Below are 42665 nucleotides of genomic sequence, written 5' to 3' on the forward strand. Positions count from 1 at the left end.
AAAATCGTTTAACGGCAAGCCGAAGGCGACTGCTTTTTAAAACACAGTCGCCTTCGGCTTGCCGTTAAACGACTTGGTAGCCAACTGCTGGGCAATGCTGACTTTATGGCAATTCAGCGTGAGAAAGTGGCGTTGTCCAGTTAGGCCAGATCTTGCATGGGCAAATCTTTGAATCAGCCGCCACGCTTCTTGCGTCCGGTTCTCACAGCGTTTTCGGGAACCGTGGGCTAGCGCCCGGCGGCTGATGAATTATCCGGGCCAAGAGCGTGCGACAGGCGGAGCGGCGGGAGTCGATCGCTCCCGCCGCGAGGATGCGTCGCCCGTTGGCCTTACTGCTTGGCGACGAATTTGTAGATCCGGCCGCCGGAGGTCATCGTCGTCATCAGGACTTCGCCGCTGTCGGTTTGGCCGAAGGTGAAGACCGGCAGCTGCGACCAAGCGATCGGCCGATTCTCGGTCACCTGATTCTGCTCGGCGTCGTATTTCAGCGCCCACAACCGGCCGCTGACATAGTCGCCGTAGAGGTAGTAGCCATCGAGTTCCGGCGTGGCTTTGCCGCGATAGACCGCGCCGCCGGTGACCGATTTGCCCCACTCTTCGGTGTGCGGGTATTCGATCAGCGGATCGATCAGGGCTTCGCTCGGCCCGGCCCCTTCGCCATTGACGGTGAACCGGTGACCGGCTTCGCGGAGGCTCCAGCCGTAGTTCCCGCCGGGGACGATGATGTTCACTTCTTCCCACAAATTCTGGCCAACGTCGGCAGCCCAGAGGGTTCCCGTCTTTGGGTCAAAGCTCATCCGCCAGACGTTGCGGAGTCCCGAGGCATAGATTTCGGGCCAGACATTTTCGCGACCGGCAAACGGGTTGTCGGCCGGGATCGCGTAGGCCCGGTCCCCCTCGGTGCGGTCGACGTCGATCCGGAGAATCGAGCCGAGCAGCTTGCTCAGGTCCTGGCCGGCCAGCAGCGGGTCGTTGGCTTTGCCGCCATCACCGAGGCCGATGTACAAGTAGTTGTCGGGGCCGAAGACGAGCGTGCCGCCGTTGTGATTCCAGAACGGCTGCTGGATTTCGAGCAACTTTTTCTCGCTCTTGGGGTCGCCTTGGCCCGAACCGTCGCCGCGGAGCTTGAACTGCGAGATGATCGAAACGTGGGGCCGTTCGTTGGTCGTGTAGTAGACGTAAAACTGCCCGTTTTCGGCGAACTTCGGGTGGAACGCGAGTCCCAAAAATCCTTCTTCGTTTTCCCGGTCCTTATAGCTCACCCGGTCGCTGAGATCGATGAACAACTCGGGCTCTTCGACCTGCGTGTCGCTTTCGTCGATGACGTAGATTTGGCCCTGCTGGGACGCGATGAACAATCGCCCGGAGCCGTCAGCAGCTCCGGTCACGACCACCGGACGATCGATCCGCAGGTTGGGATAAGCCAGCACGACTTCGACCGGCATCGGCGAGGTGTTGAGCGAGGCGGGGGGCTCGGCCAGGTTGATCGTCGGAGAACCGGGTTCGGCCGCAGGTGCGAGCGGGAGCATGCCGCCGGCCAGCGCGGAGCCGACGAGCAGGGCAGGGAAAATGGATCGCATAGGAGAGACGCCGCTTGGGGTTGCTGAGGAAGGAAACACGGATGGAGATACTCAGGCGAGTGCGAAACACTCGCAGCGAGAGCCCACGAAAAAAGCCCGCGCGCGGAACGCATCCCACGCTTCGGGCTTTCTAGAATAACTCGATCCCGCTCCGAAGGGGCCCCGCGTTGGCGGCCGCCTTCGGTGGTTCGAGACGCGTGTCACTGCTGGAGGATGTCGAGCAGTTCCATCTCGAAGATCAGCAGTTCGTTGGGACCGATCTTCGGCGGGCTTCCCCGCTCGCCGTAGGCCAGCGCCGGCGGAACGTAGAGGGTCCACTTGTCGCCGACCTTCATCTTCGGCAACGCTTGCTGCCAGCCGGGGATCAGCTGTCCGACTTGGAATTCCGCCGGTTGGCCCCGCTGGACCGAGCTGTCGAAGACTTCACCGTTCATCAGTTTGCCGGTGTAGTGGACGCGGACGACGCTTTCGAGCGTGGGCGAAGCGCCGGTGCCGCTCTTCTCGACCTTGTACTGCAGCCCGCTGGGGAGCGTCTCCACGCCTTCCTTCTGGGCGTTTTCGGCCAAGAACTGTTTCGCTTTCTCGACGTTGGCCGCGGCGGCGTTCTGCATTTCCTGCATCCGCTGCTGGGCCTTGGCCTGGAGCATCTGCTGGACGGCTTGGCCGGCTTCGTTGAGCTGCTGCTCGTTGAGCCGCGAACCGCGGCCGCTGAGCTCGTCGGCGATCGCCATCGCCAACGATTCGACGTCGATGTCTTCGGTGGTCATGCCCTGCGAGCGCATCTGCTCACCGATCGACAAGCCGATGTAGTAACTGCCGGGATTCTGGGGGGCTTGTTGGCCGTTCGCCACGGGAGCAGCATCCTGAGCGTTAGCGCCATCTTGGGCTTGAGCGACCGGAGCCATCGCGAGCGCGCCGACGAGGGCAATCGCGAGGTGGCGGGTCTGAGAGAACATCATTTCCAGTACTCAATTGTGTAACAACGGAGATGGCGAACCTCGGATCCACGCAACAGGCGGGAATCGTTCACCAATCGAGGCTAGACCGGTCAGGATACCTGCGCCGCAGCCGTTCTGCGATATGTCGGGAGGAACTCTCGATCTATCAGGAGGAGCCTTCGGGGGCGAGGTAACCGCGGAGCCGCCCGCACCACTGGTCGGCCGCCACCTGGACCTCGGCGAGCTCATCGCCGAGCCGCTCCAATTGCTCGTCCCGCCCGGCCTGCTCAATCCGCGCCGCAGCCGCGACTTCGGGGCCGTCGCCGACGTAGCGAAAGCAGGACTTGAGGGTGTGCGCCAGCCGCCGGACCCGCTTCGCATCCCCCTCGCGAAGCGCCTCGTCCAAATTCCGGGTCGTCGTCGGCACCTCGATTAAAAAGGCTTCGATCATCGAGGAGAGCACTTCGTCGTCATGCCCGATGCGACGCTTGAAGTGCTGGACCCAGCCTTCGTCCTCGCCCGCCGCACTGGCTCGTTCGTGGCTGGCCGTGCGGAAGCCTTCCTCGACCACTGGCTCGGCCTCCGGCGTCGCTTCCGAGGGGGACTCGACGGTGGGCTTGGGTGCGGGGGAAGGGGCGAGGCGGGAAACGGCGTTGCGGACCGTTCGCAGGAGGTCGTCGCGGTGGACCGGCTTAGTCAAGAAGCCCCGCATTCCGGCATCGGCGCACCGCTGGCGATGCTGTTCGGTGACGTGAGCGGTGACGGCGATGATGACCGGCGGCGTTTGCTCGCGCGCCAGCGCGTCGGCGAGGATCGCCCGGGCGGCGTCCGCTCCATCGATATCAGGCATTTGCAGATCCATCAGGACCACATCCGGGGCTTGGCTGGCCGCGTACCGCACCGCCTCGTCGCCGTTGGCCGCCGTCGTGACGAGGTGCCCGCCGCTGACGAGCAAATCGCGGATCACGGTCCGATTGACGGGGCTGTCGTCGACGATCAGCACCCGCAGCTTCTGCGCCTCGGGGCCAGCGGCGGTGGGGGCGCCAGCGGCGGTGGGGGTGGTGGCGTCGGTCAGCGATTCCGGCTGCGGTCGGCCGAAACCGGCTGGTTGGAGACCGGCCCGTTTGGAGCCCCGTTGCTGCGAACCCGGTTGCTGCGAGCCCCGTTGGTGGGAGCCCAGTCGTTGGGGGTCCTTGGGGGCGTTTCCGAAGTCGCCGCAACTCGACTTCTGGGGGCGTTTAGCGGAGGCGGTCGGATGGGCGGCAACGAGCAACTCGTCGGGCAATACTGGTTTGATCAGCAGGGGATCCGACGGCCGGGCCGCGGTCGGCGGGGGGCTGCCGAGGTCGGTCAGCCAGACGACGTGGGGTCGCGAGGCGCCGCCGGGAATGAACCGCTCCACCTCGGCGACCGCTTGGTCGACGACCAGCAGGGCTCGGGGCGCTTCGGCGGCCGCCTGAGTCGCCGCGGCATCGGCCGGATCGACCGTGTCGACCGACCAACCACCCCGGCGGAGAGTCGCTGCGATCGTCTCTCGCTGACGCGCATTGGAGACAATGACCCAGCCGGCCGAAATTTCCTTGGCAGGCCGCTCCGGCTCGGGGGGCGAAGCTTCGTTGCCCGCTTCCAGGTACCCAGCGTGACTCCGCACATCCTGGTGGGCCGCAACCGTCAGCGGGATCGTACAGCGGAACGTGCTTCCTCGGCTCGGGGCGCTTTCGACGGCGATCGTGCCCTGCATCGCCCGCACGATCCGGTCGCTGATCGCCAGTCCCAGTCCGGTCCCGCCGAACCGCCGCGTGGTGCTGGCGTCGACTTGTTTGAACGCTTCGAAGATCGAGCTCTGGCGGTCCAGGGGAATCCCGATCCCGGTGTCGCTGACTTCCAGGATCAGCGTCAGCGTGTCGCCGGGGGACCGCCGTCGCGGTGGCTCTTCCTGCGGCGGCGGAGGGGCCAGCCGCAGCGTCAGTACGACTTCGCCGGAGCCGGTGAATTTGATCGCGTTGCCAGCCAGGTTGACGACGATCTGGCGGAGCCGGACGGTATCGCCGAGGACGTAGCGCGGCACGTCCGGGGCGATGCTGAGGATCATCTCCAAGCCCTTGCCGACCGCCCGAGCGGCCAGGCACTTGAAGGCGTCTCCGACGCAGCGGTACAGATCGAGCGGGGAATTCTCCAGTTCCATCCCGCCGGCTTCGATCCGCGAGAAATCGAGAATGTCCTCGATCACGCCGCTGAGCAGGTCGGTCGAGTGGCGGATCAGCTCGACGTACTGCCGCTGGCGGGGTGAGAGCGGAGTTTCGCTGAGCAGTTCGGAGAGCCCCAGGATGCCGCCCAGCGGGGTGCGGATCTCGTGGCTGACCCCGGCCAAAAATTCGCTTTTCGCTTCGCTCGCCCGCTCGGCCAATTCCTTGGCGATTTGCAGGTCCTGTTGCGTCTGCCGGCGAACGGTGATGTCGCGGATGAAGATCGCCAGCCCGGTCGTGTTTTCGAGCGGGATGGCGTGGGCCGAGAGTTCGGCGGGAAACGATTCGTCTTCGGCCACCTCGCCGTCGCCATCCTGAGCCGCGGCCCGCTCGGCGGGTCGGCGGAGCGAGGTCTCGCGGCGAACTCCTTGAGGCATCATCTCCCACGGCAGGACAGCAAAGCGACCGCGATGGTCGCTGCGACGGGAAGCAGCGACCGTTGCCGCGACCTCCTCCGAGTCGGCTTCGCGTCCGGTGACCGCTTCCCCGGCGGTGACGACCACCTCGTCCCCCGGCTGCGATGCGGTCTGCGATCCCGGCGGGGAAAAGTGGTCGGCGTCCTTAGGCGGATACTGGACGGCGGGCAGGAGGGTGTCGATCAGATCGCGATCGGTCAAATCGGCAGCCGAGACGCGCAGGATCCGCGCGGCTGAAGGGTTCGCTTCGACGATCCGGCCGCTGGGGCCGACCAGCAGGATGCCGTCGGCAGCCGATTCGAAGAGGGCCCGTTTGCGAGCTTCGCTGCGTCGCAACTCAATCACACTCCGCCACCGATCGGTCACGTCCCAGAAGACCGCTTGGACGCCGATCACGTTCCCCGTCGCGTCGTACTCGGGGACTTTGAGGACCTGGACGTAGTTGTTCGTGCCGTCGGGCTGCGGATTGACCTCGACCGTCTCATAGGGCTCGCCGGTCCGCATCACGCGCAAGTCGTCTTCGCGGAACTTGATCGCGGTCCACTCGGGATAGAAGTCGTAGTCGGTTTTGCCCAGGACCTCTTCGGGGCGGCGGCGGAGCAGCTCGCAAAAAGTGGGGCTGGCGTAGGTGAAAATGCCGTCGGCGTCTTTGCGGAGCAGATGCATGTGGGCGTGCTGCATCAGCGACTGCAGATGGGCTTCGCTCTCGGCCAAGCGTTGCTGCACCGAAAGCCGCTCGGCCGCTTCGCGTTTGAGCCGTTCGTAGGCGGTGCGGAGCTGTCCGGTGCGGCGGCGGACCCGATGGTGGAGCGCCCGGCGAGCCAGTTGGCGCTGTTTGCGGAGCCGCTTCTGGCTGGCGTCGTAGAGCCCCATCGCCGCCAGCGCCACGACCGTCCAGACGCGAGCCAGTTCAAAGGGTGCGGCCAGCGCCGAGCGGACCGGATCGTCGGCCGGCAGCTGGTGCACCGGAATCGTCAGCGCGTGGAGCAGGCCGGGGATGACGACCGCGGCCATCGAGATCGCCGTCAGCAGGCTCGTTCCGCGATGCGGGATCAACCGCAGGGCGAGCGGCAGCGCGGCGGCGTGGAGGATGTACAGGGCCGCTCCCGGAGAGGTCACGAAATCGACCACCGCCCAGCAAACCGCCAGCGTGATCCAGGCCGTGGTGCGAAAGGGGAGCCGCATCAGATAGCTGCGGTTGGCCGGTGAGGGACGCGGTTCTTTCAGTTCGTTCCAAGGGGGCATCTGTGGATTCCCGAGTTTCGTCACAACCGGCAGAATCGGCCTACGTTTCAGATCTTCTCAAGCGGGCGGTAAATTCCCCAGCCCGTTTTTTTTGACACCTTCGTTTCCTGTCCTAGCTTTTCGAATAGAGAGGGCAGGCCGACAGTCGGTCTGTGATCCACCGCCGCCGGCGGTGAGTCAACCTCTGCTCCTTGCTCAAGGCTAACCGATCGTGAGGTCGGGGCGCAAAGCTACGGACCCATCGGCCGCGATCCTCTCTTGACCGAGGGAGGGTTGGGGCAGGCGGGCTGCCGGGCTGCCAAGGTCAGCAGATGCGGGATTTCCACGTCCGTCACAGCCGCTTGCGGCTCGAGGCGAACGAGGGCTCCGCAAGGCTGTCGCCTGGGTGAGAACCGGGGAGACGAGGTTTGGTTTTGCCCCCACGTCGTCGGTGCGTGTCGCTCGGAGATTCGCACCGGGACCCTGCTGTTTCCCACGCACTCGAAAGACCTCGAGTCGATCGCGGTGCACCATTCTCGCTGGAGATTGTTATGCAGAAGTTCATGGAAAAGTTCGTCGTCTTCATGAAGGAAGAAGATGGTCCGACCGCGGTCGAGTACGCCGTCATGCTGGCGCTGATCGTCGTGGTCTGTCTGGGAACGATCGGCGCGATTGGTAGCGCCGCCAACACCAAGTTCCAGTCGGTCGCCGACAGCCTCAGCACCCCGTAATGCCGGGGCGTCCCGGTTCCGGGACGCGTGAGTCGCGCGATTCTGTGTGCCGCTTGGCCCTCGATCCAAGCGGATGCCCCGGGACGTGGAACGCCTGCGCTGCCACGTCCCGGAGCGGCTCTTCTGGCTGAAGCGGGGGCCTCCGAGTTCGCCTTCGCGAGTTCGCCTTCGCGGGTTCGCTCCGGGGCCCCCCCAGCAGCCTTCGCTGACACACTTTTGCTCCTGTGGTGTTCGCCATGGATTATCCGCTGCTTCCCGCCGACGCCGCTCAAAATGCATGGCAAATCACCTGCTGTGCCGTCACCCTGGTCGTGGCGATGCTCAGCTGGATCGTTTGCCCCCGCTGAATGAGTACTGAGTACTGAGTACTAGGTACTGCTTTCCGTCCGTCATCCGCTTTCCGTCCGTCATCCGCTTTCCGGGGGCTGCCGCCCGGGGACACGCACCGCTATGCAAACGCTCATTAATTCCCTCGCCGCCCACTGGCCTGTTTGGTTGGTCAGCGTGGTGTTGGTCGTTGCGGCCGTTATCGACGGCAAGATCCTCAAGGTCCCCAATTGGTTGACCTTTCCGTTCATCCTGTGCGGCTGGCTGCATGGCACCCTCCACGATGGTCTGACCGGCCTCGGCTACAGTCTACTCGGCACCTTCGTGGGGATGATGCTGCTGCTGGTCCTGCGGGCCGTCGGCGGAATGGGGGCCGGCGACGTGAAGCTGCTCGCCGGCGTCGGCGCCTGGCTCGGAGCGGCGACCACCTGGTGGGCGTTCTTGGCTACGGCCGTGGTGGGGGGCGTGATCGCCGCGGTGATGATCGCGACCAGTGGCCAGTGGCAGAAACACTGGGCGATGGCGCACCAGATTCTCAACGAATGGGTCACGATCAAGGATCCCGAAAAGCTGGCCGCGATCGCTCGCGAACGAAAGCCCCAAATGCGGTTGCTGCCTTACGGAATCCCGATGGCGATCGGCTCGATCCTCTACTTCGCCTACGCCGGGATGCTGATCTAGACGTTATCGGAAAGCACGGGATCTCGACCTTTTTGAGCCGTAGGCGCTAGCCTCGGGCCTCGCAGTCCTAGGCGTTCCGCTGCGGAACCCGCGGCTAGCGCCGTCGGCTCAGGGCTGTTCGCACCAAGCCCAACCGTGCTCGCCGCGAGCCGCTGAGATCGGAAACTGGGAAAGCTGCGTTTGAAGCGGGTTCTGGGTTCGATGGGCCGAGTCTAACGGTCGGGTATCGGTTGCTGAAGATTCGGTCTGGTCCGCTCCGAACGTTAGACCTTGAGCCCATGGTCCCCGACCGCCGCCGAAGGTGGACGCATGTTGCGGAGCGGTCGGAGAATTCCGCTCCTACCGGTCGCATCGGATGCACCGCCCACGGCACCCGCAGTGAAAAGCCTGGAGCTTCTCCAGCCGAGATGCCAATGAGTGAATGCGAAGTGGACCGCTCTCTAATCCAAATCTGAGACATGCGAAACAAATTCATCCCGCTGTTCGTCGCCTTGGTCTTCGGATCCGTCGCGGCAGTCGGTTTCACGAAGATGATGAAAGCAAGTCCGAAGGCCGAGACGGTTGAAATCTTCGTAGCGGTTCGCGATATCAACGTTGCTGAGGAATTGACGCAGGAGAGCATTCGGCTGGCCCACTGGCCTGCCGCCGCGGTGCCTCGCGACGCGATCCTCGACTGGAAGGCGATGGAAGGCAAGTTTGCTTCGCAGCGATTGTACGCCGAAGAGCCGATCGTGCTGCGGAAACTGATGGATTCGAAAGACACCAAGACGGTCGACATTCCCAAGGGCTTCAACGTCGTCACTCTCAAGACCGATGAGGCGAGCAGCGTCGCCAACCTGGTTTCGCCCGGGGACCGGGTCAACGTGATCGGGTTTTTCACCAAGAGCGACGTCGTCCCGGCGACGACCACCCGAACCGTGCTGAGCGGCGTAAAAGTGTTCGCGGTCGACGGGCGCACCAGCCGTGAGGAAGACGAGGAAGCAGCGGGCAAGGCGGCTCGGACCGTCTCGCTGCTGATCCATGCCGGGGACGCCGAGGCGTGGACGTGTGCCAAGGAGTTGGGCAAGATCAGCTTGAGCCTGGGGCGACCCGACGACGGCGATACGAGCCCGGGCGAGCCGTCCGGCCCCAACACCGCGGGGCAAGAATTCCTCGCTTGGCTCGCCGCCCATCAAGAGGCCAAAAATCGCGAGGCGGAACCGAAGGCATCACCGCTCCGGTTCCTCTCAGCCATCCCGACGCCAATCGCACCGCCGACCGTCATCACTCCTCCGGCGCCCGCAGCCCCCGCCGTCAAGGAGGAGCCCGAGCTCCCAGCGGCTCCGGCGGAACCGGCCGCTCCGGCGGTCTCCCACCGGATGGTCAAGATCGGCCCTGAGGGGCAGATGCAGGTATTCACGTGGATCGAAGGCAACCCGATTCCGCAGATCAGCAGCGGCGAGCCGGGAGTGGCACCGGCCGGAGTGCCGAGTCCGTCGACGAACCTCGCCCCGAGCTCCGGCTCCGATGCCGCTTCGCCGCTCGACTACTTGCACGGGGAGGAGAGCCCCCTGTACGCCCCGACCGAACAACCGACCTCCTGATTGACACCGTAGCCGTAGCCTTTGTCCGCTCGTTCCTGATTCGTTCCTGCAATTTTTCGTATCGCACTTTTCCAACACTCGACGACGACTGGCTCTCCGCGTGCTGCTTCTTTGCGAAGCCGCGGTGGATGGCATGGATGGAATCCACGGTCACGCAAGGAAGCATTCACGATGGTTGTGAACTACAAAAAGCGCCGGAGGGCTCTGGTCGTTCTGCTGGCCGGACTCCTGCTCGGGGCCGCCTCGGCGAGCGATCTGCGAGCTCAAACCGCGACGCCGGTCAGTGCTTCCGCGGTCAACTACAACGTGACCCATTCGGTCGAGCAGTTGCAGATGATCGTCAAGAGCAGCCGAATCTTGACGCTGGACAAACCGATCCCCAAGTTCCAGGTCCAGAACGAACAGATCCTGTCGGCCACGCCGATCTCGAGCAACCAGATTCAGGTCTCCGCGCTCGCCCCCGGGATGACGCAGCTGAATCTGTGGGACAGCGAAGACCAGTTGTACACGGTCGACGTGGCAATCTCCGCCGACGCTCGCGAGGTCGAGGGAATTTTGGCGACCCAGTTCCCCGGGAGCAACTTGCGGGTCACCGCCCTCTCCAAGGGAGCTGTTCTTTCGGGGACCGTCACCAATGTCGATGACGTCGATCGCGCCCTTCAGATCGTCGAGCAGTTCTACGCGCAGGTCGTCACGAATGTCCGCGTCGTCGGTGTGCAGCAGATCATGCTGCACACCAAAATCATGGAAGTTTCGCGGACGAAGTTTCGCGAGCTGGGCGTCGACTGGGTGCTCTCCGATCCGGTCGCCGGCACGGGAGTGGTGTTCGGGGCGGGCGGCTTGATCGACGCTCCGGCGACCGATTTCACCACGATCGCTCCGCTCGGACTGCAGGCCAACACTCGAATCGCCGCTTCGTTCGGTCGCACCGATCTGGACGTTCTGATCAAGGCGCTCCGCCAAAACGAACTGGTCAAAGTCTTGGCCGAACCGACCGTCGTCGCCACCCATGGCCGCCCGGCTCGGTTCATCGTCGGCGGTAAAGTCCCCTACATCGTCCCCACCGGAAACGGTTCGGTCTCGGTGCAGTACGAAGAGTTCGGGACCTCGGTCGACTTCATGCCCTTCGTCGTCGGGCCCGGACGGGTGCGGTTGGAAGTCCGGCCGGAAGTCAGCGAACCCGACCCCACTCGCTCGCTGACGGCGCAGGGGATCGCGATTCCCGCTTTCCGCCAGCGATACGTCGAAACCGCCGTGGAGATGAACGCCGGCCAGACGTTCGCGATCGCCGGTTTGTTGCAGACCCGCGTCGAAGCGACCTCGCGGGCAACGCCCTTCTTCGGCGAATTGCCGGTCATCGGAACTCTCTTCCGCCGCGTCAGGGAAGAGAACAACGAGATCGAACTGCTGATTACCGTGACTCCGGAATTGGCCGAAGCGATGGATCCGATGCAGGTCCCGCTCGGCGGACCGGGAATGAACTCCGCTTCGCCGACCGACAAGGAGTTGTACATCGACGGGCACCTCGAAGTGCCGCGGACCGATGATCTCTGCCCGGCACCGGGCTACAACCCGCCCCACGGGCACCTTGGCACGCATGGGCACCATAACGCGCACGGGCACCTGGGGGCACCTGGGCAATATCCGACTCATGGGCATCCTACAGTCCATGGGCACTACCCGGTGCCGGATCACCATGCGGTGCAGGGGGGCGAGATCGTCGAACCGCTCGGGAGCGCGACACCCATCGTGCCGAGTGAGCGGCCCACGCACATTGCACCGGGTGTGATGATCATGTCACCTTCGGAGGATCCGGATGACGAGCCGTAGGGAGTCTCGCCGATAAAACTTCCCGGCTGATAAGACTTTCCGCTCGTTGAATTCCCCGTCGGCCTGCCACGCACGTCCTTCACGTCCAGAATTTGTATCCCATGAGTACCGTCCTCCGACTCGCGATCGTCGACCCGCACGACAACACGCGGGAGTCACTCAAAACCATGCTGATGGGCATGGAGATGGTGTGGCTGGAAGCGGAATGCTCGCGGTACGAGTTCTTTCCGGATGTAATCCGCGAAACCGCTCCGGACATCGGCGTGGTTTCGCTCGACAGCAACCCGGAGCAAGCCATCGAACTGGTCCGTCGCCTTTCGAGCGAGGTTCCAGGGACGATCCTGTTGGTCGCCTCGAGCCATACCGACGGGCAGCTGATCCTCCGCTCGATGCGGGCCGGGGCGCGGGAGTTCTTGACGCTGCCGATTACCGCCGAAGAGCTTGGGACGGCGCTTGAGCGCGTCGGGGCGACCAAATTTGCCTCCGGTGATGGCAAGAGCCGAACCTGCCAAGTGATCTCGGTCGCTGGTGCCACTGGAGGCGTCGGATCGACCAGTATCGCGGTGAATCTCGGCTGCATGCTGGCAAGCCAACCGGGGAATTCGGTGGCACTGGTCGATTTGGATTTGGCTTTGGGCGACGCCGACGTCTTCCTCGACTCGATCCCCGACTACACGTTGGCGGATGTTTCGCAGAGCGTCTCGCGGCTCGACATTCAGCTTCTCAAACGCTCGCTCACCAAACACCAAACCGGATTGTATTTGCTCCCGCGACCGGTCGAGCTGCAAGATTCCCAAATGATCACGGCTGAAGGGATGCACAAGGTGCTCGGCCTCCTCAAAGCCTCCTTCACACACCTGATTATCGACCTTTCTAAAACCTATAGTGCGATCGATATGACCGCGCTCGAATTGTCGAATCATGTGATTCTGATCAGCCAGCTCGACTTGCCATGCTTGCGGAACGTCGTGCGGTTGTTGATGAGCTTTGATGAGATCGAGGGCTTGAAGGAGAAAGTCCAGATCGTCGTCAACCGAGCCGATTTGGAGTCGGGACAGATCAGTCTCAAAAAAGCTAAAGAGACGATCGGCCGCGATATCTTTGCGCAGCTGCCGAACGACTACCGGACAATGGTCGAAGTCCGCAACAATGGCGTTCCCCTGGTCACGCAGGCTCCCAAGGCAGCCATCACGCAGGCCCTGCGCGATCTAATCGTGAAGCTGATCGGCAATCCGAAGGGGGAAGGCGAGGAGCCGGAGGAAGCCGAAAAGGTCGCGACCGGCGGCTGGCGAAAATTCTGGCCCGGGCAGAAATCGAGCTAGGCTCTATCAGCCCAGCAAGCCTCACGTTCTTTCTTCACCCTCCCGGGGGGAGGGTGACGTGTCGGTTCGTCTGACAGAGCCTAGAGGTATTGAGCCAGCTCGCCGCCGCGAGTCGCTCGGGCGTCGACTCGTTTTTGGATCTTGGGATCTTCGACCAGCGGCGGAGCGTGATGGGGTTTGCGGCGAGCATCGATCACCATCGAGCCGCGGCAGCCCCAGTGGCGGTGGACCGTTTCAGCGGCGATCCCATCGATATCGCTCGCCGGATTGCTGCGAGTGAACGTTACCCACAGCCAGTTTTCCAGCCGTTCCGCTGCAAACCGGGCGTCGTCAACCAGCGTGACCAGCGGAAAACGATTGATCGGATCGGTCGCTGAAAACGCGTCGCAGAATTCTCTGGCCGCCGTGGCTCGCTCGGATCCGCCCGTCGTTGCGGAGCCAGTGGCGGAGGGAGCCGTGATCGCCAGAATCCCGGGAGCGACGACTCGCGGATCGTGATAGCCCGGCGGGAGCCGCAGCTCGCCGGGAAGTTCCGTCGGCAGTTCCCGCAGCGGAGCGCCGGTGGCTGCAATGACGACCTTGCTTCCACGGTTGAGCCCTTCGCCCGAGTAATCGAGGGTGTCGATCGTGGTTCGGGTTTGGAAGTGCAGGTCGCGCCGCCAGTCGACGCGGCGGAGCAAGTGCTCGAGGAACCGTGGGACGCAGTCGACTCGCAGCGCCGGATCATCCGCACCGTTGACGATCATCAGATACTTGGCCAGCGACAGTTGACCGTTGCCGAGGATCGCGTGCGCCTGGGTCAGCAGCTCGGCCGGCTCGGTGGTTTCGAGGAACGGCATGTACCGCTCGCTGCCGATCGCCAGCAGCAGCGGATGGACGCCGGCGGCATCCACGGCATGCACCGCTTGGACCCCGGGGATCACCGTCGGGATGATCGGACCGGTCAATTCGTGGATCAGTTCTCCGAACGTAGTATCCTCTTGCGGCGGGCGTCCGACGACGGTGAACGGCCAAACCGCACCCTCGCGATGCCACACCCGTTCGACGTGCAGCACCGGGAAGTCGTGCTGCAGGCTGTAGTATCCGAGGTGGTCGCCAAAGGGGCCTTCGGGTTTGGACTCCCCCGGAACAATGTGACCGCGAATCGCAAAGTCGGCGTCGGCGTACACGGGGGCCTTTCCGGGTTCGACGATCATGCGGATCCGGCGACCGGCCAGGGCACCAGCGAAAGTCAGTTCGGTCAGCCCCTCGGGCAGCGGCATCACCGCTGCCAAAGTCATCGCGGGAGAACCGCCGACGGTGACGGCGACGCGGAGCGCTTCGCCGCGCGCCAGCGCCGCGCGGTGGTGGACGCCGATCCCGCGATGGATTTGGTAATGCAAACCGACTTCGTCCGCGGCGTACTGGTTGCCGGCGAGCTGAACGCGGTACATCCCGAGGTTGATCCGCATCAAGTTGCCTGCCGCTTCGGGATCTTCGCTGAGGACTTGCGGAAGGGTCACAAACGCTCCGCCGTCGTCGGGCCACGACTGGATCTGGGGGAGCTCGTCGATGCGGCAGCGGTGGGCCTGGACTGGACCGCGAGAAACCCGCTGGGGCAGCATCCGCAGCGCCGCCAGCGGGACGCTCGCATACCGCCAAGGGTGCCGCGGAAGGGCTTGGGGATCGATCTTCAACTCGACCAGACGCCGCACCGACTCGAGCGTGTCGCGAAACAGGTAGCGGGCTTGGTCGAGCGAACCGAACAGGTTGGAGACGCAGGGGAATCCGCAGCCGCGGACGCGGGGGAAGTAGACCGCCGGTCCGCCGCGGGCATAGACCCGCCGCTGAATCTCCGCCATTTCGAGGAACGAGTCGACTTCGTCTTCGCACTCCACCAGGCGGCCCCCCCGGCGTAGATCCTCGACGACCTCTCGAGTGCTGCGGTGTTTCATGGGAGTTTGCCGCGCTGAGCGGGTCGAGGGCGGGAGTGGGCGAGGGCGTGGTGGGACAAACGGGACGGACGCGCTAGACTGGGCGTCTGTCGGGAAACCCGGGGCTTTTGGTCCTTTTGAGCCGTAGGCGCTAGCCTCGGGCCTCGCGACCCTGGGTTTTCCGCTGCGGAACCCGCGGCTAGCGCCGTCGGCTCAGTGTTCTCTGACGGCGTCCCTCGACACTCCCCCTTTTTACGCCCCTTTGAATTATCAGGATGCATCAGGAATGAAGACATCGGCGATCGACGGCGACGGAGTCTCGATGGAATGCGACGCGCTGGTCATCGGCCTCGACGCCGAAGGTAAGCTCGGAAGCTCCGGAGTGAAAGCCGACCAGAGCGGAGGCGGCTGGCTTTCGCGAGCGATTGCCCGTGGCGATTTGTCGGGGAAACGGGGCGAGGCGGTTCTGCTTCCCTCGCCGCTGGAACGCGGACCGGCAGCCTTTTTAGTCGTCGGAACCGGAGACGCCACCGCCGGTGGTAGCCCAGCAGGAGCGGCGTTCGAGATCGGAGCCGCGGCGATGCGCCGGCTTGCCGACCGAGCTCGCGGCGAGGTGGTTTTCTCGCTCAGCGATGTCATCACCGGCGAAGCGAACCGGCGGAACCTGGTCTGTGGAGCGGTCGCGGGTACGGCTGGTCAGGATTTGTACCAGCGCGAACGGAAGCTCCATCCGCCGGCTTCCGTCCAGTTCGCCGGCTTCAGCGAAACGAGCGTCCGCGAGGGGACGATCGTCGGCGAAGCGATGAACCTGACGCGTCGGTTGGTCAACGAGCCAGCGTGCGTGATCTATCCCAGCTCGTTTGCCGACGAAGCGACGAAACTCGGCGAGGCGTGCGGACTGGAGGTTGAGGTCTGGGACGAGAGCCGACTGGAACAGGAGAATTGCCGAGCGCTGCTGGCCGTCGGCCGCGGGTCGGCCCGGGAGAGCCGCTTGGTCAAACTTCGATACCAGGGTGCCGGAGACGACCGCCCGCCGATCGCCCTGGTCGGCAAAGGAGTGACTTTCGATAGCGGCGGGTTGTCGATCAAACCGAGCGACGGAATGCTCACCATGAAGTGCGACATGGCCGGAGCCGCGACAGTGCTCGGCGTGATCTCGGCGGCGGCTCGCTTGGGGATCAAAGAGAATATCGTGGGGCTGGTCGGGCTGGCGGAAAACATGGTCGCCGGCGACTCGTTCAAGCTCGGCGACGTGCTCCACACCCGCAGCGGCAAAACGGTCGAGGTGCACAATACCGACGCCGAGGGACGACTCGTCCTGGCCGACACCCTCGACGTGGCTCTCGAGGAATCGCCGCGGGGGATCGTGGACTTGGCCACGCTGACCGGAGCTTGCGTGGTCGCCCTCGGCGTGGACGTCTGCGGCCTGTTTACCAACAATCGGCCGCTGCTCGATTCGGTTCGCCGGGCTGCCGGAGAGGCCGGCGAACCGGTGTGGGAACTGCCGATGTTCGACTTCTACGCCGAGCAGATTCGCAGCAAAGTCGCCGACATTAAGAACGTCGGGGAGGGACGTTGGGGCGGAGCAATCACGGCCGCCAAGTTCCTCGAGGAGTTCGTTGCGGGAACGCCCTGGGTCCACATCGACATCGCCGGCCCCGCATTCGCCGACAATCCGAAACCGATGCGCGACGCCGGAGCGACCGGCGTCATGGTCCGGTCGCTCGTGAACCTGCTCGAGAACGGCTGAGCGCGGGCCAGCTCAGCGTCGCAGCGGAGCCGCTTCGGCCGGTGCCGCTTTGGCGACGCGGTCGAGCGAGGTGCCCCAGGAGCGGAGCGCCGCGGCGACGCTTTCCAGTTGCCCGGCAGCCGACAGCAGGGCGTTGGCGGCGACGGCCAATTCCACTTTCTCCGCTGGCCGCTGGGGATTGAGCGCCGGGGGAGCCGCCGGTTGCGGCTGCGGTGCGACGGCGCGGGCCAGGATCGGCATCACCGGCTCGGCGGCAGCGGCGACGTTCTGCTCCAGCTCGATGCTCCAGCGGGCCACCTGGTCGCCGATCTGCTCGGCCTCGAGGCGGCTGCGGATCGGGCCCTGCGGATCGAGGGCCTGGTCGACCTGGGAGATGACCTCTTGCATCCAGCAATGCAGCGGCAGCGGCGGCTGCAGCGTTTTGACCCAGTCGCGGAGGGCGGCCCAATCGGTGCCCCCCGGAGCCAGGGGCAGGAGCGAAGCCGCCGCCACTTCCTCCGTTTCCGCCTCGCCCACCTCGGCCACTCGGCCCACCTCGGCCACTCGGTCCACCTCGGCCACTTTGGGGGCGGTGAACAGCGAGCGGTTTTCGAGCGGACAGGATCGCCGCACGCTGAACGGGAGCAACCGCAACCGCAGCGGTTCGTCGGCCCGCAGATCGTAGGGAAGGTACTCTTCCTCCAGGATCGTGATCACCGGGGAACTGCCGACGAACCGCTCTGCCTCGGCGGAGGCGTTTTGCTCGCCCTTGCCCTCTGCCGCCGCCGCCGCCGCCGCCTCCGCCGCCAACTCGCCACCGCGAGCCAGCGTCCCGCACTCGGCCAATTCGCTCCACTTGGCCAACTCGCGGCACTCCTCCCACTCGCCCTCGTCCCAGGGGTGGGCATCCCACGCTTGCCCCGCCTGCTTGCCCCCTTCGGCCTCCGCACCCCGGGAGGCAGAGACGCGGGAAGGTTCCGCGGCGGGAGGGGCTGCCGCGTCGCTCGCGAGCCTCATTCCTCCGCAGCCAACCGGTCCCTGCTCAGCCGGTTGCTGCTTTGCGGCGTCCGCTGATTCGTCGACAGGGCACTCGACGTAGCAGGCGGGGGTCCCTTCGTCGACGGGGGTGCCTTCATCGCCTCTGGCGGCAGGCGTCACAACCTGGTCGGCAACGGCTGGCATTGCGGCGGAGGCGTCAGCGACTCGGATCGCAGTCTCGAGCGGGTCGGCTCCGAGGGCCACCAGTCCCGCCGGTCCGGCTCCGGGAGCGATCTCCGCGGCGAGCCGGCCATGGGCTCCCTCGGCCAGCATGCTTCGCGCCTCGAGCGCGACCGGCGCCATGTGGGGCGGACCCATGTAGGTCTGGGCGCTGGCGTAGCTGGGCAACGAAGCGCCAGGGAAAGCGATCAGGGCTAACGAAGCGAGCCAGGCACGTAGCGATCGAGGCATAGCGGCTGTCCTCCTGACAAACCCGGGTGCGCCGCAGCGACGGCATGGGGTGCATGCACCCTTGGACGGGTCCGTTTGTGGGGTGGGTGAGTGTGCGGGTGAAGGACGTGCGGTCCGGTGCTTGCAGAGCGATGCGCTGAGCCTCGCTCCCGTCCTCCACACCCGCTATCGGCCCCCCTCAGTCGCCGCCGTTACCTTGCCAGCTAGGGAAAATAGCCCGAATGCCTGCGACCGGCCCGTTTAGGCGGTTGGTGCGGGTTGGTCGGGCCGGGGAAAGACGCGGCGCGGTCCCCAGCCGCCATCGCGCGGGATCAAGATCGCTTGCAGCTGCCCGCCGGGAGCGAGCGCCGCGAGCTCTTCGGCAATCGCCCGCTCGGCTTCATCCCGAGGCGAAGGCGGCCACGGGCAGGCTTCGAGTGGGGGCGTCCAGCCATGACGGATCGTGCGGCCGTGCAGGATCTCGACCTGTTCCTCGTCGGTCAGCTGCACCTGCCGTAGCATCCGCGTGCCCTCGCTTGGCGGGCGGAGCCAAGCTGCCGCTACGCCGCCGCTGCGAATCTCGTGCAGCGGATGCGCCTCGTCGATCGTGAACGGCCCCACGGCCGTCCGCCGCAGCGAACTCATTACGGCTCGGGTGCCGCAGAGGGCCGCGAGATCGACCCCCAGGCTGCGGATGTAGGTCCCGCTTCCGCACTCGATCACGGCCCGCACGTTGGGGAATTCATAGGCGACGATTTCGAACCGGTGGACGTCGACGGTGCGGCTCGGCAGTGTCATCTCCTGGGCAGCACGGGCCGCCTTGTAGGCCCGCTTGCCGCCGACTTTGACGGCCGAATAAAGCGGGGGCGTTTGCTCGATCCGGCCGGTCAGTCGCGCCGCCGCCGCAACGATCTCGTCCTGCGTCGGCTGGTGGAGCGTCGGATGCTCGGTGGGGGGAAACTCGAGATCCGCCGAGGGGCTGGAGTGCCCCAAGAGAAATGTCGCCTCGTACGTCTTGGGATAGAGATGCAGGTAGGGAACCAGCCGCGATGCCGGTCCCACCGCTAGCACCAAAACCCCTTCGGCCAGCGGATCGAGCGTCCCGGCATGACCGACTTTGGCAGGCCGCAACCGCCGGGCGACCACATCCACCACGTCCCGCGAAGTTGCCCCCACGGGCTTGTTGCAATTCAGAATCCCAAACATTGACCAGTACGTCAGGCCGCGCGCAGGCTGCGGCGCTGTTGGGCGGCGTGGATCCAGCCGGCCACCTCGGCCCGGTCGGGCTGCTTGCCGCCGCGGAGGATCCGGCGACCCGCCGGGCTGGCTGCCAATGTAGCGACTTCCCGAGCCAAGCGGGATGGATCGCATTCGGCCAATTGATCCGGATCGACGAGGTCGACCGCGACGAGCAGCTGGGCGTCGTGGCCGCGAAGCTGTGGCACGCGGCAAACCAACTCCGCCTGCTGCTGCCATTGCAGGACCCGGTCGGAATCGACCCGGCGATTGCCGAGACGCTCGGCAAGCTCCGCCGGATCGGCCTCCAGCAGGTCCGCGACCGAGTGGATCCCGAGGCGGTTCAAGCGCGCGGCCGCTTTGGGGCCGATCGAGGGTGCGTCGACCACCGGGCTGCGGCGGTGCAGGTAGAAACGCAGCCCCGCCTCTTCGCGGGCATCCGTCGCGTCCACAGTCCGCGGCAGCGTGAGGACTTCGCGATCCGCGGTGGGATTCGCTTCGGTGGAGGATCCGTTGCGTTGGCTCCGCCCGCCGCTGCGAGCTGCCGAGTCGCCGCGCCGCGATTGCCGCTGGCCATTCCGCCGCTTGCTTTCGCCTCGCGGCGACGGCCCTTCGGCGTTCCGCAGTTGCCGCTGGCCATGCCGCTGCTGGCGAGCGACCGAGCGGTTCGCTGCCGCAATCCAGCTCGTGATCCGCGACAGCTCGTAACTCGTGCCGCTCTGCAGAATGCGGCGTCCCTGTTCGGTGGCCAAGAACGCTTCGACCTTGTCGAGCAAATGGCCGGGGTGCATCTGAGCCAGCTGACCGGCGTCGGTGAAGCCGCACCCGACCAGGACGCGAGCGTCAAAATTTCTCAGCTGCGGGACCGTGCATACCAGCTCGGCCTCGCCTTGCCAGCGACGCACGACCCGCGGCGTCACGTCGGTGAGCTGGAGTTGCTCGGCGAGCGAGCGGGGGTCGGCCGCCAGCAGTTGCCCGACCCGCAGGATGCCGACCTGGGCGAGCCGCTCGGCGGCGACCGCGTCGATCGATGGTGCTTGGTCGACTGGACTATCGCCGGTCAGAAAAAAAGGGCTGGCCGGGCCTCGCGATACCCGGTCGACTGGTCCGCGATCGGCATCCAAACCGACGGTGGCCAAGTTGTTTGCGGCCAAGTTGTTTGCGGCCACGCCGTTTCGCTCCGCTGCATCGAATCGACGCGGGGCTTCGGGGCGGGCAATGGATCGATACCAGTGCGGATCGTCGTACAGACCGTTGGCTTCACGCCACGCCGTGTCCAGGTCGCGATTGAGGTTCGCCAGCGTGTCGATCCGAGGCAGGTTCCGCGAGTCGTCGCGGTACCGCAACTGGATGTACTCGGGCGTCGCCAGCGACTGCACGCGGCCGCCACGGGTGCGAATGGCGTCGGCCAGGGAGCGACTTTCGGTGAGCACGATTATCTGCCGCCCCGCGTCGCTGTAGCGGGCCAGCACGGCGGCCAAGCGAGCCGGCGCATCGGACGTGAAGTAATTCGCCGCCGGGTCATCGAGCAGCAGCGGCACTTGAGACCCGCGGCGGCTGAGTTCTTCAGCGGCGGCCATCCGGATCGCCATTGCGATCGTTTGCCGATCGGCTGGACTCGTTCGTTCCAGCGGCCTCCCATCGACGCGCAACGTTCCGTCGGCTTCGGTCCACAGCCGCCCGTTTCCTTGGGCCGCGCTCCACTGCGGCCCGAGCTGGGCCAGCCAACGCGATGCGGCTGCCATCAGCGGCGACGGGCGGTTTGCTTCGCGGAGTCGTTCCTCGAGGTGCCGCTGATGGCGCTGGAGTTCTTCCTGCAGGGTCGCTCGCGAATCGAGCCACCGCAGAAGTTCTTCGATCCGCCCCAATTCGGAGCGGCAGGCATCGCGACGCCGGGCATCGACCTTCGGCTCGACCGCGGGGATCTCCCGCAGGCGAATCTGCAGCAAGCGAATTTCGTTGCCCCGTTCGTCGAGGCGGCTCACGGTTCGTCCCAGTTTGTCTAGCGACTCCGTGCGTTCTTGCTCCAGACGCTGGCGACGCGATGCCTGCACGGCAGCCCCGTCGGGGCGGGTGGGGCATTGGTCGATCAGCAGCAGGAAGAAGTTGCGGAGGTCGAGCAAGCGGTCGATGAAGCGGATCAGGAGATCATGGCAGAGGCGCAGCTGCTCTCGTTGCGCATCGTAGGACGGAGCCGCCTGGAGCTCGCCCAGCCGCCGCCCGCAATGGCTCAACTCGTCCCGCATCACCCGCAGCGAATCGATACATCCTCGCAGCGTCGCTCGATCCGCAAGCGACACCGAGCCGGCAAGCATTGACGAGCCGGCAAGCATCCCCGAGCTGGTCAGAGGAGCGGCGAAACCGTCCTCCTCCCGCTCGGAAAACCAGCGGCTCTCGAGCGTCGGCGAGTCATACCGCTGGACGAGAATCTCGAGCTGACGGCGGATCGCCTCGAGACGCCAGTGGAGGGGACGAGCGCTGGGCGACTCGGTCCGGTGGGACAGCGGGGTGGGAACGTCGGAGGTTTTGGGTTTCGGCTCGGTGGCCTCTTGAACGTGCGAGTTGTGGTAGTGCGGATCGCGAATGCCAGCCGGCTGGGGCCGCTCGTTGCGTTCGGTTTCGGCCCACAATTCGGCCAGTGACTCACGGACCGAGCAAACTTCGCGAAGCGTGCTTCGCCACCGCATCAGCTGGTTGTCGAGCGCTTCGAGCTCGCGGCGTTCGGCTGCGGTGTCTCGCCAGGCCGGGTTTGCGGTGGGGAGGTCGCGGGTCTTGGCCAGCTCGGTTTCGATTTCCGAAAGTCGGAGGCGAAGTTGGCTTTCCTGGCGTCCGAGCCGGGCGACTTCGTCGTGGGCCTCCAACAGCTCTGCGGTCAGCTCGTCGCGGCGCTGGTCGTGACGAGCAGGCATCCGCTCCAGGCGAGCGATCTCTTCCAGTTCGGCCAGCAGCCGATCGCGCGTCGCTTCGAGCTCGGCACGCGTCGCTTCAGTTTCCTTAAACGGGCCAAGCTCATGGAACGTGGCGGGTTCGCACTCATCCTCGCCGGCCGGTCGATCGCGGAAGGGGCGGGCGGCCAGCTGTCGCTTGAGCGTCGCGATCGTTTCCCGCAGCCGGGCGATGGCTGCCTCGTTGTCGACACTCGCCACCGTGTCCAGCCCCGCCGCACGGCAGGCGTCGAGGATCGCGGGCACCGACGTTTGGTGCGTGGCCGCCACAATCGCGTCGAGGGTCTGCCGGGGCAGCTCACTCATGCGATCGAGATGGTGGTAATTGCGGGGATCGCGGTAGCCGTAGTGATGGTCGTGGATGTGGCCGTTGCGGGCGACGTAATCGACCGACAGACGCCCGGCCGGCGTTCCGTCGCGTTCGCGGCGGCAGTACAGCAGCCCTTCATGGTCGGCCCAGACGACCGATCCGGTCGCCCCGCGATGCCACTGGCGATCGGTCCCCAGCATCACGCTGCGAAGAAACTCGAGCGTGGTCGTCTTGCCCGCCCCTCGCGCCCCGTAGATCGCATTCAAACGATGAGAAAACGGTCCAAGCTGGATGCGTTCCAGCGAACCGCAGGAGTCGATTTCGATTCGGTCGAGCAACATTGGGTCTGGCTCCTCCATGGCCTGGGGTTCGTGGGCCGAGAGGCCTGCAGGGCAGGTTCTGGGGAGCCACGAAATCTTCCGTGATGCGGGACTTTTTTTCCGAGCAACCCCGCGGGAGGGGCCGCGCACTCGTCCGCTGCATCGGCTGACTTTAACCAAACTAGCAAGATTGGCGAAATACCGATTCGGGAGGATCGCTGCGGTCGTCGGCAATCCGAACCGAGCTCGCAATCGTTAAACCACGCCCATCCGTTCCAAAATCCGGGATCCCAAGCGGAAACAGCCCGCATTCTCGCAGCTCGTCGCTCGCCGTGTGCCGACATCAGCGACACCCAAGCAAAGCGAGTGACACCATGCCGATCCTGTCCATGTTTCATCCGGAGCCCGAGCGAGTGGCCCCCGCCGCAGCAGACCGCACCGCGGCGGTTCGCCGCCGCTCGAGTGACAACGCCGCGAACCCGTACGTCGAAGTGGCCGCCCGGCTGCTGAGCGAAACGGCGCATGACATCCGCTCTCCGCTCGCCGGGGTTCGCGAGTTGGTGCGGCTGGTCTGCGACGGCGAGCTGGGAGCGACGAACGCGGCGCAGCGGGAGATGCTCGGCGAAGCGATGCGGCAGTGCGACGTGATCGCCGGGCTCGTCGACAACATGCTGCAATTGGATCGGCTGCGAAGCGGGCTGCCGCGGACTCGCCGCCAGTGGTTCATTCCGACCGCAATTCCCTCTGCCGTCGACGCGGCGATCCGCAGCGCGGCGACCGCTCGCCGCGTTGCCGTGCGGTGGGATGGCTTTGATGGTCGACATGGGCCGCTGTTCGGCGACGAACCGCTGATCCGCCGCTTGCTGGTCAACCTGGTGGGCAACGCGATCGCCGTCAGCGAGCAGGGACGGAGCGTGCTCGTGCGGATGAGCCCCCCTGCCGCGACCGCCACGGTGCGATTGTCGGTTTGCGATCAGGGACCGGGGCTGTCCGAGGAAAGCTTCGGCAGTCTGGCCGCGCGAGGCGTCAGCGGGACTGGCGGATCGGGGCTGGGGCTGGCGATCAGCCGCACGCTGGCGGCGCTCCATTTTGCCCAGTTGACGGTCGAGTCGAGAGTGGGCGAGGGAACCGAGATCGGTTTCGAGCTGCCCGCGGCTGGCCCCGCTTCGGTTGCCGATGCGCTCTACCGCTGGCGCGCTTTGGCAGCGACCCGTGGCGCAGCGACCCGTGGCGCAGCGACCCGTGGCGCGGCGACCCGGAGCGCGGCGACCCGTGGCGGGGGGGGCGAGCCGCGGGGCAGCGAGCGCGAACCGCACGAGGCGCGGCGGACGATTCCTTTCGACGGGCCGCGGCCGCGGTTCCCCGCCGCCGTCACGATCGTCACGCTTCGCGGGCTCGAGAAGACCACTCGCCTCGGTTCGGGCGGGGGCCGCGAGCAACGGCTGCGCGAGCTGCAAGCGATCGACGACCTCCTGCAGTCCGATCAGCGTTTGCACGAGTTGGTCTATCGCACCGACAGCAGCCGTTGGGTTCTGCTGTGGGATAACTCGCCGGACGAGGCCCGGCGGCGAATCGCTTCGGTCGAAAGCCAATTGCGGAACGGTGCCGCGAGTTTCGAGCTGGTCTGGTCCGAGCCGATCGAGCAGCCGGTCGCGGGCCGCGGCGACCGGACCCGGCTTCGCGAGTGGTTGGTCCGCGACGCGTTGCAAGCGTCGAGCCGCCCGGTGGTCCGTCACGACCGGAGCGGTCGCCAGCAAGATCCGTCGCAGGAGAGCGTCGCCGTGGCCAGTCGCCGCTTGGACGCCGAACTGGTGCGGCTGAGCCATCGCCTTCGCCACCAGACCGATCAGCTGCAGACGCAGGCCGATCGGCTTACCAAGGCGCTGCGCAGCTGAGTCGCCGACGCTCGGCCGAGCCCCCCCTACGGCTGCGTCCGCTCCGCTTGCAGCAGCTCGTCCAGCTTGTGACGTCTCGCCCGTTCCCGCTCGCGGTTCAGCCGGTCTTCCTCGCCGAGCGACCGCATCAGTGCGACGCACATCAGGACCATGATCACGGCGAACGGTGCGGCGGCGACGATCGCAGCGGTTTGCAGGCCCTGCAGACCCCCGCTGAGGAGCAGGACGGCGGCGATCGATGACTGCAGCAATCCCCAAACCAGCTTCACCCGATTCGTGGGAGTCAAGCGTCCTTCCGAGGAGAGCATCCCTAGCACAAAAGTTGCGGAATCGGCCGAGGTGATGAAGAACGTGACGATCAGCACAGTGGCAAGCGCGGAGATCAACGCTCCCAGCGGAAGCTGTTGCAGTGTGATGAACAAGGCTGAGGTGATGTCTTCTTCGACCGCGGCAGCGATCCCCTGATGCTCGAGGGCTTCCAAGTGGAGCGCGGTTCCACCAAAGGTCGAGAACCACACGAAGCTGAACAAGGAAGGAACCAACAGCACGCCGAGCACGAATTCCCGAATCGTTCGACCCCGCGAAATCCGGGCGATGAACATGCCCACGAACGGCGCCCAAGCGATCCACCAGGCCCAGTAGAAGATCGTCCAGTCGGCGACCCACGTCCCCTCGCTGAATGGCGTGAGCCGCAGACTCATGGGAATCAAGTTATGGATGTAGCCTCCTAGAGTGGTCGTGAAGACGTCCAGCAGAAAAGCGGTGGGGCCCGCGATCAGGGCGAAGAGCAGGAGGATTGCGGCCACCATCAGATTTACGTTGCTGAGGATTTTGATCCCCCGATCGAGGCCCGTTAATGCCGAGAGCATGTAGAGCAGGGTGACGATCCCGATGATCCACAGCTGGATCCCAATCGTCGCGGGGATGGCTGTCAGATGCGCCAGTCCGCCGCTGATCTGCATCGTTCCGAATCCGAGAGACGTCGCCACTCCGAAGACGGTGGCGAGGATTGCGAGGATGTCGATCGCTTTGCCAGCCGGGCCCTCGGCGTGTTTACCCAAGAGAGGGTAGAACGTGCTGCTGATCAGCGAGGGACGCCCTTTGCGAAAGCTGAAGTAGGCAATGCACAGGGCGATCGTGGTGTAGATTGCCCAGGCGTGCAGGCCCCAATGAAAGAACGCGTACCGCATCGCCGCGCGAGCCGCTTCGGGCGTCTGCGGCAAGACCCCTGGCGGTGGCGTTTGGTAGTGGCTGACCGGTTCGGCGACGCCCCAGAAAACCAGGCCGATGCCCATCCCGGCGCTGAACAACATCGCAAACCAGGATCGGTTTCCATACTTGGGCTCGTCGTCATCCAACCCGAGTTTTACGTTTCCATGCCGGCTGAACGCCAGGTACAGAACGAAACTTAGGAATCCCAGCGTGGCGACGAGGTAGAACCAGCCAAAGTACTTCGTCGTCACGCTCAGGAGAGCCGCCGATCCCGCGCCCAATCCCGCAGGATCGATGACGCCCCAGAGGACCACGAGACTCGCGAGCACGACAGAGATATAGAAAACCATGAAGCTCCGATCGATCTGCGTCGGGATGTCACCGCACGAGAGCAGGTTAGATTGGAAACCGCTTTCCTCCAACCTCTCTGCCCCTGCCCGATGATCGTGCCGCACCATTCTATCCTCGCCGAAACCCGCCAGACGCTCGACCGGCTGCGGGGCGAACTGCTCGACGAGCGGGGCCGTGCGGCGCACTGGACCGGGACGCTTTCCCCAAGCGCGCTGTCGACCGCGACGGCCGTCAGCGCTTTGGCGGTCGTCCGCCGCAGCGCGCCCGAGGCGGCCCCTGAGACGACTTCCGCAAGGTCGCTTGAGGCGATGATCGCCGCGGGGATCGATTCACTGCTGGATTCGCAAAACCGCGACGGCGGGTTTGGCGACACCGACCGCAGCTATTCGAACATCGCCACCACGATGCTGGGGATCGCCGCCCTGCGGCTGGGCACCGCGAGGCCCCATTCCGCGGTCGCCGCCGCGATCGACCGCGCGGAAAGTTACGTCGAGCGGGCCGGCGGGATTCCCGCTCTGCGGCGACGATATGGAACCGACAAAACGTTCGTGATTCCGATCCTCACCAATTGCGCCTTGGCGGGGATGGTCTCGTGGCGGGAGATTCCGGCCTTGCCGTTCGAAGCGGCCGCGGTTCCGCAGTCGCTGTATCGCCGGATGCGGATGCCGGTGGTCAGCTACGCGATTCCCGCCCTGGTCGCGATCGGCCAGGCTCACTTCTTTCACGCCCCTCCCCGCAACCCGCTCCTCGCCTGGCTCCGCCGCCGGCTGGTGGGGCGGACGCTCGAGGTTCTCGAGCGGATGCAGCCAGCCAGCGGCGGGTACCTGGAAGCGACGCCGCTGACTTCATTTGTGCTGATGAGCCTCGCGTCGACCGGTCGCGCCGCCCATCCGGTCTCGCAGCAGGCGGTGCGGTTTCTGCGGGAGAGCCAGCTGGAGGATGGATCGTGGCCGATCGATACGAATCTGGCGACCTGGGTGACCTCGTTGGCCGTGCACGCCCTAGCCTCCGACCCGGAAGACGATGCGGCTTGGGCGGACGACGCGTTGCTCGAATGGTTGCTCCGCTGCCAGCACACCGAGCGTCATCCATTCACCGGTGCTGAACCTGGCGGATGGGGCTGGACCGACCTCAGCGGTGCCGTTCCCGATGGGGATGACACGCCGGCAGCGATTCTCGCCCTGGCCGAGCTGCAGAAAAAAACGCCGCCGCAAAGTTCTTCCGGCCGTGCGGCTGGCGTTCGGCAGCGGGTGGAGAAGGCAAGCCAAGCTGGAGCGGGCTGGCTGCTGCAACTTCAGAATCGCGACGGGGGTTGGCCGACCTTTTGTCGCGGCTGGGGCCGGTTGCCGTTTGATCGCAGCAGCACCGATCTGACGGCCCACGCCCTCCGCGCCCTCGATAGGCTCCGTACACTCTGCGCGCCCCGCACGCTCGAAGCGGGAGGGGCCGACCTGCGACAGGCGGCTCTCCAGCGGGCGGCGGCTCGCGGCTGGCGGTTTCTGCGGAAGTCGCAGCAGGCTGACGGTTCGTGGTTGCCGCTGTGGTTTGGCAATCAGGACAATCCGGACGATGGGAATCCGGTGTACGGGACTGGCCGGGTGCTGCTGGCGCTCGATCCGAGCGACTCTGAGCAGCGGGCGGCGGGGATCCGGGCGGCCGATTATTTGCTCGCCGCGCAAAACGCCGATGGCGGTTGGGGAGGCGGCATCTCGCGGACGCAGTGGCTGCGCCGTGAGGAGGGGCTCGACGGGGAAGCGGAGGGCGTGACGAGCAGCGTCGAGGAGACGGCGATCGCGCTGGAGGGATTGGCGGCATTTGTGCTGTCTGCGGAAGGGGGGCAAGCGGCGCGGGGGCAGGCCGAGGCCGAGCGGAGGGGGAATTCCGGTTACGCAGCCGAGCGTTGTTCCGGTTCCTCTGAGAGGGACGCGAATGGTGGTGGAGAATCGCGATATCGTTCAGCTATAATCCGAGCGATGACGTTTCTCTGCCGGGCGGTTCGCGAGGATCGTCATCACAACCCGTGGCCGATCGGGTTTTACTTTGCCAAACTGTGGTACCACGAACGTTTGTATCCCACCATTTTCGCGACCGCTGCGCTTGGGACCGCGAGTCGGCTCCTTGGGCAACCCCACGCCGATCCGCAGCGGGATGTCGAGCGAGCCTAAACCGGCTATCCTCGGCACGTCTGCAGCCCGCCGTCTGAAATAGATTCCGCCATCGAGAAGGGACCCCCGCGTTGTCGATCCTCACGCCGTCCACCTCCGATGCATCCGCACCCCAGGCTCCCCGCAGTCGTCGGCGCAAAACCAGCCATCTGAAGCTCGTACCGGAGACGCGGGAAGCCCGCGAGGCATTGCGGCAGCGGTGTCGGGACGTGGCGGCGCGGATGGACAAATCGGTGCCGCTCGGCAAGGACGAGATGGAGCGGGTCGCCCGGCGGTTGCTCGAAGAAGCAGGGCTGCCGGAGGGCTACGTGGGCTGGACGATGGTCATGCTCAGCTCCGAATTTTGGGCCGAGTCGATCGCCGCAGTTCCGCCCGAGCGGCGGCTGTTCTTGCTGCCGCATTGCCTCAAGCACGCCGAGGGCTGTCCGGCCGATTACGATCAGTTCGGGATGAACTGCAAGCAGTGCGGAGCGTGCTCGATCGCCGACTTCCGCACGGTCGCCGAGGAGATGGGCTACCGCGTGCTGGTCGCCGAGGGGTCGCCGGTGGTGATGAAGATCATCGTCAGCGGTTACGTCGACGCGATCTGCGGAGTGGCCTGCCTGAACGTGCTGGAAAAAGCGATCGACAAAATTTTGCTCGCCGGAATCCCCTGCATGGCGGTGCCGCTGCTCAGCAGCGATTGCCGCAATACGAGCGTCGACGAGGACTGGGTCGATGCGATGATCCGCACGCCCTACCGACCGGCGGCCCAGCAGACGCGGTCCTACCTCCATCTGATGCGGGTCGCAGCGGATCTCTTTGAGCCCGAGCGGCTGGACCAGATTGTTCCGCGGGCGCGGGGCGGCCAGCCGCTTGGCGACAGCGTGGGCAAAGGGAGCGTGGGGGAAGGGAGCGTGGGGGAAGGGAAAGAGAGTGGCGAGGAGGACGATCCGCTGCGCGGCACCGACCCAATCGCCGCCACCGAATCGTTGGCGTATGACTTCTTGTCCCGCGGCGGCAAGCACTCGCGGCCGTTCATCACGCTGGCCGCCTACGACGCGCTGGTTGGCGATCGGGCGACCGGTCCCGATGGCGCCGAAGCGGCCGCGGCGATATCCGAACCGATCTGCCGGGCGGCGATGTCGATCGAGACCTTTCATAAAGCCAGCCTGGTTCACGACGACATCGAAGACGACGACGCGTTTCGCTACGGTGTGCCCGCCCTGCATCGCCGCTTCGGGACGGCGACCGCCATCAACGTCGGCGACTATCTGATCGGGATGGGGTATCGATTGGTCTCTCGGGAGGTGGCGGCCCTCGGTGCCGAGACGACCGCGGATATCCTCGACTGTTTGGCAAACGCCCACACCCGGTTGGCCGAAGGGCAAGGCGCGGAGCTGATTTGGCGCGATGGCAAGAACCGCCGCCTCTCGCCACTCGACGCGCTGAAGGTTTACGCCCTGAAGACGGCGCCGGCTTTCGAAGCGGCCCTCTACACCGGAATTCGCTTGGCGGGACCAGCGACCGAGTATGCCGAGCCGGTGCGAACCTTCAGCCGCAATCTCGGCGTCGCCTTCCAGATCCTGAACGATTTGAACGACTGGGACGGCGACGACTACAACAAGATGAGCGCCGGCGGCGATACGCTCGGCGGCCGACCGACGCTGCTGTTCGCTCTGGCGCTGCAGAATCTTCCCGAGGCCGAAGCCGACGAGCTGCTCTCGCTCTGTTCGGCGGACAACTCCGATCCGCCTGCGCCGCGGCTGGCCCGCGTCCGCCGGTTGTACGAGCAGGCGGGCGCCTTCGAGGCGGCCCATCGGTTAGTCGACAAGCATCAGCAGCGGGCTGAGGAAGTCGCCGACGCCATCGAGCCCGAGTCGCTTCGTCGGCTGTTCTACTATCTGGTCGATACCGTCCTCGAGCGTCCCGCTGAGCAATCCCCCGAGGTCGTCTCGCTCGGATCGCTGCCCATTACCGCCAAGCAGGCGTAAGAAGCGTGCAAAGCCTCCGGCCTGAGCCCCCGACCGTCGATCTGATGGAGTTGATCACGCTCTTCTATCCCGCTCCGAGTGAGTTGGGGGATTTTCAGGCGTGTCTGGAGCCTGTGACGGTTCCCGAGCCGCACCGCCGGTTGCTCGACCATGAAGAGCACATGACGGTCACGGTCGAAGCATTCCACGGCAGCCCGGTCGATGTCCGCGTCGCCCGCACTCACTACAGCCGCGAGGCGGCGACCAGTGGGAACTGGTATGCCCGCGAGATCACGCTGCACCGGCAATCCGACGGGCGCCCGGTGCAGTACGGGATCGTGCGGCTGAACATCGATCTGCTCGACCCGATCGTGTGGGAGGAGATCGAAGCTCAGGAAACGCCACTCGGGCGGGTGTTGATTCGCCATCACGTGCTCCGCGAGGTCGCCCTATGCGGACTGTGGCGAGTCGAAGCGGGAGAGCCGCTGGCCGAGTTGCTGGAGATGCCGGCCGGCGGTGTCACCTTTGGCAGGACCGCACGTATCTTCTGCGATCGGCTCCCCGCGATCGAGCTGTTGGAGATCGTCGCTCCGGGATCGTCCTAATTCTTCATGGATGTTCAGCCGCCATGGGCTGGCTCGGATGATTCATCAGCCGCCGGGCGCTAGCCCCCGGTTTCTGAAAACGCCGTGACAACCGGACGCTAGCCCGGATGATTCATCAGCCGCCGGGCGCTAGCCCCCGGTTCCCGAAAACGCCGTGATAACCGGACGCTAGCGCGTGGCGGCTGATTTAGCGCACTGTCTCGCGAGGGTCTGTCGCAACTTCAAACACCACATGAACTTACAACACAACTATCCAAACGCATGAATAATCCGGGCTAGCGCGTGGCGGCTGATAAGAGGCCGGGCTAGCGTACAGCGTTTCGTCCACAACTTTCGCGGAGCGAAAGGCGACTATGCTTCCGCAACTTTCGCGGAGCGAAAGGCGACTATGCTTCCACAACTTTCGCGGAGCGAAAGGCGACTATACATTTTGAAGCCATCCGCCCTGTTTTCGTTTCTGTCCGCACACCGTCTGAATCGCTGTGGTTGCTCTGTGGCTCACGTTGCCTGTCGCGGTGCAGTACGGAATCATTGCGGTGGTGGCAGCGATCTACGGCGGAATCGTCAATTGGGCGATCTACTCCCTGGCCTATAATCCGCGCCCGATTTCGCCTTGGAGTTCTCCCGACCCGGCGGCGCCGCCGCGCCGAGCGGTGGATCGCATTCCGATCGTCGGTTGGTGGGGGCTCCGCCGCGAACGGCAATTGCATGGGAGCGGTTTTTGGATCCGGCCGCTGCTGATCGAGTTCGCCTTCTCGATCCTCGCCTGCGGGCTCTACTACTACGAGACTCGCTATGGCGGCCTGTTGGCTCCGCAGCTTCGCGATCAGCTGGACGTGCCGGGGCTGGCCCACTGGATGCATTTTCTCTTCTTCTGCCATCTGCTGCTGATGGGGTTGATGGCGGCAGCGACGTTCATCGATTTCGACGAGCAAACGGTACCCGACGCGATCACGATTCCAGGAACGCTGCTCGGATTCGCGCTGGCGGCTCACAGCGTCGAGGCGTTTCTCCCGGTCAGTCTGCGGCATGCCGGCGGCGTCTTTCTCGAACCGGTTCTGCTGACTGCCCCGGGCGGATGGTCTGCCGACTGGAGCGGGACCGCCGGATTGTGGCTCGGGCTGGGTTTGTACGCCGGGTGGTGTTTTGCGCTCGCCGATCGGCGGGTGATCTTGCGGCGAGGCTTCCGCAAAGCGGTCACGTACTTCTTTGCCGGACTGGTGCGGTTGCCATCGTGGCGATTCTTGCTGGCGCTCTGGGTGTTCGGCAGCCTCGCGATCCTGGGCGTCTGGGCGATGGGCGAAACGCACTGGCCAGGGCTGTTGAGTTCGCTGGTCGGGATGGCGGTCGGCGGAGGGATGGTGTGGGCGGTGCGGATTGTCGCCGGCACCGCGATGGCTCAGGAAGCGATGGGCTTTGGCGACGTGACGCTGATGGGCATGATCGGTGCGTTCGTCGGTTGGCAGCCGACGCTGATCGCTTTCCCGCTCGCTCCGATGACCGCAATCTTGATCGTCGTGGTTCAGTACGCGCTGACGCGCAACCGCGTGGTCGCGTTTGGCCCCTACCTCTGCGCCGGCACCGTGGTCACGATCCTCGCTTGGGATTATTTGTGGACCTGGTATGGAGCACCGGCGTTTGCTCTCGGCTTCATCCTCCCGGTGATCCTGCTCGGCGCGCTCGGGCTGATGGGGGCGATGCTGATCACCTGGCGATGGCTGCGCGAGGCCCTCTTCGGCTGAAGGCCCTCTTTGGCTGAAGGTGGCTCTCTTCGGTCTCAAGGTTTGCTGGCGGCTGGTTCGCCAGGCGAGTTATGGGCGGACGTCACCGGCGCGGATCAACCGCTGCGCATCTTCGAGCAGCGGATCGCGGAGTTCGAGTCGCAGGACGCGGTCGTGCTGCAAGCGATCGATCGCCGCTTCGAGCCGCCGCGCGATCGCCTCCGCCGCGCGCTCCTGTTTCGAGCGCCGCTGCACCCACGTCAGCACCAGCATGGCGAACAGGGCGGTCGGCAGCAGCGACAGCAACAAGCTGGTCAGCACCATCCCGAAGCTCGGGTGGGGGAAATTTTCCAAGTCGCCGGCCAATTCGCGGAGCGACTCGTAGCTGGCGGCAAAGTAGCTGCGATAGAGTGAGACGACCGGACCGGCCATCAAACCCCAGAAGATCACGGTGCCGATTGCTCCGTAGAGCTGAGCCGCCAGCGGAGTGGGAGCGGCGCGGGCGATCTCCTCCTCGAAGATCTGCTGGGCCTCTTCCTGCAGGCTGTCGATCCCGAGCATTGCCACCGGCGAGACATCGGGGTTGCCAAAGCCCTCCTCCTCGCCATACCGCGCCTGCTCCTCCTGTGGACGGAGTCTCGCGAGCTCGGTGCGGAACCGATTGACCAGTGGCACGATTCGATCGGCGACCATCGCCGAGGAACGGGCTCGGACCGCTCCGGTGCTGGCTTCGGCCGTGCCTCGCTGGTCGGCCAGATTGCGGACACCGCTCCACGCGGCTGTGACGAGCGAGGGGAGGCTGCCGGAGAAAGCGAGGATCACCCGGTCCCAGGCTCCGTGGGTCAGATTCAGCAGCCCCAGCAGCGTGCGATAGGGGAACCAAATCGCTGCGGTCGTGACCAGCATCTCGGCCCGCAGCCGCGAGCGGATTCCGGCCCGCAGCACTCCGCCGCTGCCGATCAGCTCGATCGCCACGTCGTGCGGGAGGCTCCGCGTCGCCTCGTGCAGCCGGTCGACCGCGGCGGTCAACCGCGGCAGATGGTCGCCCAGTTGCTCACGGACCTGCTGAGCGAATTGGCGGTCGGCCGATTCGAGCCGGAGTCCCCGTCGCCGCTGGCCCACATCGCCGAGAGCGAGTTGCGGACGCAAACGGGTGGCGAGCCCTTCGACCGCTTCGGCCGCGATGGTCGCTTCATCTCGGCCGGCCAGATCGAAGTCGGGGACCAGCATCACGGGGAGAATTTCGCCCTCGGGTGCTGCGGCTCGCAGCCGATGCATGAGCGCGTCGACGTCGGTCCGCAGCTCCGCGTCATCGTCGGGGCTGCGGACGGCGTTGATGACCGGCAGGACGAGCGTGCCTTCGCTGGCGTGGACAATCCGGCCGGCGGTTTGGCTGCGGAGCTGCTCGCGGCGGATCACCAGGATCAGCACCGAAGCCATCGACAGCGCCCGGTTGGCGGCTGCGACAGTCGCCTCGTCCAGATCGGTCGCCCCCGGCGTATCGACCACCAGGTAGGGCCCGCCGAGATCGAGCATCGCGGTGGCCGAGCAATGCAGATAGCTTTCGAACCGCTCGTCGAGCCCGGCTGGCGGTTGCGGACCGACCCAGTACAAGCGTCGCGTCGCGTCCTGCTGGGCATCGCCGCTGCGAATCGCGCCGCGGACCGCGGGGTTCTCGACCAGCTGGCGGATCAGCCACGATTTGCCTTGCCCGGTCGCTCCCACGACGGCAATCACCGTCGCGTCGGGGACGCGTTGATCGAGAATCCGCTGTCGGACTTCGGCGTGTTGATCGCACAATTCGACGATCGCACGACCGGCCGGGCGATCGCCGAAGACATGCGCGGCGGCTCTGCGAATCGCCTCGACCGGCTCCTGCGAATCGAGCGAGGGCGAAGCGAGCATCGGTTTCCTAGCGGGCGAGAGGGAGTGCGGGAGGCTCGAGTTCAACGGCGGGGCAGCTGTTGTTGAAGTTCACGGATGAATTCGTCGCGGAGGTGCCACTGGACGAGCGCGGCATCGGCCGACGGTCGGGGAGCAATCGTCGGCTCGGGGAGCTGCAACTTTCTCCCGGCCACTTCGATCGTGATCGGCGTCCCCTCGTTCGTCCATCGGGGGACGCCCAGGGCATCGCAGAGGACCGCCAAGAAATTGCTCAGCTGCTGGCGGGCCGCCTGCTGCTCGACGTCGCCGCTGGTCAGGCCGCCGCCCCAAGCGGCACCGGCGACCGAGAGCCCGGCCGCGAACAGCAACTCCTTGATCGACGCGAACGCAATCACTCCGGTCCCCCCGAAGTCGAGCGGGATCATCAGGGCCGCGCCGAACGCGGCGAACACGACCGCCAGCGGCGTGAGGCCCGCTTTGAGCTTTTTCGTCACCGGCATCTGCCGCCAAACTTCACCGACGGCCAACTGCAAGCGGTGGGGATCGAGCGAGGTGAAGTCCTCATCGTCAAACCGCTCGATCGCCCGGCTGCCGCGGTGGATCAGCGTTTCCTCGCTGTCGATCCCCGGCAACCGCGAGAGATCGACGCGGGGCATGATTGCGTCCCGCAGGCGTTCGGGAGTCAGCACGCTGCCCTGCTTGCCGACTTTGATTTTTTCTTTGATGGAATTGGCCGCCGAACTGGCCATCTGCGAGGGAGTCAGCCGCTCGACGAGATCGCCGGCTCCGCCCCACAGCTTTCGCAGCCGCGAGTTCAGCTGCATTCCAAACCGGGCGTACCAGGGTGCCGCGTCGGCAAACGCTTGCGTCAACTGGCGAACGATCCGCTCCGATTGGTGCAAACGGAGCTCGCTGATCTTCCCGCCAGGCTCCCGGCGGGCAAAAAAGTCGAGGGCCGAGAGCAGCAGATCGTGGCGCATCCGCTGGGCCTCCTTCGTCGCTTCCTCAGCCGCCGCGGCGAGCCGGTCGATCCCTTCGTCCCAAACCGCTTTCCGCAAACCCTCTTCGAGCGCCAACCGCACTTGTTCAAACAGCTCGGTGCGGTCGAGCGATGCCGGGAGCGAGGCGAGCAGCCGATCGGCCGACAGGGTGGCTGGCGGATTATCGTCGGGATCTTCCGAGACGCGAAAGAATTTCGGCAGCCGATCGTCGTCGTCGACCCGCTCTTCCGGTTCCGCCGTTTTGGGGATGAACGGCTCGGCCGCGGGGACCTCGTAATCGTACGCCGCATACAGGGCATCGACCCGATGATGCTCGACCAGCGAGCGGGTGTTCTCCCACAACTGGTCGGGCGTCTGCCGCGGCCGGACTTTGTTGACCGCCAGCAGCCGGTGAACGCCCGGCATCAGCTCGGTTGCGATCCGCAGTAGATCGCCGAGCGTCGCATCGCGAATCGCCTCGCCCCCGGTGACGATGATGAAGCCGCTGCACAACTTGGCCGCTCGACGGAGCAAGTCGCGGCGAATCTCGGGGGAACCACGCCCGAAGGCTGCGTCGGAGACGATGTCGGGACAGTCGAGCAGTCCCATGCCGACCGCATCGAGCCCCGGATCGGTGGCGACGAGCGGAATCGCCAGCGCGCCTTCGCCTCCCGACTGGTTGTTGTACTGATCGTGGGCGGTCTGCGGATCCTCCGAGAGCATTTCGGGGGCGTGCCCCAGCGCGTCGCCGATCCGCTGGACCAGCAACCCCCACAGCTCCGCGTCCTCCTGCCAGCGGCTCGGCAGCCACAGCACGAACCGGTGGGTGCCCTGCTTGTTGCTCTCGCCACGCAGCGTGCGCCGCCGTCCGGCAGGACTGAGAAACGTGGCGACCAGGCTCGTCTTGCCGCTGTTGAGCATCCCCGCGACCGCCACGGTGGGATGTTTCGCCAGCGGTGCGGCCGCGTGCAGTTGGCGGCCGGCCGAGAGCACCGACTCGGCCGCTTCGGGAGCCGTTCGCCGCAGGGCGCTAAAGAAACTTTCCCGGCCGGGCTCGGGAAATTCGCGCTCGACCGCCGCGCGCCGATCGTCGTCCTCGAGCAGCGGAAGCAACTGCGTCCAACGAATCGGGGACCCAGGATCGGAAGCGCGGCCGAATCGAAACATGCGACCAGTGTAGTAGGAAGGGGCTTAGTGGTGCAGCAACTTGGGACGATCCGGTTCGGTCACGCGACTGACGATTTCCTGCAGGATCTGCTGCTCCAGCGTGACGTCGCGGCCGAGCGAGATCCAGCCGAGGGTTTTGGGTTCGGCCTCGAGGAAATCGCCCGTCTGCTCGACCGAGCCATCTTGCCGCGACGTGATCGCTCCCTCGCTCGCGAACTGCTCGTGGTCGACGTCTTCAATCTCTTTATCGACCTGAACCGCCACGGTGTACCCACCCGCTTCGGGGCGGACCGTGATGATCGCTCGCCGCCGGATCGATTGCAGCGTGCTCTGCAGCCGCTCGAAGCCCTTGGTGCTGTCCTTCCGCCAGGGCTCGAACAGCGAAGCGCCGGTCCGATACGCCGTCTCCACACGGCCCTCGAGCACGATCTCCCGCGAGGCCTGCAGCGGTTGTTCCCGGACGACGCGGAAGTAGTCGTCGACCGTGTCGATCACCTGCGACCACACGAATTCCGGTTCCGCCGGAGGCAGCACCACGGGATTCGGAATGAACGCCGGCGGAACCGGTGACGTCAAGCGATACAGCAAACTGCCACAGCCCCCCACCGCCGGCACGCCGCAAAGCAGCGCGAGCGAGAGGAAAATTCGGCAGCGGGTAGGTTGCGGACGCATCGGCAGGACTGTCGCCAGTTTCACCGCCAAACCGCAAGCCCAGTTTGTGCCCGCGTCTGGCGGTATGTGCAAGTCAGGGAACGGGCAGGCGAAAACAGACGGCGGCTTGGGCGTTCCTCAGGTACAGCCGATCACCGACGATGACTGGATGGTTCCAGGTTTTGCTGTGCAGCGCCTGGAACTGGGCGATCTCTTCGGCTTCCGCTTTGTTGGGCGTGGCCCGCAGGAGCGCCAGTTGTCCCCGCTCGCCGCTGACCAGCAGCAAGTCCTGCTCGGGAATCAGCAGCAGTTGGCCGAAGCCGTAGCGTCCCCGCTTCCACTGCCGTTGGCCGGTTTCCGCATCGATGCAGGTCAGGATCTGGTGGTCGAAGCCATACAAATAGCCTGCGTGATAGACGAAGTCATTGAAGTAGGGCTTGAGGGCGCGGGAGTGCCACTGTTCCTCGACCGTCCATTCCCGACCGCTGCGGCTGAGGCGAATCCGCCGCGTGCCGATTCCGTAGCCGGTGCCGAGGACGATCGAGTCGTCGCCGATCTGCAGCGGCTGGACGATCCGCGGCCCCAGCTTCAGTCGCCACGGATCGCTCCACAAGGCGCGTCCGTCGTTCGGGGCGAGCCCGAACGCGCCATGGCTGTCGAGCACGACGATTTGCTCCACCCCGCAGAGCGTCATTAACTGTGGGCTGCCGTAGCCGCGACCGTCGCGAAGGGCCGACCACCGGACCGATCCATCGGCCGCGTCGTAGGCGATCACCTTGGCCCCGGGGTCGCCGGCATACACGACCACCGTGTGCCCCTCGACGACCAGCGGCGAAGACGCAAAACCCCATTCGGGAATCGCGGCTCCGCTATCGGCGGCAATGTCGGTTTGCCACAGACGCCTCCCGGTGGCAGCATCGAGGGCTGTCAGTTTGCCGGTCGCCCCGAGCGCGTACAGTCGCCCGCTGTCGAACGTGGGAGTCGCCCGTGGCCCGGCGCTGCTCGCCATCTCCGAAAACCGGCCGGGATAGCTGTGGGCCCAGATCTCCTCCCCCGTCTCCGCGTCCAAGCACACGACCGCTTCTTCCTCGCCACGCTGCTCCTGAGTGAACAGTCGCCCGTCGACCGCCGCGAACGAGGACCAGCCGGGGCCGATTCGCCGCCGCCAAACCTGGGGCAGTCCCCGCTCGGGCCATTCGTTGGCGATCGCGACACCGCGGCGGACGCCGTCGCGCTGGGGACCGCGGAAGCCCGGCCAGTCCCCCGGAAGAAGCGCCACCGGGGGCGCTTCCGATGGGGGGGGCAGGGCTGGCTGAGCGGGATCGCGATTGAGCGCCGCCAGATATTTCGATTCGGCCGAGTTGCTCCAGCGAGGACTGACGGTGATCTCGAATTTCCCCGAGACGCCGTCGACTCGGGCAAGGGCCGCGAACGCCAGTGGAAGTGCCGCCGCCACGAACGTCCCACTCCGCCGCACCCCCCGGAAACACGCACTGCGGACGTTCCCGCTGAGCTCTTCGCTGCTGAGCTCAGCGCTACTGAGCTCTTCGCTGCCGGGCTCTTTCTCGCGGCAATCCCTCGAGTGCTGGCGGTCGGTAGCGACGAGCCAGGCCACCGGTAGGGCAAGCATCAGTGGGAGTACGAAGATGCACAGCCCCCAGGGGATCAGCGACTCGTCGGCGACAGCCACGGCGACGGCCACGACTGCCAGGAATACGCCCAGTCCGGCGCAGCGATTTCCCGCCGAAACTCCGCTAAATCCCAACCACCAGAGGCCCATTGCGAGGGTCGCGAGCAGGGGAGCTGCGACCAACGTCACGTACTGAACCAGACTCTGGGGCCACCCCCAGCGAGCCGCGAGGGTGCCGCCGAGCATCGCCAGCACGATCGCCACCGCGGGTGTGAGCCGCAGCTCCCGCCTGGGGATGACATCTTTCTCGGTCAGGGGCAATGGCACGGTCGGAGACCTGGGAAGCGGGGGAGGTTGGGAGGAGACGTCGGGGCGAAAAATGGAGGCTCGACGGGAGGCAGCCAGGGCACGCGGCGAGCCAACTCAGCGCGGTGATGCTGGCATTTCTTCAAACCCAACGCATCAAAGGACTTGCGGCAACGCGTGCGGCCGGGGGTGCGGTTGTCGATAGGAGCCAAAACGCTTACAATCCGGGCTTCCCATGGGGGACGATTTCTCCGTCCCCGTGATTCTCTCGCGAGGGCGGCTCCTTGGCATCTGACGGCAATGGAAACGGTGAGAACGGTGATCTTCCTGTGGAGCCGACGGCCCAGGAGAACAACGGTGGCAACGGAGGTGCCGGTGCGCTGCGTTTGATCGATCTCCCGATCGAAGAGGAGTTGCGGGAGAGTTTTTTGACCTACGCGATGAGCGTCATCGTCAGCCGAGCGCTGCCGGACGTCCGCGACGGGTTGAAACCGAGTCAGCGGCGAATCTTGGTCGCCATGAACGACCTGAATTTGGGGCCCGCCAGCCGCCGCGTCAAATGCGCCAAAATCTCCGGCGATACTTCGGGCAATTACCACCCGCACGGCGAAAGCGTGATCTACCCGACGCTGGTGCGCATGGCCCAGGAATGGAACATGCGCTCGGTGTTGATCGACAAGCAGGGGAATTTTGGGTCGATTGCCGGATTGCCACCGGCGGCGATGCGATACACCGAAGCGCGACTCTCGGCGGTCGCCTCGATGCTGCTCGACGACCTCAAGTTCGATACGGTCGACTTCGTTCCCACCTACGACGAATCGCGGACCGAGCCGACGGTCCTGCCGAGCCGCTTTCCGAACCTGTTGGTCAACGGTGCCAGCGGGATCGCGGTGGGGATGGCGACCAGCATTCCGCCGCACAACCCGACCGAAGTCTGCGATGCGATCATCCGCGTGATCGACGACCCGGAAGTCTCGATCGACGAGCTGATGGAGATCATTCCCGGTCCCGACTTCCCGACCGGAGGGATCATCTGCGGACGGGCGGCGATTCGCCGGGGCTACCACACCGGTCGCAGCACGGTCGTCGTGCGGGCACGCTGCACGATCGAGCAGATGAAGGGGAATCGCTCGCGGATCGTCGTCACCGAAATCCCCTACCAGCAGTACCGTGACCGCGTGATCGAGAAGATTGCGGCGCTGGTCAACGGCGAGCGGATCAAGGGGATCTCGGGCATTCGCGACGAGAGCGATCTGAACGAGCCGGTGCGGTTGGTGATCGACGTCAAGCGGGATGCCGATCCCGACGTGGTGCTCAACCAGTTGTACCAGTTCTCGCCGCTGCAGGATTCGTTCTCGCTGAACCTGCTGGCGCTGGTCGACGGCAAGCCGCGCGAGCTGTCGATCAAGGAGTTGATCACCGAGTTCATCCGCCACCGGGTGACCGTGATTCGCCGCCGCACGCAGTTCCTGCTGGCGCGGGCTCGCCGCCGCAAACACACCGTCGAAGGTCTGTTGTTGGCTCTGGCCGACATCGACGAGATCATTCGGATCATCCGGGCGAGCGCCACGCAGGCGGAAGCGAAAACGGGTTTGATGGGCGTCGAATGCCCCGCTTCGATGATGCAGCGGGCTCTCGGTGACGCCGGCTTCGAGCACTTCAAGATGGAGCGGGGGGAACGCGAGACGTACACCCTGACCAGCGTTCAGGCCGACGCGATCCTGCGGATGACGCTCGGCCAGTTGGTCAACCTCGAACAGCAAAAGCTGGCCGACGAGCACGCTCAATTGCTCGAGGAAATTGGTCGCTATTTGGAAATCCTCGGCGATCCTCAGATCATCTACGACATGATCCGCGAGGACATGGAGGAAGCCAAACGCCGCTTCGGCGACGCGCGGCGGACCGAGATCAGCGGCCAGGAAATCGGCAACATCGATCTCGAGGATCTGATCGCCGAAGAGACGATGGTCGTTTCGATCTCCCACCGCGGCTACATCAAACGCATTCCGGCGAGCACCTACCGCGCCCAGCGCCGCGGGGGCAAAGGACTCAAGGGCGCCAAGACCGAGGATGAGGATCCGATCGAGCACCTGTTCGTCGCCAGCACCCACGCCTACCTGCTGTTCATCACCACCGCTGGGAAGGTGTATTGGCAGAAGGTTTACGATCTGCCCCAACTGGCCCGCGAAGCCCGTGGGCGGGCGATCGTCAACTTGCTGAACCTCTCCGAAGGGGAGCAGATCGCCCAGTGCCTGGCGGTCCGCGACTTCGACCAGCCCGGACACTTCATCATGATGGCCACCCGCGGTGGGCTGGTGAAGAAGACGCCGCTGGAAAGCTACAGTCGTCCCAAGCGGGGCGGGATTATCGCCATCAAGCTCCGCGAGGGGGATGAGCTGGTCGACGCGGCGGTCGTCGGTCCCGGATCCGAGGTCGTGCTCGTGACCAGCCAAGGGATGGCGATCCGCTTTGCCGAGAGCGACGCGCGACCGATGGGCCGCAACACCTCGGGCGTCAAAGGCATCACCCTCGGCAAATCGGATCACGTCGTCGGGATGGTGGTCGCCGATCCCGACGCCACGCTGCTGACGGTGTGCGAGAAAGGGTACGGCAAGCGGACTTTCTTCGGTCCCAACGCGGCGACGACCGCAGAGGCCAACGGTGACGAGGCCAACGCCGCTGAGACCAATGGAGCGGAGTCCGACGGTGAAGAGGAGTCGGCCGAGGAAGAATCGACCAGCGGCTCGGCCCGCTATCGGACGCAGCGTCGGGGTGGCAAGGGGCTCCGCGACATTCGCACCAGCGATCGCAACGGCAAAGTCATCGACATCGTCCGCGTCACCGATGAAGACGAGATCTTGATGATGACGGCCCGGGGCAAGATTCAGCGGATCGCCGCGCGGGAGATCAACGTCATCGGACGCAACACGCAAGGCGTTCGGATCATGAGCCTCGATTCCGAAGATTCGTTGGTCGCAGCGGTTCACGTTCCGGTCGAGGAAAGCGTGGAGAACGAAGCCGAGGCGGTTGGCAAGGCTGCCCTCCCCGAGCCCCCGATCATCGAAGGGGGCGAGGCCGTCGGCGGCGTGATGGGATCGCCGGAAGGTGACGAGGAGTAGGTTCTGTCAAAAGACCCGGGACGGCACCCTCCCCCCGGGAGGGTCGCGAGGAACGAGCGGGGAGGGCGCTGCGCGACGTAGAGCTCTCAACAGGGCCGCTTCAGCGGGCCCTCCCCGGGCCTGAGAGCCAGGCCCACCCAGGGGGAGGGTGACGGTGAAATATCGTTTTCTGATAGAGCCTAGCTGAACAGCGCCACTTTGGATTGGTTCGGAGCGGGACGGCTCGCAGAAAAATCGTTTAACGGCAAGCCGAAGGCGACTGCTTTTT

General features: G+C 65.4%; 24 protein-coding genes and 1 riboswitch. Of the genes, 12 read left to right on the plus strand and 12 right to left on the minus strand.

Going from position 1 to position 42665, the window contains the following annotated elements; genetic code table 11:
* Positions 1–329 precede the first annotated feature (329 nt).
* From GNK13_RS01345 to GNK13_RS01355, 3 genes are all read right to left on the minus strand, one after another.
* Positions 330–1580, minus strand: coding sequence for a PQQ-dependent sugar dehydrogenase (locus GNK13_RS01345; protein ID WP_164100638.1), 1251 nt, complete (start codon positions 1578–1580; stop codon positions 330–332).
* Positions 1581–1780: 200 nt separating this feature from the next.
* Positions 1781–2539, minus strand: coding sequence for an FKBP-type peptidyl-prolyl cis-trans isomerase (locus GNK13_RS01350; protein ID WP_235934707.1), 759 nt, complete (start codon positions 2537–2539; stop codon positions 1781–1783).
* A gap of 145 nt (positions 2540–2684) precedes the next feature.
* Positions 2685–6425 (minus strand): response regulator, encoded by a 3741-nt coding sequence (locus GNK13_RS01355; RefSeq protein WP_164100639.1) that lies wholly within the window; start codon positions 6423–6425, stop codon positions 2685–2687.
* A gap of 189 nt (positions 6426–6614) precedes the next feature.
* A riboswitch (cyclic di-GMP riboswitch) is annotated at positions 6615–6728 on the plus strand.
* 227 nt (positions 6729–6955) lie between these two features.
* Here GNK13_RS01355 and GNK13_RS01360 point away from each other — a divergent pair.
* The 5 genes from GNK13_RS01360 to GNK13_RS01380 all read left to right on the plus strand — a co-directional run bounded on the left by GNK13_RS01360 (position 6956) and on the right by GNK13_RS01380 (position 12878).
* Positions 6956–7135 carry a Flp family type IVb pilin gene (locus GNK13_RS01360; protein ID WP_164100640.1) on the plus strand — a complete coding sequence of 60 codons (180 nt, stop codon included), beginning with the start codon at positions 6956–6958 and terminating at the stop codon, positions 7133–7135.
* A 450-nt stretch (positions 7136–7585) separates the two neighbouring features.
* Complete coding sequence (locus tag GNK13_RS01365; RefSeq protein WP_164100641.1) at positions 7586–8143, plus strand: A24 family peptidase; 558 nt, start codon at positions 7586–7588, stop codon at positions 8141–8143.
* Between the two features lie 458 nt (positions 8144–8601).
* Positions 8602–9726, plus strand: a complete 1125-nt coding sequence (cpaB, locus tag GNK13_RS01370; protein ID WP_164100642.1) for a Flp pilus assembly protein CpaB — start codon at positions 8602–8604, stop codon at positions 9724–9726.
* A 171-nt stretch (positions 9727–9897) separates the two neighbouring features.
* Complete coding sequence (locus tag GNK13_RS01375; protein WP_164100643.1) at positions 9898–11556, plus strand: type II and III secretion system protein family protein; 1659 nt, start codon at positions 9898–9900, stop codon at positions 11554–11556.
* A gap of 101 nt (positions 11557–11657) precedes the next feature.
* A complete protein-coding gene (locus GNK13_RS01380; RefSeq protein WP_164100644.1) occupies positions 11658–12878 on the plus strand; it encodes an AAA family ATPase in 1221 nt (406 codons plus the stop codon).
* An 80-nt stretch (positions 12879–12958) separates the two neighbouring features.
* Here the strand turns inward: GNK13_RS01380 and GNK13_RS01385 are convergent, their stop codons facing one another.
* Complete coding sequence (locus GNK13_RS01385) at positions 12959–14812, minus strand: UbiD family decarboxylase (protein ID WP_164100645.1); 1854 nt, start codon at positions 14810–14812, stop codon at positions 12959–12961.
* Between the two features lie 265 nt (positions 14813–15077).
* Here GNK13_RS01385 and GNK13_RS01390 point away from each other — a divergent pair, with 265 nt between their 5' ends.
* Positions 15078–16541: a leucyl aminopeptidase gene (locus tag GNK13_RS01390; RefSeq protein WP_164100646.1), complete on the plus strand. Its 1464-nt coding sequence runs from the start codon at positions 15078–15080 to the stop codon at positions 16539–16541.
* Between the two features lie 12 nt (positions 16542–16553).
* On the opposite strand, the gene GNK13_RS01395 is transcribed toward GNK13_RS01390, so the two are convergent.
* The 3 genes from GNK13_RS01395 to GNK13_RS01405 all read right to left on the minus strand — a co-directional run bounded on the left by GNK13_RS01395 (position 16554) and on the right by GNK13_RS01405 (position 22780).
* Positions 16554–17969, minus strand: a complete 1416-nt coding sequence (locus tag GNK13_RS01395) for a hypothetical protein (protein ID WP_164100647.1) — start codon at positions 17967–17969, stop codon at positions 16554–16556.
* Positions 17970–18209: 240 nt separating this feature from the next.
* Complete coding sequence (gene truB, locus GNK13_RS01400) at positions 18210–19154, minus strand: tRNA pseudouridine(55) synthase TruB (protein WP_164100648.1); 945 nt, start codon at positions 19152–19154, stop codon at positions 18210–18212.
* Between the two features lie 11 nt (positions 19155–19165).
* Positions 19166–22780, minus strand: a complete 3615-nt coding sequence (locus GNK13_RS01405) for a DUF4332 domain-containing protein (RefSeq protein WP_164100649.1) — start codon at positions 22778–22780, stop codon at positions 19166–19168.
* A 353-nt stretch (positions 22781–23133) separates the two neighbouring features.
* Between GNK13_RS01405 and GNK13_RS01410 the strand changes: the two genes are divergently transcribed.
* Positions 23134–24654, plus strand: coding sequence for a sensor histidine kinase (locus GNK13_RS01410; protein WP_164100650.1), 1521 nt, complete (start codon positions 23134–23136; stop codon positions 24652–24654).
* A gap of 26 nt (positions 24655–24680) precedes the next feature.
* Here the strand turns inward: GNK13_RS01410 and GNK13_RS01415 are convergent, their stop codons facing one another.
* Positions 24681–26216, minus strand: coding sequence for a glycine betaine uptake BCCT transporter (locus GNK13_RS01415; protein WP_164100651.1), 1536 nt, complete (start codon positions 26214–26216; stop codon positions 24681–24683).
* Between the two features lie 96 nt (positions 26217–26312).
* On the opposite strand from GNK13_RS01415, the gene GNK13_RS01420 reads away from it, so the two are divergent.
* The 4 genes from GNK13_RS01420 (at position 26313) to GNK13_RS01435 (ending at position 32681) form a co-directional block, all read left to right on the plus strand.
* On the plus strand, positions 26313–28382 hold the full coding sequence (locus tag GNK13_RS01420) for a prenyltransferase/squalene oxidase repeat-containing protein (protein ID WP_235934708.1): 2070 nt from the start codon (positions 26313–26315) through the stop codon (positions 28380–28382).
* Between the two features lie 71 nt (positions 28383–28453).
* A complete protein-coding gene (locus GNK13_RS01425) occupies positions 28454–30355 on the plus strand; it encodes a polyprenyl synthetase family protein (protein WP_164100653.1) in 1902 nt (633 codons plus the stop codon).
* Positions 30356–30360: 5 nt separating this feature from the next.
* A complete protein-coding gene (locus GNK13_RS01430; protein WP_164100654.1) occupies positions 30361–30939 on the plus strand; it encodes a hypothetical protein in 579 nt (192 codons plus the stop codon).
* Positions 30940–31454: 515 nt separating this feature from the next.
* Positions 31455–32681 carry a prepilin peptidase gene (locus tag GNK13_RS01435; protein ID WP_235934709.1) on the plus strand — a complete coding sequence of 409 codons (1227 nt, stop codon included), beginning with the start codon at positions 31455–31457 and terminating at the stop codon, positions 32679–32681.
* Positions 32682–32750: 69 nt separating this feature from the next.
* On the opposite strand, the gene GNK13_RS01440 is transcribed toward GNK13_RS01435, so the two are convergent.
* The 4 genes from GNK13_RS01440 to GNK13_RS01455 all read right to left on the minus strand — a co-directional run bounded on the left by GNK13_RS01440 (position 32751) and on the right by GNK13_RS01455 (position 39299).
* The gene (locus GNK13_RS01440; protein WP_164100655.1) at positions 32751–34565 is read right to left on the minus strand and encodes a GTPase; all 1815 of its coding nucleotides are present in this window, start codon (positions 34563–34565) and stop codon (positions 32751–32753) included.
* 41 nt (positions 34566–34606) lie between these two features.
* Positions 34607–36691, minus strand: coding sequence for a hypothetical protein (locus tag GNK13_RS01445; RefSeq protein WP_164100656.1), 2085 nt, complete (start codon positions 36689–36691; stop codon positions 34607–34609).
* Between the two features lie 24 nt (positions 36692–36715).
* A complete protein-coding gene (locus GNK13_RS01450; RefSeq protein ID WP_164100657.1) occupies positions 36716–37363 on the minus strand; it encodes a hypothetical protein in 648 nt (215 codons plus the stop codon).
* 73 nt (positions 37364–37436) lie between these two features.
* Positions 37437–39299, minus strand: a complete 1863-nt coding sequence (locus tag GNK13_RS01455; protein ID WP_164100658.1) for a PQQ-binding-like beta-propeller repeat protein — start codon at positions 39297–39299, stop codon at positions 37437–37439.
* A 263-nt stretch (positions 39300–39562) separates the two neighbouring features.
* Here GNK13_RS01455 and gyrA point away from each other — a divergent pair, with 263 nt between their 5' ends.
* Positions 39563–42397: a DNA gyrase subunit A gene (gyrA, locus tag GNK13_RS01460; protein ID WP_164100659.1), complete on the plus strand. Its 2835-nt coding sequence runs from the start codon at positions 39563–39565 to the stop codon at positions 42395–42397.
* Positions 42398–42665: the final 268 nt, after the last annotated feature.

The organism is Candidatus Laterigemmans baculatus (genome assembly GCF_010367455.1).
GTDB classification, from domain to species: domain Bacteria; phylum Planctomycetota; class Planctomycetia; order Pirellulales; family Pirellulaceae; genus Laterigemmans; species Laterigemmans baculatus.

Coding starts and splice junctions, on each gene's coding strand:
- GNK13_RS01345 (WP_164100638.1), bottom strand. CDS start 1,580: ATGCGATCCATTTTCCCTGCCCTGCTCGTCGGCTCCGCGCTGGCCGGC.
- GNK13_RS01350 (WP_235934707.1), bottom strand. CDS start 2,539: ATGATGTTCTCTCAGACCCGCCACCTCGCGATTGCCCTCGTCGGCGCG.
- GNK13_RS01355 (WP_164100639.1), bottom strand. CDS start 6,425: ATGCCCCCTTGGAACGAACTGAAAGAACCGCGTCCCTCACCGGCCAAC.
- GNK13_RS01360 (WP_164100640.1), top strand. CDS start 6,956: ATGCAGAAGTTCATGGAAAAGTTCGTCGTCTTCATGAAGGAAGAAGAT.
- GNK13_RS01365 (WP_164100641.1), top strand. CDS start 7,586: ATGCAAACGCTCATTAATTCCCTCGCCGCCCACTGGCCTGTTTGGTTG.
- cpaB (WP_164100642.1), top strand. CDS start 8,602: ATGCGAAACAAATTCATCCCGCTGTTCGTCGCCTTGGTCTTCGGATCC.
- GNK13_RS01375 (WP_164100643.1), top strand. CDS start 9,898: ATGGTTGTGAACTACAAAAAGCGCCGGAGGGCTCTGGTCGTTCTGCTG.
- GNK13_RS01380 (WP_164100644.1), top strand. CDS start 11,658: ATGAGTACCGTCCTCCGACTCGCGATCGTCGACCCGCACGACAACACG.
- GNK13_RS01385 (WP_164100645.1), bottom strand. CDS start 14,812: ATGAAACACCGCAGCACTCGAGAGGTCGTCGAGGATCTACGCCGGGGG.
- GNK13_RS01390 (WP_164100646.1), top strand. CDS start 15,078: ATGAAGACATCGGCGATCGACGGCGACGGAGTCTCGATGGAATGCGAC.
- GNK13_RS01395 (WP_164100647.1), bottom strand. CDS start 17,969: ATGCCTCGATCGCTACGTGCCTGGCTCGCTTCGTTAGCCCTGATCGCT.
- truB (WP_164100648.1), bottom strand. CDS start 19,154: ATGTTTGGGATTCTGAATTGCAACAAGCCCGTGGGGGCAACTTCGCGG.
- GNK13_RS01405 (WP_164100649.1), bottom strand. CDS start 22,780: ATGTTGCTCGACCGAATCGAAATCGACTCCTGCGGTTCGCTGGAACGC.
- GNK13_RS01410 (WP_164100650.1), top strand. CDS start 23,134: ATGCCGATCCTGTCCATGTTTCATCCGGAGCCCGAGCGAGTGGCCCCC.
- GNK13_RS01415 (WP_164100651.1), bottom strand. CDS start 26,216: ATGGTTTTCTATATCTCTGTCGTGCTCGCGAGTCTCGTGGTCCTCTGG.
- GNK13_RS01440 (WP_164100655.1), bottom strand. CDS start 34,565: ATGCTCGCTTCGCCCTCGCTCGATTCGCAGGAGCCGGTCGAGGCGATT.
- GNK13_RS01445 (WP_164100656.1), bottom strand. CDS start 36,691: ATGTTTCGATTCGGCCGCGCTTCCGATCCTGGGTCCCCGATTCGTTGG.
- GNK13_RS01450 (WP_164100657.1), bottom strand. CDS start 37,363: ATGCGTCCGCAACCTACCCGCTGCCGAATTTTCCTCTCGCTCGCGCTG.